A 57,671-nucleotide genomic window follows, 5' to 3' on the forward strand; every position below is an offset into this window, starting at 1 on the left:
GCCAGCGCCTGGCGCAGCTGCGCCACGGTGGTGCCGAGTACGGCCCGGCGTACCGGCAGGTGGGCGCGGCCGACGCCGGCTGCCGGCACCAGCGCGGGCAGGCCGTCGTCGTCGCCCGCCGCCAGCGCCTGGTCCCAGGCGGTCACCAGCCTGGCCAACGCGTCGTCGTCCGCCGCCGACAGCGGCAACAGCCACGGTCCGTCGGTGTCGGGCGGGCCGGGCGCAGCCACCGGCGTCGCCGGGGCCTCGGCGACGACCACGTGCGCGTTGGTGCCGGAGAAGCCGAAACTGGACACCCCGGCGAGCCGTGGCCCCGCCCCGGCCCGCCAGCGCGCCGGGGCGTCCAGCACCCGCACGTTCATGGCGGCCCAGTTGATCTGTGGATTGAGCTCGTCGCAGTGCAGGTTGGCCGGCAGGCGGCCGTGCCGCAGCGCCAGGACGGCCTTGACGATCGACACCAGGCCGGAGGCGGACTCGCAGTGCCCGACGTTGCTCTTGACCGAGCCGAGGTGCAGCGGCGCACCGGCGGGCCGGTCCTCACCCAGCACCTGCCAGGCGGCGTTGACCTCGACGGGGTCGCCGAGCGCGGTACCGGTGCCGTGCGTCTCCAGGTAGGACAGGTCACGGCCGGCGACACCGGCGTCGGTCAACGCGGCCCGCAGCACCGCCTGCTGGGCCCGGCCGTTCGGCGCGGTCAGGCCGGAGGACGCCCCGTCGGAGTTGACCGCGCTGCCGCGCAGCAGCGCCAGCACCCGGTCGCCGTCGCGTCGCGCCGCCGCGAGCGGCTTGAGCACCAGGACCACCGCCGCCTCGGAACGGACGAACCCGTCCGCGTCGGCGGCGAACGTCTTGCACCGTCCCGACGGGGAGAGCATGTGGGCCCGGCTGACCGCCACCGACGCCGCCGGGGCCGCGACCACGTTCACCCCACCGACCAGGGCGGTGTCGCTCTCCCCGGTACGCAGCGACCGGATCGCCAGGTGCGTCGCGACCAGCGCCGAGGAGCAGGCCGTGTCCACCGCCATCGCCGGCCCGTGCAGGCCGAGCAGGTAGGCGACCCGCCCCGCGGCGGCGTTCAGCGCGGTGCCGGTGCCGAAGTAGGCGTCCAGCGCGGGCAGGCCGCGCTGCTCGAGCCGGCGGGCGTAGTCGGAGTTGGAGATGCCGACGAAGACACCGGTACGGGTGCCCCGTAGCGTGTTCGGACCGATCTCGGCGTCCTCCAGGGCGTGCCAGGCGCATTCGAGCAGCAGCCGGTGCTGCGGGTCGAGGCTCTGCGCCTCCCTGGCCGGGATGTCGAAGAAGGCGGCGTCGAAGCGGTCGACGTCGCGCAGGAAGCCGCCCTGGTCGGTACTGATCGTGCCGGTGCTCGTCGGAGCGTCATCGTGCAGCGCGGCGCCGTCCCACCGGTCCGCGGGCACCGGGCCGACACCGTCGCGCCCCTCGATCAGCAGATTCCAGAACTCCTCCACCGAGTCGGCGCCGGGGAATCTGCCCGCCATCCCGACGATCGCGATCGGCTCGTGGGCGTACCGGTGCTGTCCGTCGGTGTCGCCGACGTCGGCCGCCTTCGCCGCGCCGGCGAGCTCCCGGGCCGGCGGAGCCGTCCCGCCGGGCGGCCTGGTCACCGGGGCCGGCGGCGTCGCGGCCGCACCGGCGACCAGGCTCGTCACCCGGGCCGCCAGCTCGGCGACCGTCGGGTGGTCGAACACATCGGACACCTGCAGTGGTACGCCGTACCGGCCCGCCAACCGCTCGACGAGGTCCACGGCCATCATCGAGTCCAGCCCGAGATCGAACAGTCCCTGCCCGGTGTCGACCCGCTCGCCGTCGGCATAGCCGAGCACCGCGGCGACCGCCGCGGCGACGTCCTCGCGGACCGCTGCCGGGCGGGCGAGCTCCGGCAGCGCGAGCAGGCGGGCCCGCCCGGCGGGCGGGCCATCGGCCGGGCCCGCCGCAGCCGGGCCCGCCGCAGCCGGGCCGGTCGACCCCGGTGCCGGTCCGGCCGTGGCTTCGAGCAGCGACCGGAACAGCGCCCGGTCCCGCCGGGCCGACATCACCGCGACGAACCGTGGCCACCGGACCGGGCAGCAGACGAGCCGGGCCTCGTGACCGGGGGCGGAAGCGGCGAGGCCGGCGCACCCGGCGGAGGCGCTCAACCCGTCGACCCCGCCTCTGGCCAGCTCGGCCAGGTCCGCCTGGTCGACCATGCCGTCGCCGGCCCACGGTCCGAACGCGATGCTCGTGGCGGGCAGGCCGAGGGCGACCCGATGACCGGCGATCAGGTCCGCGCCGCCGTTCGCCGCCGCGTATCCGCCGTAGCCGTCGGTGCCCCACAGCGCGGACACCGACGAAGTGATCACGAAGAAGTCCAGCGGCGCGTCCCTGGTCAGCAGGTGCAGCCACCAGGCGCCGGTGAACTTGCCGCGTACCGCGTGCGCGTAGCTGGCCTCGTCGGCCGTCGCCGCGCCGGTCCGGGCCAGCTCACCGGCGGCGTGCACGACGCCTCGCAACGGCGGCCCGTCGACCTCGGCCAGCGCGGCGGCCAGCGCGAGCGGATCGGCGCAGTCCGCCGTGCGGTAGCCCACGTCGATCCCGTCGGCGGCCAGCTGGGCGAGCAGGTCGGTCGCGGTCGGGGCGAGGTCGGTGGCCGCCCGCCGGCCGACCAGCAACAGATGCCGGGCACCCCGGCGGACGAGGTCACGCACCAGCGCCCGGCCGACTCCGCCCAGCCCACCGGTAACCAGGTAGCGGGCATCGGGATCGATCGGCAGGCGCGGGGCGAACCGTGCTGGCGACGCCGGCCGTAGCCGGGCCGTCCAGACGGCACCCTGCCGGATTGCCAGCAGGTCCTCGCCGTCGCCGTCCGGCAGTGCCCGCAGCAGTGCCCGCAGATCCGCGTCGCCGGCCTCGGCCGGCAGGTCGACCAGCCCGCCCCAGGCCGGGCACTCCAGCCCGAGGACCGGCGCGAGGCCGTGCAACAGGCCGTGTGTCGTGGCGAGAACCGGGTCATCGGGGCCGGTCCGGCGGGTACCGCTGGTCAGCGCCACCACCCGGCGTTGCGGCGACCCACCCGGCATCGCGCGGACCGCGGCGGTGACCGCCGCGCAGATCCGGGCGCCGGCGGTGGCCGGATCGCCGGTCGCGGCGACCTCACCGGTGCCCGGCGGTCCCGCCGGCGGTTCGGAGGGCAGCCGGTCGGCGGCGTACGCCAGGAGCAGGCAGACCCGTTCGTCCGGGTCCCGGCCGCGCCAGAACGCCGTCCAGCCGGCGTCGTCCCTCGGCAGTGGTCCCGCCCCGTCGGACGGTGCGCCCGGGCCGAGTACGAGCGCCGGAACCCCGCTGGCCCGGGCGGCGGCGGCCAGCCCGGACACCAGCGGCTCGTCGTCCCCGGCGATCACCACGGTTTCCGGGTCGTGGCGGTGCCGGTCCAGTGGCTGCCAGACCAGTTCGTACAGCGGTGGCGCCGGTTCGTCGGTCGCGTGCGGACCCGGCGGCGACGGTGGTGCGGCCGTGGCGGTGGCCGGCGCTGAATCCGGGGGTGCCGTCGCCGCCGGGTCGGCAGCTGGTTCGGGCAGCGGCGCGTACCGCTGACGCTGCCACGGATAGTGCGGCAGGTCCACCACCTGCCGGGGCAGTTCCGGCAGCGGCGTGTCGGGGTCGCCCGAGTAGACGGTCACGGTAGCCGTGTCGGTGTCGGTGGCGGTGCCCGTGGCGAGTGCGGTCAGCGCGGTACGGGCGGCCGCCGGGTCGGCGGCGTCCACCCGGGCGCGGATGGCGTGCCGAGCCCGTCCCCGGGTGACGGTGTACGCGAACGCGGGGTAGCTCTCGTCGTCCAGTTCCGCCAGCCGGGCACCGAGCCGGGCCGCCAGCTCGTGCAACGCCTGCCGGCTGGCGGCGGTGATCTCGAAGCCGGTCACCGGCCCCGCTGAGGGCACGGCGTCGGTGGCCGGTGCCGGTTCACCGAGGATGACGTGGGCGTTGGTCCCGCTCATGCCGAACGAGCTGATCCCGGCGTGCCGCCTGGCCCCGGGGCGGACCGGCCACGGCAGCAACCCGGTCGGCACCGTGATCCGGGTGCCGGACAGGTCGATCCGCGGGTTCAACGTGTCGAAGTGCACCAGCGGCGCGACCGCGCGGTGCCGCAGCGACAGGATCGCCTTGACCATGCCGACGGCCCCGGCGGCGGCCTCGACGTGCCCGAGATTGGTCTTCACCGCCCCGATGAACAGCGGGTCGTCCGCCGAGGACACCCGGCCGAGCACGGTGGCCAGCGCCTCCATCTCGATCGGGTCACCGAGGGCGGTGCCGGTGCCGTGTGTCTCGACCAATCCGATGTCCGCCGGGGTGAGGCGCGCGTCGGCCAGCGCCGCTTCGATCAGCGCCTTCTGGGCCAGCACGTTCGGTGCGGTGAACCCGGAGGACCGGCCGTCCTGGTTGACCGCCGAACCGTCGATCACGGCGTGCACGACATCGCGGTCGGCGAGCGCCGCGTCGAGCCGCTTGAGGACGAAGACCACGCAGCCCTCGCCCCGGGTGAAGCCGTTGGCGCGGGCGTCGAACGCCTTGCACCGCCCGTCCGGCGCGAGCGCACCCATCTCCTGCCCGAGCAGCCGGGTCGAGCGCGGGGACATGATCAGGTTGACCCCGCCGGCGAGCGCGACCTCGCACTCGCCGCGCCGCAGCGCCGAGGCCGCCTGGTGCACCGCGACCAGCGACGACGAGCAGGCGGTGTCGACCGCCACCGCCGGCCCGGTCAACCCCAGCGCGTACGCGACGCGTCCGGCGGCGAAGCAGTGCCCGTTGCCGGTCGCCCAGTAGGCGTCCGCGCCGCGCGGCTCCCAGTCCCGGTAGTCCTGGTGGGTGATGCCGAGGTAGAAGCCGGTGCGGACGTCCCGCAACTGGTCCGCCGGCCGGCCGGCCTGCTCCAGCGCCTCGTGACAGACCTCCAGCAACAACCGGTGCTGCGGGTCCAGCGCCCGGGCCTCGCGCGGACTGATCCCGAAGAACGCGGCGTCGAAGCCGAGCACGTCGTCGAGGAACCCGCCGAGCCGGGGCAGGGTCTGCCACTGCGACTCGAACGGTGCCATGCGTTGCGGCGGCATCGGCCCGATCAGATCCCGGCCCTGTGCCAACGCCTGCCAGAACCCGTCGAGGGTGTCGATCCCGCCGGGCAGCCGCAGGCCGACGCCGACCACCGCGACGGGCTGGCTGCCGTTGGCGGCGTCGAGCTGCGCCCGTAGCTTGCGGATCGTGTCGAGCGCACGGGACAGCGGAGTGGGCGCCGCCGACGCGGCACCGTTCGAACTGGTCACAACGGACTCCCGTGATCGTTACTCGGACACCGGGCCGGCGGCCGCCGTGGCGGCCTCGCCGACGGTGCCGATCGTCGTGGGCAACGTGTCGCAGAGCATCCCGGTCAGCGCACGGGAGGTGCCGTACGTCCAGAGCAGGGTCGGCGACAGCTTGAGGTCGAACGCCGCTTCCAACCGATTGCGCAGTTCGAGGCTCATCAGCGAGTCCAGGCCCAGCGCCTTGAACGGGGTGTCCCGGTCGATCGCCGACGGGTCGATGCGCAGCACCCGTCCGGTCAGCTCCCGGACCTTCTCCTCGATCAGCGGCAGCCGCCCCGCCGTGGGCACCTGGCTCAGCTGTTCCAGGAACTGCCGGCGGCCACCGCCGGTCGTCGTCCGTCCGGCGCGCAGCTCCTGCCAGCTGGGCAGCGCCGCGGTGTCCGGGTACGCGTCGAACCACTGTCGCAGGTCGAGCGGCACGTACCCGATCACCGGCGGCGCGCTGTCGAGCATCCGGGCCAGCGCCGGCCAGGCCCGCTCCACGGGGAAGCTACCCATCCCGCGCGCCGCGAGGCGGTCACCGCGGTCGCCGTGCTGGGCGGCGAGCCCCACCTCGGCGAACGGGCCCCACTGCACGGACAGGGCGGGCAGGCCCCGGCGGCGGCGGGCCTCGGCGAGGCTGTCGAGGTACGCGTTGCCGGCGGCGTACGCGGCCTGGCCGGTGTTACCGACCAGCGTGGCCGCCGAGCTGAACAGGACGAACAGGTCGAGCGGGTCGGCGCCGGTGAGCGCGTCCAGATGCCGGGCGCCGTCGATCTTCGGGGCGATGACCCGTTCCAGTTGGTCGGCGCCGAGACTGGCGATGGTGGCGTCGTCGAGTACGCCCGCGCCGTGCACCACGCCACGTAGCGTGGGCAACTCGGCCCGTACGTCGGCGAGGACGCCGGCCAGCGCCGTCGCGTCGGTGACGTCGACGGCGAAGGTCCGTACGGTGACCCCGCGTCGGCGCAGGGCGGCGATCCGGTCGCCGGCGTCGCCGGCCGGCGGGGTCCGGCCGAGCAGCGCCAGGGCACCACCGCCGTGTTCGGCGACGAACTCCGCCAGGGACAGCCCCAGCGCGCCGAGCCCACCGGTGATCAGGTAGGTCCCGTCGGCGCGGAAGCGGCCGTGCGGCATCGGCTCCGGCGCGACGGCCGGCACGGTCGCGGGTTCGGTCAGCACGAACTTGCCGATGTGCTGACCGGCCGACATGGCCCGCAGCGCGGCCGCGGCGTCGGCGAACGGGTACGTGCGCACCGGCAACGGGGTGAGCGTGCCGGCGGCCACCAGTTCCCACACCTGGCGCAACTGGCGGGCGAAGCGGGCCGGCCGGCGCTGCATCAGGCCGGCGAGGTCGACGGCGGCGATGCTGATGCCCTTGCGGAACGCCCCGAGCGCGATCGTCCGGTCCGCGTAGATGTCCTTCTTGCCGACCTCGATGAACCGGCCGTCCTCGGCCAGCACGTCGAGTCCGAGGTTGATGGCCGCGCCGGTCAGCGAATTGAGGACGACGTCCACGCCGCGACCACCGGTCGCCGTCATCACCTGCTCGGCCCAGGACAGGTCCCGCGAGTCGAAGACGTGCTCGATGCCCAGCTCGCGTAGGTACGCACGCTTGTCGGCGCTGCCGGCCGTGGCGACGATGTCGGCACCGAGATGCCGGGCCACGGCGATCGCGGCGAGTCCCAGCCCGCCGGCGGCGGAATGCACCAGGACCGTTTCCCCGGCGCTGAGCCGGCCCAGCTCGGTCAGGCCGTACCAGGCGGTCATGGTGACCAGCGGCAGCCCGGCGGCGTCGGCGTCGGTCAGCTCCGGCGGGATCGGCCGGACCAGCCCGGCGTCGACCGTGACGTGGCTGGCCAACGACCCGAAGGCGCAGGCGACCACCCGGTCGCCGGGGGCGAGCCCGCGTACGCCGGGCCCGACGGCGGTGACCCGGCCGGCGCACTCGCCGCCGAGCAGTGACGCACCGACCGGGTCGGGGTAGGTGCCCATCGCCTTCATCACGTCGATGAAGTTGAGCGCGGCGGCGCTCACCTCGACCTCGACCTCGTACTCGGCCGGACTCCGGCGCGTCAGCGGCCGGAACTGCAGACCGTCCCACCGGCCCGGGCGGGCCGGGGTGAGCCGGAACGGCTGGACCGGGGTGCGCCAGACCGGCGGTTCGTCCTCGGCCGGGTCGTCCGTGGCGCCGTCGGCGACGATCCGGCCGACGAAGCGGGCGCCGTCACGCAGGACCACCTGATCGTCCCGGTCGTCGGCACCGAGTTCGGCGACCAGTGCCGCCGCGTCCGCGTCCGGTCCCACGGCCGTACCCGCGACGGCGGTGTCCGGCCTGACGACTGTTCCCGGCCCGGCGGCGGGCAGGTCGATCACCGTGGCCGCCAGCTCCGGATGCTCCCGGCGCAGCACCCGGGTGAAGCCCCAGAACAGGGCGGCGCCCGGGTCCGGCCGGTCGTCCGGTACGACGGCCTGCGCCGCCCGGGTGACCACGACCAGCCGGGGCGGGGTGGCCAGCGCCAGGCAGGCCCGGGCCAGCCGGGCGAGGTCGACGAGCGCGCGGCGCTGGGCAGCCAGCCCTTGCGCGGCGTCGGGGGCCGCGTAGATCACGCCGGTCGGCTCGCCGTCGCCGCGCAGCCAGGCGACGTCGACGTCACCCGCCGGCGGCGGTCCTGCGACACCGAGTCCCGCGGCGCCGAGCCCTGCGGCCAGTGCGCCGGCACCACCGGCGCCGCACACCAGCCAGCGACCGGCCGCCTGGCCGGTCGTCGCCTGGCCGGTCGTCGCCTGGCTGGTCGCCTGGCTGGTCGCCTGGCTGGTCGCCTGGCTGGTCGCCTGGCCGGTCAGCTGACCGGGCTCGGGTAGCGGCCGGGGCACCAGGCGCATCCGGTGCAGCATCCCGGCGTCGGGGTCATCGGTGGCGGCGATCGCCAGCTCACGCAGGACCACGCCGCGCATGCTCAGCAGCGGCTGCCGGTCGGCGTCGAACACCTGCACGTCGACCCGGCCGTCGGCCCGTCGTCGCGCGTACGACCAGGCACCGGTGACCGGAGCGGCCGGGTCGGTGTGGACGTCGACCCGGCCGATCGCGACCGGCACGACGGTGGCGGTGCCCTCGACCAGGGCCAGGCTGACCTGTAGCGCCGCGTCCCACAGCGCCGGGTGCACGGGGTAGGCGGCGGCGCTGGCCCGGCACCGGTCCGGCAACGCCACCTCGCCCAGCGCCCAGCCGTCGCCGGTGCGCAGCCGCCGCAGTCCCTGGAACGCGGGCCCGTAGTGCAGGCCGCGCTGCCGGCAGGCGGCGTAGAACTGGTCGGTGGCGTCGTCGGCCGGGTCGTCGGCATCCGCCAACCGGGTCGCGGGGAACACCGGAGCCGGCCCACCAGCTGCCGGCTGGCGGACCTGGGCGCTGGCGTGCCGGGTCCAGCTGGCGCCGTCGGCGCCGAGGGAGAGCAGGCGCACCGAGCCGCCTTCGGTGACGTCGTCACGCCAGAGCAGGCTCAGCCGGGCGGGCTCGGCGGTGAGGGTCAGGTCGTTGTCGAACCGGACCTCGGCGAGGGTCGCCGGCAACTCGCCGGTGCGGGCGCGGCCGGCGGCCAGCGCGAACGCCAGCATCGCGGTCGCGGGCACCACGACGGCATCATGCACGCGGTGGTCGTCCAACCAGGGCTGGTCGTCCACCCCGAGATCCAGGGTCGCCTGCCAGAGGTCCTGCTCCGACGGCGACGGAGTCAGCGTGACCTGGGCCGCCCCCGGTCGGGTCCGCCGACCGGTCGGCTCCGGCCAGTGCCGGGTCCGTTGCCACGGGTACGGCGGCAGCTCGACGCCGTACCCGTCCGGCAGCCAGGCGAACGGGGACAGACCCGCGACGTACCCCCGTGCGAAGGCGGCGGCGAGGTCGGCCGGGTCGCCCTGGTCGCGGCGCAGCGTGGCGAGGACGCGGGGCGGTTCGGGGCGCACCGCGGCGAGTTGCTCCAGCGCCGGCACCAGCACCGGGTGCGGGCTGATCTCCACCACGTGGCTGACCCGCTGGTCGAACAGCAGGTTCATGGTGTCCTGGAACAGCACCGGTTGGCGCAGGTTGTCCACCCAGTAGCCGGCGTCCATTTCCGGCCCGGCCAGCGGCGCGACCCGCACGGTCGACATCAGTTCCACGTCGCCCGTGCCGGGCCGCACGTCGCGCAACGCCGCGAGCAGGTCGTCGGTGAGCGCGTCCATCTGCGGGCTGTGCGAGGCGTAGTCGACGTCGACCAGGCGGCAGAAGACGTCGTCGGCGTCGAGCAGCTCCTTGAGCGTCAGCACCGCCTCGGTCTCACCGGACAGCACGCACGAGTGCGGGCCGTTGTTGACCGCCAGCGAGACCAGGTCCTCGAACCCGGCGAGCGCCGCGCGGGCGCTGTCCGGATCGAGCGACACCGCGAGCATCCGGCCGTTGCCGGAGGTCCGCAGCGCCAGCGCGCTGCGTCGGGCGACCACCATCGCTGCGTCCTGATAGGACAGAATGCCGGCGACGGTGGCGGCGGCGACCTCACCCTGGCTGTGCCCGACCACCACGTCCGGCTGGATCCCGCTGGCCCGCCACAGCTCGGCGAGCCCGACCGAGGTCGCCCACAACGTCGGTTGCAGCATGTCCACCCGGGACAGCCAACCGGGGCCGGCCGCCCCGGACACCACAGCCGTCAGATCCCAGTCGACGTACGGCCGCAGTGCCTGCGCGCACCGGTGGATCACGGCCGCGAAGGCGGGAACGGCGGCGTACAGCCGCTGCCCCATGGCCGCCCACTGGGAACCCTGACCCGGGAAGACGAAAGCGACCCGGTCGACCGGGCCGGCCCGCCCGCTCGACACCCCGGCCAGGTCGGCCTCGGGGTCGGCGAGGTGGGCGTCGAGCCGGTCGACGGCGGTCGGTGCGTCCGGTGCGACCACGGCGACGCGCAGCGGGAAGTGGTCCCGCCGCTTCGCCAGCGCGCCGGCCACCTCGGCCGGCCGGGCACCGTCGGCCAGCACCTCGCGCAGGTCGCGGATCCGTTGGTCGACTGCCTGCTGGTGGCGCGCGGAGATGGGCAGTACGGCCGGTATCCCGACTCCGGCCGTACCGCCCATCGGTGCCGCGACCGGCTGCCCGGTCCCGACGGGCAGCCGGTCACAGGCGACCAGGGCCGGCTCCGGTCCCTGCGGATCGGCCGGCGCCGCGCCGCGCCGGGTGCCGGCGGGCGGATCGCAGACCACCACATGGGCGTTGGTGCCACCCCAGCCGAATGAGTTGACCCCGAGGAAGACCTGTTCGTCGGCGGGCAGTGCCAGCGGTTCGCGGACCAGCCGCAGGTTGAGCCGGTCGAAGTCGATCGCCGGGTTGGGCTCGGCCGCGTGCAGGGTCGGCGGCACGCTGCGGTGTTCCAGGGCCAGCAGCACCTTGGCCAGACCGGCCAGGCCAGCAGCGGCCTCGGTGTGGCCGATGTTGCTCTTGACGGAGCCGATGCCGAGCGGCCCGGCGGCGCGCTCGCGTGCCTGTCCGAGCACCTGCCCGAGGGCGCCGGCCTCGATCGGGTCGCCCCGCCCGGTGCCGGTGCCGTGCGCCTCCACGTACCGTAGCCGGTCGATCGCGTCGCCCAGCCGGTGGTACGAGCGGCGCAGCAGGTCCGTCTGCCCGGCCGGGCTCGGCGTCACCAGGCTGTCGCCACCGCCGTCGTTGTTCACCACGGTCCGCGCGATGACCCCCCGGATCAGATCGCCGTCGGCGAGTGCCCGGTCGAGTCGTTTCAGGTACAACCCGACGACACACTCGGCCCGGACGAAGCCGTCGGCGGTGGCGGCGAACGCCTTGCACCGGCCCTCGGGGGACAGCCCGCCGAAGTGGGTCAGCCCGATCGAGACGTCCGGGTTGAGGATGAGATTGACGCCACCGACCAGCGCGGCGTCCGTCTCGCCGGCGCGCAGCGCCTGACCGGCCAGGTGCAGGGCCACCAGCGACGACGAGCATCCGGTCTCCACCACCAGGGACGGACCGGCCAGCTGCAGGAAGTACGACACCCGGGCCGCGATGACGTCCAGGGCGTTGCCGACCGCGCTGTGCTGGGTGGCGCCAGCGCCGCGCTCCTTGCGCAGCAGCTCGTAGTCGTGCCAGGAGGCGCCGACGTAGACACCGGTACGGGAACCGCGCAGCCCGGCCGCAGGCTGTCCGGCATCCTCCAGGGTCCGCCAGGCGGTCTCCAGCATCAGCCGCTGCTGCGGATCGATGTCCGTGGCCTCCCGCGGCGAGATGCCGAAGAAGCCGGGATCGAACAGGTCGACCCCGTCGAGGAAGCCACCGACGTCCTGGACGGCCCGTTCCGGATCGAGCTGGGCGGCCGCGTCCCAACGGTCGGCCGGTACCGGTCGGATCGCGTCGCCGCCGGCACAGAGCAACTTCCAGAAGCTGCCGAGATCCGGCGCCTGCGGGAACCGACCGGCCATGCCGACGACCGCGATGAGCTGGGTGGGATCGGAGCCGCCGTCGTACGCAGCGGCAGACGTGGCGCTGACCGCGTCATGCATAGCTGGACCGCCTTGAGATACGCAGGTGCGAACGGATGCGGAAGTGGGGTGCGGGGTGGTCAGTCGGTGGTGGTGGAGCGCTCGGCCGTGGTCACGCCCGGTCCGGTCCGGGCGTCGTCGGCCAGGTCGACCGGGTCGATCGAGTGCGGCGCGTTGAGCACCTTGTCGAACAGCCGGTACTTGACCGGCAACGCGTCCAGCAGCCGGTACCGGGCCCGGCGCAGCAGCACGCCGCTGGCGGAGCCGGTCGCCAGGGCGGACTCCTGGATCCGCTGGAACCGGGTGACGAACGCCTTGTGCCGGCGTCGCTCGGTGACGAAGTCGGTGAGCTCGGCGGCGGTGACGACCGGGTGCCGGTCGGCCCGCAGCGATGCGGCCAGGACGGGTGCCAGGCAGACCGCGTCCTGGATCGCGACGTTGACCCCCTGGCCGAGAATCGGGGTGCAGGTGTGTGACGCGTCACCGATGAGGATCAGCCCGTCGCGACTCCACTGCGGCACCTCCGCGGTGAAGATCTCCAGGAACGAGGTGTCGTCCCAGGACCGCAGGTGTTCCCGGACCACCGGCGCGAGTCGGGGATCCAACGCCATCACATCGGCGCGGAAGGCGTCGAAACCGGCCTTGCGCAGCGCCCCGAGTCCCCGCTTGGGCAGGTTGTTGCCGATCCGCAGGGAGTCGGGGAAGGTGGGCAGGACGACCAGATGCCGGTCCCGGTCGATGACGAGTTCGGCCTGCAGTCCCCACTCCGGCGGCCGGGGCAGCCGAAACGACAGGAAGTCGCGGGCCATCTCCTGCACGTCGGCGGTGAGCCCGGCCGCGTGCCGGACCTTCGAGAAACGCCCGTCGGCGCCGACCACGATCCGGGCGCGGACTTCGAACGTGGAGCCGTCGCGCCGGCGCAGCCAGGCGCCCCGGACCGCGCCGTCCTGCTGGACCAGCTTCGTGAAGGTGATGCCGAACTGGTAGTCGAAACCCGGGTACGCCTGGCCGGCCGCGGTGAAGATGCCGATCAGCGCGGGCTGGGGAATGTCGATCGGCACCGTGCCGATCGGGAAGCGGCGGTAGTCGACGTGCATCACCCGCCGCCCCTCCATCCGCATGGTGACGCCCTCGGTGCGCAGGAAGCCGTGCTGGTCCAGCGCCGGGCCGAACCCCAGCTTGCGCAGCGTCACCACCGACGGTGCGGCGATCGTCTCGCCGCGGAACTCCCGTTCCAGGGTCAGCTGCTTCTCGGCGACGAGCACGTCGAGGCCACGGCGGGCCAACAGGTAGCCCAGCAGCGCCCCGGCCGGCCCACCCCCGACGATGAGCACGTCCGTGGTGACCGCACCGCCGCTCACCGTAGCGGTCCTTCCGGCACCCGGACCGGTCCGACCACGGCGGCCAGCTCACCCACGGTGGTGGCGGTGGTGAACCGCTCGTAGTCCAGTTGCCGGGCGAACCGGCGTTCCAGGTACATCAGCACCCGCAGCGCGTTGACCGAGTCCCAGCCGTCGAGCTCGGTCAGCGCGGTGTCCTCGGTGACCTGGTCGGGATCCAGGTCGAGCAGATCCGCGACGATGTCGGGGATCGACGGGTCAGGGGACATGGAAAGCCTCCTCGTCGTGGGTGATCTCGATCCAGGCCGGCAGGTCGGCCAGGTCGGTCAGGTCGTGGCGGAAGACGCGCGGGCCGGCCGGGCCGTCGGTCCCGGGTCGCGGCGCCGGGCCGACCGGCCGGAATCCGAGTCGCGGGTAGAAGTCGGCGAACCGGGCGTTACGCTCCGTACCCCGGTAGGTGCCGAAGACCGCCGGGACGCCATGGGCGACGGCGCTGCGCAGGACCAGACCGGTGATCGCACCTTCCACGTCGCGGGAGAAGACCCGGCAGCTCAGCACGAAGTTGTCGATGCTCCACGCCCCGTCCGGCCGGCGGCGCAGCGCCAGCGCAGCGATCAGGCCGTTGTCGCCGAAGCGGTCGACGAGCCGGGCGGCGAAGAAGGCGAGGGCACCATCGGGCGCCGCGTCGGCCGCGACCTCGGCCGCGACCTCGGCCGCGCCGTACCGGACGCCGCTGAGGTTGAACTGGTTGGTCTTGCCGAACAGCTGCACGATCCGGTCGGTGTTGACCGGCGAGCGCGGTTCGACGGTGAGCCGGCAGCCCAGACCCATCAGGTAGTCGTCGAGGCTGCTCGCCTCGTCGGCCAGCGCCCGCCGCTGGGCGCCCGCCTGGTACGTCGCCGCCCGATGACGGTCCTCGTCGGTGAGGGTGAGCACGGCGAAGTCGCCCCGGGCGGCGAGCGTCCGGGCGTACCCGGCCGGATCGGCCGGCAGCTCGACGGTGCGGACCGCCGGCGCGAGCTGGCGCATCAGGTCCCGTTCGACCGGGTTGTCGTCGACGAACACCAGCGCGTCGGCGCCGATGTTGAGTTCGTCGGCCATCGCCCGCACGTTGTCCGGCTTGGGCGCCCAGTCGATCCGGGAGGCGGCGAAGGCGTCCGGCCGCAGCACCATCTCCGGGTGAGCGGCGATGGCCTGCTCGGCCACCGGGCGATCGTTCTTGGAGGCGATCGCGAGCAGCACCCCCTGCGCGGACAGGTCACGCGCCAGCGCCTGCAGCTCGACGTGGGCGCTGCCCGGATAGCCGCCGCCGAGGCGCACCCCGGCCGGGCCGGCGTCGCCGACGACACCGCCCCACACCGTGTCGTCCAGGTCGAGCACCAGGCACTTGGCCGCCAGGCCGAGGTCGGCCGCGGCGACCCGGGCCAGCTCCTCGGCGTACGCGAGCAGGTATTCGGGTGCGTAGGTGTGCGCGGCCACGTGACGCATCCGGTCACCGGCGAAGGTGACGCCGGCGCGTTCGGCCAGGTCCGCCGCGGCCAGCACCACGGTCGCGGGATGGCTGCCGGCCAGATCGGCGATGGCGGCGTTCATCCGCGACCAGGCGGCGTCGAGGCGGGCACGGGCGGCGTAGCTGATCAGTCGGTGGCGGCGCAGCGGGCTCAACGGCACGGTGGTCAGCACCGCGAGCCCGTCCAGGGCGCTCCGGCAGGCGCTCAGCCAGGTGGACAGCTCGTCGGGGAACGCGGCGCAGCGGGCGGCGACGGCGTCCACGTCGGTCGCATCGGTGACGCCGGCCAGGACCGCCGCGTCGTCGAGGATCAGCGCGACGATCCGTGGCCGCAGGTCGGCGAGGTGCGGCGCACCGGCGGCGATCTCCAACCGCCACTGGTCGAACCCGGCGGTGCGGACCTCTGGTAGCAGTCCACGGCGTGCGCCGGCCGCCGTCAGCAGCGGCGGCAGCAGATCGAGATTGGTGCTGCCGAGCACTGCGACGCGGGTGGGCACCAGAGCGCCGTCGCCGGCGAGGCGGTCACCGGCGCTTGCCCGGCGGAGCAGGCCACCGGCGGCCTCCACGTCGAGCACGTCGGTCAGCTCGTCGAGCAGCCGGCGCACCCGACGGGTGTCCGGGCTGCCCGCGCCTCTGATCAGGGCACGCAACTCTGTCAGCGGCGAGCCGGCGGCGCCACCGACCACGGCGGTACGGTCACCGGCCACCCGCAGCCTCCTCCGGTCGGTGGCGAAGCGCCATGCCGGCCAGCACCCACTTGGAGGACTCCACGGTGGTGACCAGCAGCCGCCCGCCCACCCCGGTGCCCGCCGCGATCCGCTGCATCGCCCGGTTGAGCTGGATGAACGGCAGCGCGTTGCCGTTGTTGCCGGTGTCGGCGACACAGGAGACGGCCTGCTCCGGCCGGATGCCGAGGTACTCCCTGATCTTCTCGGTCATCACCCCGTTGAGCTGGGGGGTCAGCACGTGTTCGACCTCCGCGGCCCGCCACCCCGTGACGGCGACCAGCTCGTCGAGGATCGCGCGGGCGGCCTCGGGCACATGCCGTTCGATCGCCTTGTAGTCTTCCTCGCCCATCGGCTCCCGCACACTGCCGCGGCGGGCGTCGGTCACCATCGGCGCCCCGTCTGCGCCGTACCACCGGACGATCTGCGCCGGTGCCCGGCCCTTGCCGACGGTCCGGGTGAACATGTGCTCGACGACCAGCCCGGGCCCGTCCGTGCCGGCCTCGACGACCGCCGCCCCGGCACCGTCGCCGAACAACGCGAAGTTGACCATCTCCATCGGACTCAGCTGGGCGATCGCCGCCTCGGACGAGGGCCACAGGTTGCGGCAGGTGTCCGCGCCGATGACGAGCCCGCGACGCAGCTCGCCGCCGGCGAGCAGGGCACGGGCGGTGTAGAGACCCTGCAGCGCACCGGCACATCCCGAGGTCAGCTGGAAGGTGGGCAGGTCGTTGAGCCCGAGGCGGTCGGCCACGAGGTTGACCGTCGCGGGCATCAGGTGGTCCGGCGACGCCGTGGTCAGGATCAGAAAGTCCAGGCTGGCCGGATCGACCCCGGCCCGCAGCAGCGCCTGCTCGCCGGCGAGGGTGGCCAGCTCCTGGGTGCTACGGGGTACGCCGGGCGGACTGTCCGGGCGGCAGAAGTAGCGGCTGCGGTTACCGGTCATGGTGTCCAGCCACCGTTCGTGCAGGCCGAACCGGGCCGCCATGTCCTGGTTCGTGACAGGCTCGCCGGGGAGCGTCTCGCTGAGGGATACCAGTCGCACTGCAGCGTCCTTACGTCGAGGGGTCGAGCTGGGGCCTGAGGCTGAGCCCGGTCCGGGGTCGTCGGCCGCCAGGTCCGGTCAGGCGGGTGCGCCGTACCGGCTCATGTCGTGGAAGAAACCGGGTACGTCGCGCAGTTGGCCGGCGGTGGCCAGCCGGTCGTACACGTGTTTGGCCAGCATCAGGTCCAGCACGCCGAGGCCGAACGGAGAGAAGATCACCGGTCGGTCGGCCGGCGCGGTGATCCGGCCGGTCAGCACGTCGTAGAGGGTGCCGGCGACGAAGTTCCGGTGCCCGACACGTTGTTCGGTCAGATGTACCGAGGTGTTCGCCTTCATACAGTGCTCGACGTCGTCGACCACGTTGAAGGCCGACAGGATGATCTCCGGCGCCAGGTCACGCAGGGAGACGTGCAGCACCAGCGGGTTGTGCGCGAACAGGCCCGGGTCGTGCAGGTGCGGCTCGCCGGCGACGGTGGTGAACACGATCAGCGAGTTCTCGCGCAGCAGTTCGTCGACGTCGTCGTACACCCGGACGTCGTCCTGGCCGCGGCCGGTCAGGTAGTCGCGGAAGCCACTGGCGTGCGCGGGGGAGAGGTCGAACACCCCGACGGAGTCGAACTCGGCGCCGTTGCCGGCCAGGTAGGTGTGGACGTACCGGGCGATGACCCCGGCCCCGACGATGCCGAGGCGGCGGGGCATGCCGCCGCGGCCGGCGGCGAGACGGTCCGCCGCGAGCGCGGCCGACGCCGCGGTACGGGCCGCGCTGATGATCGACGACTCCAGACAGGCAAGCGGGTATCCGGTGGCGTAGTCGTTCAGGATCAGCACCGCGGAGGCGCGCGGGATGCCCGCCGCCACGTTCTCCGGGAAGCTGGAGATCCACTTCATGCCGTGCACCTCGACCTTGCCCCGTACGGAGGCCGGCAGCGCGATGATGCGCGCGGACGGCCGGTCCGCGAACCGGAGGAAGTACGAGTCGGGGTTCGTGGTCTCGCCGGTGCCGTGCAGCCGGTAGGCCGTCTCGATGAGCCCGATCACCTCGGGCTCACGTCCGTGCACGGTGTCGTGCACCTGGGCGCCGGAGATCACCGCGAAGGCAGGTACGTCGGACATGGTGCTGTGCTCCGAATCTCGTAGGCCGGGGTACGCCCGGCCGGGGTACGCCCGGCCGGGCGGGTCGGCATCAACTCAGCGAGGCTGCGCTGCCGGGGTGGGTGTCCCGGTTCGGGTGATCAGGCGTTGCCCTGCGCCACCATCGCCCGGCGTAACGAGGCTGGACGCTGGTCGGTCCACCGTTCGTTGACGTGCGCGACGCACTCGTCCTCGGAGCCGGTGAATCCGGCGGATCGCCACCCGCCCGGCATGGGCTGACTGACCGGGAACAGGCCGAACTGCTCCTCCTCGTTGACCAGGACGGTCCACAGATCGCCGCCGCTCACGCCGGCGCCACCTGGTTGACCCGCTCGTTGACCGCCTCGACGAAGTCGGCGAAGGCGGGGTGCTTGAACAGCAGTTGGGTCGGCACCTTGACACCGCCCAGTTCGGCCCGCAGCCGGCTGGCGACCTGCATGGCGGTCAGCGAGTGCCCACCGATCTGGAAGAAGTGATCCGACTCGGCTATCGCGTCGGTCTTGAGGATCTCGCACCAGACGGCGCGGACGGTCTCGGTGGCATCTGCCGGCATCGGCGTCTCCTGTTCCTGGGGTGTAGTCATGTCCGATGTGGAGGTCAAGCGACTGATCAGTGCGCCCCGATCGGCCTTTCCGCCGACGGTGAGCGGGATCGTGTCGACAACGGTGTAGCTACCCGGCTGCATCCAGGCTGGGAGCTGGCTCGCGGCATGTTCCCTGATCGCGGCGAGATCGGCCTGCGGGTGCAGCCGAACGACGGCGTACAGTTGGCCGCCGTCAGCCTCGGGCTGGTGCAGCACGACCGCCCGGGCCACCCCGGGGTGGTCTGCGATGACGGCCTCGATCTCGCCGAGTTCCACCCGGTGACCACGGATCTTGATCTGGTCGTCGGTGCGTCCGAGGTACTGGATGCTGCCGTCGGGCCGGCGCAGCACCCGGTCGCCGGTGCGGTACATCCGGGTGCCTGCGGTCGATCCGGGATCGGGGACGAACTTCGCCGCGGTCAGCCCGGGGCGACCCGAGTAGCCGCGGGCCAGGTACGGGCCGGCTATGCAGAGTTCCCCCGGGGTGCCGTCGGGCACCGGACTCAGCATCGCGTCGACGATCCGGGCTTCGACGCCGGCCAGCGGCCAGCCGATGTGCGGGGTGTCGCCCGGCCTGATCACGGTGCCGGTCACGTTGACCGCCGCCTCGGTCGGGCCGTAGCAGTTGGTCGCCTCCACCACCCCATCAGAGATCAACTGCTGGATCGTGGCCCACAGCGGCGCCGGGATCGCCTCGCCCGCGATCAGCAGCCGCAGGAACTGTCCCTGACGGGCGATCGTCGCCAGGTCCTCGATCAATACCTGGGCGTGTGAGGGCGTCATGTCCGCCTCGGTGAGCCCGTGCTCGACCATGAACTCGGCGAACGCCTCGGAGTCGCGACGCATGTCGTCGGTCAGCACCCCGACGGTGTCGCCGCGGAACACCCGGACCCACTCCTGCACCGACGCGTCGAACGCGACCGACGCGTTCCAGGCCAGCCGGGCCCCGGGCGGGCCGAAGAAGCCGCCCTGCTCCATCCCGTTGAGGAAGCTGATCAGGGCGCGGTGCGAAACCTCGACGCCCTTCGGCCGGCCGGTCGAGCCGGAGGTGAAAATGACGTAGGCAAGGTTGTCCGGATGCAGCGGCGCCGGATCGGTACGTGGATGCTCGTCCCACGCGATGCGGTCGAGCACGACCGGTCCGTCGGTGCCGGCGCCGGCACTCGGGACCGACCCGATCAGATCGGCATGGGTGATCGTGGTGACCAGGTCGGCGTCGCGGGCGATCCGGGCCAACCGCTGTGCGGGCTGCTCAGGATCGAACGGCACGTACGCGGCACCGGCCTTGAGGATGCCGAGAACGGCGACGATCAGGTCGACCGACCTCGGCAACAGGACGCCGACCTTGAGCTCGGGTCCGGCCCCGTAGGCGGTGAGCATCCCGGCGAGTCGGTCGCTGCGATCGTCGAGCTCTGCGTAGGTCAGCCGGCCGTCGACGGCGATGACCGCCTCCCGGCCCGGATGGGCGGCGACCACCTCGCGGAACGCGGCGACCGCCGACCCGTGCCACTCCGGTCGCGACCGGCGGTCGGCCGGTGCCACAACGGATGGCGTGGCCGGCGCGGGTGCGTCAGCTGTCTGAGTCATAACGTCTTGGGCTCCTTCGTCCAGGTCGAGCAAACCGTCGGCGCGGGTGAACGTGTCCGGCCGGACGGGTGGCGGGTTGGGCGGTCAGCGCACGGCACCGGTCAGCGCACGGCACCGGTCGGCGCGGCGTCGGCCAGGACGGCCGTCTGTTGGGCGGCGACCTGTGTCAACAACGCGTCGGTGTCCTGCAGCGGCCCCGCCTCGGTCTGCAGCACCACCTTCCATTGATCGTGGTCGCGCAGCCAGCACGTGACGTGTACGAAGGTGATGGTCGTCGCGGCCGAGTCGAACCGCACCACTTCGAGGATCTGACCGCTGAGGCAGTTCTGCACCACCGTCTTGATCGGCGTGACGTGTAGGGTCCAGGTCGGTTCCTCGAAGTACTCGCGCAGCACCCGACCCCATGCGTCACGGTTCATCCCCACCGTGCCGTCGGCCCCGAGACCGGTGGCGTTCTCGTTGAAGAAGTACCCGATGAAGCGGTCGTAGTCGCGTGCGGCGAACGCCCGGTCGAAATCCTCGCCCGCGGCGACGAGCTCATCGACGCAGCGTGGACATCCCGCGTCCATCGCGTGCCCGGTGGTGAAAGCCGTGCCCGGCGTGCCCGAACCCGCGATCGGTGCCGCGTCGGGGTCGACGACGGCCAGCTTCTCCCGCATTTGTCAGTCCAATCTAGACACGTATTTACCCGGGATGTGCCGCATCAGCAACAGCACCCCCGTCTCGTCCATGGGATCCGGAATCGTCCCGTCCAGGACGAAACCCTCGGAGTCGTACAGCGCGCGGCCCTTGGCGTTGTCCGGTTTGACGTCCAGCCAGACCTGGCAGGCGTTGTGCTGGTGGTAGGCGCGGGACACCGCGGCGCGGAACAGCGCACGGCCCTGTCCCGTGCCGCGGTGCGAATGCGCCACGACGATCCGGCGCAACTCGACCTGCCGATCCGGGTTCCGTAACCCGGCGAGCACGACGAAACCCACCAGCGTGTCGCCGACCTCGGCGACGATCTGTTCCTGATCGGGATCAGCCATCGCCCGTTCGTGGTAGGCCCGGCCAATCCTGCCGAGGTACCGGGCGGTTTCCGGTCCGGACTCCATCTCGGTCATCCCGGTGATGTCGGCCAGCGCCGCCGTCCGGACGGTCAGCAAGGGTGTCATCGCCACTCCCGAGCAGGCGTCATCGGCTACGGCTCGACCGGCGCGTTGGACGCCTCGGCCATCGCGATGGCGATACGGCGGGGTCCGGTGTACGGCTCACGGCCGTGCGCGGTGAGCATGTTGTCGATGACGACCAGGTCCTCCTCGCGCCAGTCGAACCGGGTCAACGCCGAGCGGTACGCGTCCTGAAGGTGCTTCATGACATCTGCGGGAATCTCGCCACCGTCGCCGTAGTAACTGTTGGTCGGCAGGTTCTCCGCGCCGAACATGTCCAGCATCTCCTCCTGGTAGATCGGCGGAAGAGTGCTGATGTTGAAGAACGTGGCATGGTTGAACCACACCTGCTCGCCGGTCACCGGATGCGGGTGCACCGCCTCGCGGACGGCCCGGGTACGCAGTCCGTCGGCGCCCACCCACTCGACGTCGATGCCCTGACCGCGGCAGTACCGTTCGACCTGCCCACGGTCGTCCGTGTCGTAGAAGTACTGCCAACTGCCGCCCATCTCACTGAAGTTGCGCACGTACATCCACTTGCGCCGGACGAACTCCTCGGCCACCGATGGATCGATGCGGCGGAAGACCTCCCGCACGTCGGCGAACGGCGTCGCGCCCTGGGTCTGCGCCGGCTGGATGCAGTAGAAGAAGACCTTCTGCGGCCAGCTCTTCTGGTAGGAGCACTCGTTGTGCAGGAAGATCTCCTCGGACTCGGGGTAGTCGGTCGAGGTGAAGACGTTGCCCGAGATGCTGCTGCGTGGCGACGACCGTTCGGTGTAGTCCAGCGGTGCGCCGGACAGCGCCCGGACGGCGTCCTGCAGGCCGCTGGGGCCGCCGACGTCGAAACCACGGAAGAGGACCGCGCCGGCCTGGGTGATGAGCGCCCGGACGTCGCTACGGTTCTCCTTGATCAGGTCAATGATGGACTGGTCACCATCGGGTTCGATGACAGCCGGGAGACTCTGTCCCGGGAGTTCGGATACGTGCATCACTAGTCCCTTCGCTCAGTACCTGTGCGTCGGCGCACGTGTCAGGCGTGCCGGCGCCTCGAGACGCTGCGATCCGACGGTGCGACCCGACGGTGCGAAACGTCGAATTCAATGTCGGCCGGCGGCGGCTATCCCGGACTCCTTCCACAGGTGGGACACCTCACCGAAATTCTGTTGCACCCACGAGTCGGAATAGATGGTGTTGAGGTATCGTTCACCGCGATCCGGAAAGATCAGCACGACGGTCTTTCCGGCTGGAATCCGCCCGCGGAACCGTTCCAGGGCCGACACGACGCCGCCGGAGGAGCCGCCGGCGAGGATCGCTTCGCGAGCCATCAACCGCCGGCATCCGACGACACAGTCCAGATCCGAGACGTGTACCACCCGATGTGCGGAATCGGCCACCAACAGCGGTGGCGGCGCGGATGCCCCGTGACCGGGAATCAGCCGGCGGCGGCTTTCGTCACCGAAGATGGCGCTGCCCACCGCGTCGACTGCGATCACCTGCGTCGGCAGGTCGTTCTCCCGGACGTACGTACGGATTCCGGTCAGGGTGCCGCAGGTACTGGTGGCGCAGAACAGGTAATCCGGCGGGCCACCAAGGGTGGTGAGGATCTCCCGCATCGTCTGATGATGGGCGGCCGGATTGAGGGGATTCGCGTACTGGTTGGGCCAGTATCCGTCCGGATGATCGTTCAGCAGCTCCCGGACCCGGCGAATGCGTACCGGCAGAAACTCGCCGGTCTGCGGATCCGGCTCGGCGATGATCTCGATCTCCGCCTGGAACGCCCGGAGGATTGCGATGTTCTGCCCGGTCGTCTTCGCGTCGACGACACAGATGAATCGGAGACCGAAGTAGCGGCATATCTGTGCGATGCCAATCGCCAGATTGCCGGAACTCGACTCGATGACCACGGAACGGTGCGGTGTCAGTTCTCCGGACCGGATCTTGTCGAGTAGCATGTTCAGCGCGGTCCGGTCCTTGATGCTGCCGCCCGGGTTGGCCAGTTCGAGCTTCGCGAACACCCGAGCTGGAATATCGCGGAGGAGTCCATCGAGTTCGATAAGTGGCGTATCGCCGATACACCCGAGAATTCCCTGTAGATTGCGCTGGGTCATGCCGCCCCCTTTGCCGGTCCGATGCTGCCGGCTCGTCTGCTCCACCGAGGCACGCTGCGGAGTCCCGAACGGGGACGAGTCTTGCTCTCCGGGCTTGAGCCGACCTTGACGCGTGCGCAGGCGCCGATGCCGACCTGCGCCCGTTCCAAGGTCCGCTCAAGCGTCACCCGATACGTTCCGACCAGCTTCGATCGCCATCGCAGCCAACGGACATCGAGGACCGACGTGGAATCAACCGACGTGGAACCAACAGAGTTGCGCAAGCTCGTCGAAGACCAGCTGCGGCTGTCGCGCCAGCTGCGGGCGAGGATCCAGGAACTCGAGACGGCGCGGCGGGTCCCGCTCGCCATCGTCGGCATGGGACTCCGGCTCCCGGGCGGCATCAGTACGCCCGAGCAGTACTGGGAGTTTCTCCGCGGCAGCGGCGACGCGACGAGCGAGTGCCCCGCCGACCGCCCCGGCCTGCGCTCGGCGTACCACCCCGAAGTCGGCCGGCCGGGGCACTCGTACGTCAGCCGGGCCGGCTTCCTGCGTGACGTGTCGAGCTTCGACGCCGAGTTCTTCGGCATCTCGCAGCGGGAGGCGGAGTCACTCGATCCGCAGCAGCGCCTGCTGCTGGAGACCGCCTGGGAGGCGTTCGAGCGCGCCGGTGTCCCGGTGCGCCGCGCCGATCGGCTCGACGCCGGGGTGTTCGTCGGGCTGATGACCGCCGAGTACGGCGAGCGGCTCACCGCCAAGCCCGACGACATCGATCCGTACTTCGGCACCGGCGGAGGTCACTGCTTCGCCGCTGGCCGCGTGGCCTACGCGATGGGCCTGCGCGGGCCTGCCGTCAGCCTGGACACCGCCTGCTCCTCGTCGCTGGTGGCGTTGCACAGCGCGGCCCGCAGCCTGCGCGCGGGGGAGTGCCGCTACGCGCTGGTCGGCGGTGCCAACCTGATCTTCTCCCCGCACCTGATGGTTTCGCTGTGCCAGAGCAGAGCCCTCGCGCCCGACGGGCGGTCGAAGCCGTTCACCGCCGCGGCGGACGGCTACGGGCGTGGCGAGGGTGTGGCGACGGTCCTGCTCATGCGCCTGGACGACGCGCTCGCCGAGGATCGACCGGTGCTGGCGGTCGTTCTCGGCACCGCGGTGAACCACGACGGTGCCGCGTCGGGCCTGACCGTGCCGAACGGGCCGGCCCAGCAGGAGGTGATGCACGCCGCGTTGCGCGACGCCGGGGTGCGTCCGGACGCGGTGTCGTACGTCGAGGCGCACGGTACCGGGACCTCGCTCGGCGACCCGATCGAGGCCACCGCTCTGGAAGCCGTCTATGGCCGGAACCGGTCGGTCGAGCAGCCCGAGTTGCTCATCGGCAGCGTCAAGGCCAGACTGGGCCACCTCGAGGCCGCGGCCGGGATGGCCGGGTTGATCAAGCTCGTTCTGATGCTGCGGTACGGACGGATCGTCGTCGATGTTCCCGCGGCGGCGGGACCGCTCAACCCGTTGATCCCGTGGCAGGCCAACCGGCTGCAGCTGCCGCGTACGGCACGCGAATGGACCGGCGTCGGGCGTACGGCGGGCATCAGCGCGTTCGGGCTCAGCGGCACCAATGCCCACGCGATCGTGCAGGAAGCCCTGCCGCCCGCCGTCCCGGCGCCGCCCGCCGTCCCGGCGATTCGACCGGAGCTGCTGGTGCTCTCCGCCCGGTCCGGGGCCGGGCTGCAGGCACTGGCCGCCGAGGTCAGCACGTATCTGTTCCGGTGCCCGCCAGACGCGCTGCCGTCGGTGTGTCACACGTTGCGCGCCGGTCGGGCACCGTTGGCGTACCGGCTCGCGGTCACCGGCACGTCGTCGCGGGAGCTGGCCCGCAAGGTCAGCCTGGTGGCCAGCGCCGCGGCGCCGGAGCCTGGCGTACCTCCACGACCGGAGCTGGTCTGCGCTGCGGCGACATCCGGCCTGCTGGCCAAGGCAGTCGCGGCGGTCGCCGCAGACCTGCCACTGTTGACGGTCGAGCCGACCACACCCGAGCTGGATCCGGCGGCCTGGCTGGTCGGGGCCTTCGAGCTGCTCGGCATAGCGGTCCGCGTCGGCGCTGACACGGGTACGGGCACGGTGTCCGACCCGGACGAAGCCGACGGCACCGCCGATCGGATGGCCGAACTGAGGTACGGCGACATCCGGGTTCCACTGATCCCGGCGGATCCCGACCGGGCCACCGGCTGCTTTCTCGACGCGCTCGCGACCCTGTTCCGGGCCGGTGCCGATCTGCGTCTGGACCGGTTGCGCGCGCCCGGTGCGCGACTGGTCGGCGACCTGCCGACGTATCCGTTCCAACGCCGCAGGTTCTGGGTGGACGAGGTGACGGTGACGCCTGCCTGGGCGGCATCGGCGGACGGACGGGTCGACACCGGCACGCCTCGCGTCGACAGCGAGGTGCCCGTCGACAGCCAGATTCCCGTCGACAGCGACCCGGCAACGGTGCAACGGTTCCTGCGGGATGAACTGGCAGCCGTGTTGAAGCAGGACGGCGACCTCGACCTGAGGCTCAGCTTCGCCGAGCTCGGTGGTGACTCGTTCACGGCCATGCTCTTCCTGCAGGCGGTCGAGCAACGGTTCCAGATGTCCGGGGCGGTCGTGGAACTCGCCGTCGACGAGCCGCTGTCCGGCCTGCTGGACACTCTGGCACACGACGTCTGTGCCGCGACCCGACCAGCGGTGAGCCGTCGGTGACCCCGTTCCTGCGGCCCCGGCAAGCGGGCGACTTCACCCTGCGGCTGGTCGTCTTCCACCACGCTGGCGGCTCGGCCGCCGGCTACCACCCGTTGGCACGTGAGCTGCCGCCGGACTGGGACGTGCTGCTGGCGGATCTACCCGGTCGAGGCAGACGGTACGGCGAGGCGCCGTACCGGGCGATGAGCGGCGCGGTCGAGGAGATGGTCCACCACCTCTCCGGGCATACCGATCTGCCATATGCCCTGTTCGGGCATAGTATGGGCGCGGTGGTCGCCACTGAGGTCGGGCGGCGGATGTCGTCGCTCGCGAAGGTGCCGATCTGGGTCGGGGTCTCGGGACGCAGCGCCCCGTCGACCGTGGATGTGCATCGCCAGCCGCTGTGGGAGCTCGACGACGACCGTCTCCTCGACGTGTTGTTCGACCTCGGCGGCACGCCGCAGCGGCTGCGGCAGATGCCCGGGCTACAGGAACAGTTCGTTCAGCTGGCCCGGGCCGACCTGCAGGCGGTGGACTCGTACCGGCCGGCGCCCGAACGTCGACCGTTGTCCTGTCCACTCACGGTGCTCGGTGGGCTCGCCGACCCGTGGGCGCCGCCGGCCACTCTGGCCGACTGGCAGGCGGAGACGGCGCGGCCGCTGCGGCAGTGCTTCTTTCCCGGTGGCCACTTCTACTTCCTCGGCGTGGGTGTCGCGGCGCTCGCCCGCGAGATCCGTACCGAGGTGTCGGCCGCGTTGCTCGACTGTGACGGCGTCACCACGCGGTGATGTCGGACGCCCGTCACGACATCGCGGCACGGCGGTGCGCCGCCGGACCCGGCTCGACCACCTTTGCTTGACTCATCAATCAACCGAGGTCTCGGGGACCGGGCGGGCGTGAAATCTTCACGTTGTACCCCGAACGGCCCACCAGCGCTTCTTCTTCCTTGGCCGACGGACTAGTGTCGATGTATCGAAAGGCTCGATACACAGTGGGGGATTGGCGCATGAGAATCAATCTGTTGGGCCCGTTGTCGGCCGAGGTCGACAACGTATCGATCGTGCCGACGGCAGCCAAGCCGTGTCAGATTTTGGCATTGCTTGCGCTCAACGGCGACCGTCTGGTCACCAAGAACGTCCTCTTCGAGGAACTCTGGGAGAATAATCCGCCACAGAGCGCTACGACTACCCTGCATACCTATATTCACCAGCTGCGGCGACAACTTGGCAGTGCACTGGAGCAGGGGTCGGGGAAGGATCCGCGGGAGATCTTGGTGACCGAGCGGAGCGGCTACTCGTTGCGTCTGGCGGGCGGTGACACGGACGTACGTGAGTTCATCGAGCTCGGTCGAGCCGGCACCGAGGCCTTCGAACAGCGCGACTTCCACTCCGCGAGCATGGTGCTGGGCCGTGCACTGGCCCTGTGGCGGGCGCCGATGCTGTCGGACATCCAGTACGGGCCGCGGTTGGCCATGCACGCCTTGGCGCTCAACGATCTGCGGATAGCCGCCGTCGACCGCCGGATCGAGGCTGACCTGCGCCTGGGACGGCATCTGGAAGTCCTCGGCGAGCTCCGGACGCTCTGCGCCCAGCACCCGCTCAACGAAAGCTTCACCGCGCACTTCATGACCTCGCTGTACCTCTCCGGACAGGTTGGCCAGGCGCTGCAGGAGTTCCAGCGGATCCGTGCCGTGCTGATCGCGGAGCTGGGCGTCGAGCCCGCCCCCCGCCTGCGTCAGCTCCAGCAGGTCATCCTTTCCGGTGGTCGACCGTTGGCGGACACCGGGCTGGTCGGCGCGGCGTAACGAGGACCCGGTCGGTGAGCCGGCTCCTGCCGGCAACGGGACAATCGTGAATTTGACAGATTGCGGCGTACCAACGGCGTCATCTCCGATCACTTGATTCGGGTGGGTACGCTGTGCTGCGCTCGGTCGTCGTGTGGTCCGATTGCGCCACCGGTGGTGCTGCGCTGGAGGAGGCCGTGGTTTTGAGGCGGACCGTGGTTTTGAGGCGGATCGGAACTCGCGGTGGCACCGGTACGCATATTCGGGAAAAGGCGGCAGGCACCCGATCGACGGCGGCATGTCTGTTCCCGGCATCCCGATCGTTCCGAAAGGGGTCGATGGAGTGCATCACGATTGGCCAGTGTGGGAGGCAGGGACACAGGCCGTGCAGGCGCGATCGTTGCGGGTCCTGTTGGCTGAGGACGTCAACATGGTCCGGGGGGCGCTCGTGGCCTTGCTCGAACTGCAGCCGGACATCCAGGTCGTGGCACAGCTGGAGCGCGGTGACGCGATCCTGCCGGCCGCGCTGACGAACCGTCCGGACGTTGCCATCATCGATCTGCACCTACCCGGGATCGACGGCTTGACCGCGGCGAAGCTGCTGCACGAGCAACTACCGTCCTGCCGTACGCTGATCCTGACCGGAATCGACCGTCCTGGCATGCTACGTCGCAGCCTCGACGCCGGTGTGACCGGCCTGATGCTCAAGCACGCACCGCCGGCAAGCCTCGCCGAGGCCGTCCGTGAGGTGGCGGCAGGGCGGCGCGTGGTGGATCCGCAGATCGCGCTCGCGGCGCTGAACGAGCGTGCGGCCAGCCCGCTGTCGCCACGGGAGATAGAGATCCTGAAGCTGACCGCCAACGGCCATTCCGCGAAGGAGATCGCCGCCATGCTCTATCTCTCCGCCGGGACGGTCCGTAACCATCTCACGTCGATCGCCACCAAGCTCGACGCCCGGACCCGGGTCGACGCCGTCCGGATCGCCCGGGACGCGGGCTGGATTCTGTAGCCGGCTTCGGATACCCGTCGACCGGTTCCGGACATCCGTCAGTCAGCAAATCGTCACCCCCCAGCGGGCGGGGCCGGCAGGCTGTCACCCCTTGCCGGCCCCTGGCACCCTCACACGAACTGCAACACAGCTACCGTCCACATGAAGCCGATCCCTGCTCCGACGGTGATCAGCTTGTCCCCCGGCTTGGGCCGTCCGGTCTCGACCAGGTGGTTGATGCCCGCGATCTGGTCGCTGTTGCCCATGTGTCCGAGGTCACGGCCCCACTCATAGGTGGTCTTGTCGGGGTCGAGACCGAGCGACTTGTGGAAACCCCACTCGACGATCGGCATGATCAGGTTGGCGTGCACGAACCACTGCGCGTCGGCCACGCTGGTTTCGGCCTCGCTCGTCGCCCGTTCCAGCACGCTCATGAGCCGCTCGTTGACCAGCGCGAGCGCGTCGTCGTACGCGTCCTCGTAGCGCATCAGCCATTCGTCCTTGCGAGCCGTCAGGTCCACCGGCTTACCGGTCTCGAACGGGGCCCAGGTCCATGGCCCGCCGCCCCGGTAGAGGGGCTCCAGACTCGGCTCGGTCGTACTGGCGGTGGACAGCAGACGGGCGAAACCGCCCTTCTTGGACAGGACCAGCGCGCTGCCGGCGTCACCGAAGATGGTCTGATCGTCGCTCTTCCAGCGGTCGATGTACGGCAGCCGGAACGCGTCACCCGCGGTGATCAGCGCGGCGGTGGCATCCGGCCGGGCGGCCAGGTGTGAGGCACCGAGCTCCAGCGAGGCCAGCGCGCCATTGCACCCCTGTCGCATCTCGACGGTCACGGACGGACCGGTGCCGACGGCTTCCTGCTGAACGTAGTGGGCCGGGCTCCACATTTCCCGGCCCTGGTGCGACACGTAGCCGTGCAGCACCAGGTCGATGTCTTTCGGGTCGTGTCCGGATCGAGCCATGGCCTGGCGCCCGGCGGCGGCCGCCATCACCACGCCGGCCTCGTCATCGTTGGCGACCCGTACCGCGCGGATGCCGTTCGTCTCCGCCGCCGCCGCGTCGTACGCGCCGTCGGCCACCGCCTGTTCCGCGGTGTGCTCCTGCTCCGGCAGGTACAGGCCGGTCCCGGCCAGGTAGATGTTGTCCCAACGCACGGTGCCTCCTTTGACGGACTTCTAGGAACAGCAAACTCGGCATCGCTCGACCGAGGCTTGAGCGGGCCGGCGGTCGGACATGGCGACCATGTCCGACCGCCGGCATCTCATCGGTCGGTCAGGAGGCGGCCGGTGCCACGGCCTGAGGCGCGTTGTCGGTGTTGTCGACGGCACCGACAGCGTCGCCGTCGGAGTCCGCCGACCCGTCACCGGCGGCCGCACCGATGGGCGGTGGCGGGGCGGCCGGCAGCCCACGGAAGCCGATGATGCCGGTGAGCAGGCTGAAGAAGACCCAGACGAACAGGGTCGCGATACCGAGGTGCAGGGCCTCGTTCAGCGCCGACGGGCCGACCTGTCCGTCGGCGGCCAGCCCGGTCAGGTGCCGCTGCATGACCGAGGCCGAGATGGCCAGCGCGAGCGCGCCGCCGACCTGCGTGGAGACGTTCAGCAGGGCGGAGGTGGTGCCGGCGTCGTCCTCGGTCGCTGCCGAGGTGCCGACCGTGGGTGTGGGAATGAGGCAGAGGACCAGGCCGACGCCGAGCAGCGAGGTGATCGGGAGCAGCACCGCCCAGTAGGAGCCGCTGGTGGGCGTACGCATCAGCAGGACCAGCATGACGGCGAGGAGCACGGCGCCGATCACGTACGGGATCTGCGCGCCGATCTTCGGAATCGCCTTGGACAGCGGACCGGCCACGATCATCATGGCGAGGGTCGTTGGCAGGTACGCGAGTCCGGTTTCCAACGGGCTGTACCCCAGGATGCTTTGCATGTATATCGGCAGGAGCATGAAGCACGGGATCATCAGACCCGCGGTGAAGAATTCACCGAGGCTGCCCGCCACCACACCGCGTAGCCGGAACAGCCGCAGGGGCAGCAGCGGTGCTTCCGCGCGATGCTCGATCACGACGAACATCGGCAGCATGACGGCGGCCAGCACGAAGGCACCGACGGTACGCGTGCTCGTCCAGCCGTGGTCGGTGATGCTGACGATGGCGAAGACCAGCGAGCCGAGCCCGAGAGTACCGGTGACACCGCCGAGGACGTCGGCCTTGGGCCGCGACCCCGCGGGGCCGCCACCCTTGATCAGCGCGAACGCGCCGATGGTGAGGACCACGGCGATCGGCACGTTGATGTAGAACGCCAGCCGCCAGTTGACGTCGACGATCGCTCCACCGAGCAGCGTGCCGAGGCCGGCACCGACACCGATGACCGCGCCCCAGACGCCGAACGCCTTCGCCCGCTCGATCGGGTCGCGGAAGGAGACCACGAGGATGCTGAGGCACGCAGGCGACAGGCCGGCCGCCGCCAGCCCCTGCAACGCACGAGCGAGCAGGATCTGGTCGTCGGTCTGCGCCATGGCGGCCAGCAGCGATCCGGCGGTGAACAGCGCCAGGCTGCCGAGGAACATCCTCCGCCTGCCGATCACGTCGTTGAGCCGGCCACCGAGCAGCAGCAGGCCACCGAACAGCACGATGTAGTTGTTGAAGACCCACTGCAGTCCGATCGTGGACAGGCCGAGTTCACGCTGCAGTTCCGGGCCCATGACGCTCGCCACCGTTGTGTCGAGGGCGATCATTAACTGACCCACGGACACGACGACCAGCACCAGCCAGCGCCGCTTGTCCGGGGCGGGGTCGCCGAGCGTGCCGATGGGCACCCCGGTCTTTTGTTCCTGGCTCGTCATGGTTTTCCTTTCGGCCCTTCGAGCTGGTTCGGGAGTCGGGTGAGCTGGGTGCTGCGGGCGGGTCGGGTTCGTCCTGCTGTTCGCGGTGAACCCGACCTGGACGGCTGCCGCCACGGCAGGCGATGCCGTGGGCCGACAGCGGTCCCGTGGTCCGCAGGTCGTCCGGGAAGCGGGCAGGGACAGGCGTCGTCCACTACGGCCACCGCAGGTCCGCCAGGTCTCGCGTGCCTTGCCTCACGAGGCTCACCGGGTCCGCGATGGTCGATACGAGGCTGACAGGAGCACTGCTCTCTGTCAAGAGTATTGCTCATGGAGCAGACTGGTGCTCTAATACGTGGTACCCAGTCGGGTACGCTTCATCTCGGATCTGACCAGTCCGCATCGAGGGGAGATGTCTTGGCCTCCGCGCGCGCGCTGCGGGAACGTGTTCGTAAAGAGTTGACCGACGAGATAGTCGAGCTCGCCAGGGCGCAGCTTGCCGACCGCGGCGCGGAGAACCTGTCCCTGCGGGCGATAGCCCGCGAGCTCGGCATGGTCTCCTCGGCGGTCTACCGCTATTTTCCCAGCCGGGACGACCTGGTCACCGCGTTGGTCATCGACGGCTACGACTCGATCGGTGAAGCGGTCGAGCAGGCGGACGCGGCGGCAGTCGAGGACGACCACCCTGCGCGTTGGGCCGCCGCCGGCCGTGCGCTACGTGCCTGGGCGGTCGCCCACCCGCATGAGTACGCCCTGGTGTACGGCTCACCCGTGCGCGGGTACCACGCCCCGGAGGCGACCCTGCAGGCGGCGATGCGTGACAAGATGGTGCTGGGACGGATCATCAGCTCGGCCCACCAGGCAGGTGCACTGAGCATTCGGACGTTGCGCCTGCCGTTGACCGAAGGACTGGCCGAAGACGTGCGGCGCGTACGCCAGGCCGTCCTGCCGGACGTGCCCGATTCCGCCATCGTCGCCGCCCTCACGGCCTGGAGCGGCCTGTTCGGGATGCTCAACCTGGAGCTGTTCGGCCACTTCAACAACATCATCGAGGACCGGGTGGCGTTGTTCGACCAAGCCCTGGTGCAACTCGCCGACCTGGCCGGCCTGTCGACCTGACGTTCAGCACACCCACCCGTTCGATTACCCCTTGTCAGAGTCTGACCATCGAAGAGAGTGTTTCCGTGCGGATCGCCATCATCATCTGTTCGGCCGTGCTCATCATGGAGTTCGTCCTGCACGGCCTGGCCATGTGGATCGGCATGGAGGCCGGCATCCAGCCACTGACCAACCACTTCGGATTCCGCCCCAACCGCGGGCTCACCCTGCTGATCGCCGTCCTGGACACGGCGGCGGCCGCCGGGATCGTCGCCGGTATCTGGAAGCCTGAGATCGGCGCGGTGGCCGCCGGGTACGCCGTCGCGTTCTTCGGCATGATGCTGATCCTGCGCTTCTATCGTCACCTCGGCGGCATCTTTCCACCAGACTTCCCGCTCTTCTTCAGCCTCGGGGTGATTCTGCTCGTCCTGCAGGTGATCCGCGCCTGATTGGGCCGAGCGGACCAGACAGCCGCCAGCCTGGTCCGGGCTACGCTGCGACGATGTGGGCGGGTGAACACTCGGAGACGGTGGGCGCGTCACTGGCGATCTCGGCACCGCGGCTCGTCGGGCGTGCCCGCGAAGTGGCCGCGCTGATCGACGCGCTGGCCCGGCCGCCGGTGGCGGTGCTGCTCCAGGGTGAGGCCGGGATCGGCAAGAGCCGGCTGGTGCGCGAGGCGCTCGCGGCGGTGCCAGCCCTGCGGTCCAGCACGTTGATCGCGGTGTGTCCGCCGCTACGGGAGTCGTTGACACTCGCGCCGATCGTCGACGCGATGCGCGGCATCCGGCCGGGCCGAGCGGGTCAAGGGCTGAGCGCGCTGGCCGGAGCGCTGCGGCCGCTGTTTCCGGAGTGGTCGGCCGAGCTGCCGCCGTCGCCGGAGCCGATCGACGACGCCAAGGCCGCGCGGCATCGGCTGTTCCGGGCGTTGGACGAACTGGTCCAGGCGCTCGGTGTGGACCTGCTCGTGGTCGAGGACGCGCACTGGGCGGACGAGGTGACGCTGGAGTTCCTGCTGTTCCTCGCCGCACGTCAACCGGCGGGTGGGCCGAGCCTGGTGGTGACGTACCGGCCGGATGAGGTGGGCGACCAGTCCCTGTTGTTGCGCCTGTCGTCGCGGCTGCTCGCCGGCGGCACCCGGGTGCGGATCGAGCTGGTGCCGCTGAGTGTGGCCGACACCGCGGAGCTGGTGTCGTCGATGCTCGACGGCAATCCGATGTCGACCGAGTTCGCCAGCTTCCTGCACCAACGCACCAGCGGCGTGCCGCTGCTCGTGGAGGAGTCCGTCCGGCTGCTGTGCGACCGGGCGGACGTGGTGTTCCGCGACGGGCGGTGGGTGCGGCTGAGCCTGAGTGAGCTGCAGGTGCCGGCGAGTGTGCGCGACTCGACCCGGGAACGGGTCGGGCGGCTCACGCGGACGGCCCAGCGGGTGCTGCGGGCGGCGGCGGTACTCGGCGAACCGGCGCGGGAGACCACTCTCGCGGCAACCGCCGGCCTGCTGTCCCGGGCCTGCCGGGCCGGCCTGACCGAGGCGGTGGCGGCCGGTCTGCTCGACGGCGACGACCGCGGCCGGTGGCGGTTCCGGCACGCGCTCGCCGCCACCGCCGTGTACGAGGCGGTGCCGCGAATCGAGCGCGCCGCGCTGCACCTGCGCGCCGGTCGGTCGTTGGAGGCGCTCGACCCACCGCCGGTCGCCCAGCTCGCCCGGCATTTCCGCGAGGCGGGCGAGTCGGCCGCCTGGGCGCGTTATGCCGAGCAGGTCGCTGGGCGGGCCATGGCGTCCGGTGACCACACCTCGGCGGCCGTCATGCTCGACGAGTTGCTGACCACAGCGGAGCTTCCGGCGGCTGACCGGGCCCGGATCGCCCGCACGGCGGCGGTCGCGGCGCTCGGCCGGCGCGAGCCCGTCGACGACGTGTACCACCGGGTCGTCGCCACCCTGCGTACGGTGCTGGACGCCGCCGACCTCACCGCCCGCCAGCAGGCGGACATCCGTAACCCGCTGGGAAGATTGCTGATCATCGGCGGTGAGGCGGAGGCCGCGCTCACCGAGCTCGGCCGGGCCGTCGACCATCTGGCGGACCCGCTGGAGGCGGCTCGGGCGATGACCTACCTCGGCTGGGCGTACGCCGGTCCGTGGCCGGCCTCGACCCACCTGCGGTGGCTGCGCCGCGCCGCCGACCTGATCCCCCGGATCCGGTCCGCCAGCGATCGCCTGTCGCTGGCCGGCAACCGGGCGGCGGCCCTGTTGATGCTCGGCGAGCCGGAGGCCTGGGAGGCGGTAGCCGAGCTGCCGACCGACGGGGCTTCGCCGGTGGAACGGCAGGACATCGCCCGGATCCACGCCAACGTCGGCACCGGCGCCCTGATCTGGGGCCGGTACGCCGAAGCGGACCGCCATCTGGCCGTCGCGCTGCGGCTCGCCGACGCCGAGCAGCTGGCCCGGCTGCGCTACAACATCCTGATCGAGCAGGCCAACCTGGACTGGTTCGCCGGTCGGTGGGAGGGCCTCGCGCGGCGCGCGGCCGACCTGGCCGAGGCCGATCGGGACCGGCCCGGTGTCTACCTGGCCAGCGTCAGGTTGGCCGGGCGGCTGGCCGCGGCCGTGGGCCGGACCCGGTTCGCCGAGCAGCAGTTCGAGCTGGTACTGGAAGAGGCTGTCCGACGTGGAGCGGTCGACGACACGGTCGAGCCGGCGGCGATGCTGGCCCGGCTGTGGCTCGCGGACGGCCAGGTCGACCGGGCGTTGCGGGTCACCGAGGAGCCGATCGGAATGGTCGCGGCCAAGCGGGTCTGGGTGTGGGCCACCGACATCGCGCCAGCGCGGGTCGAGGCGCACCTCGCCGCCGGCCACGACGGGCCCGCCAACCAGCTGGTGCGACGCTTCGCCCGTGGACTACGCGGTCGCGGCGCGCCCGGCCCGCAGGCCGCGCTGGCCAGCTGTCGGGCGCTGCTGGCCGGCGCGGCCGGTGACCACGTCCAGGCGGCGGCGGGGTTCGGCCGCGCCGCGCGGGCCTGGGAAGCGCTGCCCCGTCCGTACGACGCGCTGCTCGCCCGGGAACGGCAGGCTCAGTCGCTGCTGGCAGCCGGGCAGGCCGGCCCGGGTCGAGGGCTGCTGGCCGAGGTCTACGACCGGCTGTACGACCTCGGCGCGCGCGGGGATGCCGACCGGCTGGCGCGACGACTGCGCGAGCACGGTGCGGACGTGCCACGTCGGTGGCGCGGCGGCCGCAAAGGGTACGGTGACCGGCTTTCCCCGCGAGAGTTGGACGTGGTGCGGTTGGTGGTGGCGGGCAAGACCAACCGCGAGATCGGGCGGGTCCTGGCCAAATCGTCGGCGACAGTGGACCAGCAGGTCCGTTCGGCGATGCGCAAACTCGGTGTCTCGACCCGGACCTCCTTGGCCGTGGCCGCGGTCGAAGCCGGAGTGTTCGCGACGGACACGTCGGACCCCCGCGATTCGCCGGCCGCTCCGGCGTACGGTGCCACCCCGAACGCCGCCCACACCCGCGAGTCGAATGTCGGACGCGATTCGACCACTACGGGGGAGAGTCCGCACGCGGCGGCAAACTGAAACGTGCCGGCAATCGACTGGACACCGCAACGGTGAACGCATCGCCGTCGGGCAATTCTTTGACGAATCTGCTGGATAGCTAACGATCCGGTGGCTCTGGAGCATGACAACATGCAAAAGCCATCGGGGCAGCTCCATGAGTGAGTTGAGAAACGCGCCGCACGACGATTCGGACCGCGATCCGGCATGGCCGCCGGCCCGGCGGCCGGGCGAGGAGCGGACCGGTGATCCCGGGCCCGGTGGACCGACCGCCGGAGCGGACGACGGCTCCGCACCGGCCGACGAAGCGGGGCCCGACCACGGCCACCGCGATCCGTACCAGCCCCTGTGAGGGGTGCCGTGCCAACCCTGCGTGGACGAACCCGCGGAAGGAAATTCATGAGAAACCTTGCCCGAGCGATGTCGGTGGTGCTGCTTGCCGCACTGGCGGCAGCGGCACCGACGGCAGCCGCTGCAGCGCCGCGACCTGGGCCCGACCCGGGCACCGACCCGGCACGCAACGCGGCCGACAAAATCCAGCCGGAGCTGGAGCGATCCTTCCAGAACGATGTCAGCACCGACCTGTGGATCCGGTTCGCCGACCAGGCGGACCTGTCCCAGGCGCGGCAGATCGACGACTGGGCGGCCCGTGGTGCGGCGGTCGCCGCCACCCTGCGTCAGGCGGCGACCGCCAGCCAGGCCAGCGTCCGGCAGTTGCTGGACGGCCAGGGGGTGAGCTACGAGGCGTTTTGGGCCACCAACGCCATCTACGTACATGGCGGAACCTCGATGTTGGCACACGAGCTGGCGGCTCGCCCCGACGTCGAGGGCCTGTACGAGCCGGTCGAGTACCAGCTGGTTCAGCCGCAGCCCGGCGGGCCGACCTCGGCGGAGATCGCGCGGGCCGAAGCCGAACGGGTGGCCAACGCCGTCGAGTGGGGCATCGCCAACATCAACGCCGACGACGCATGGGACCAGTTCGGCACCAGGGGCGCCGGCATCACCATCGCCAACCTCGACACCGGCGTCCAGTTCGACCACCCGGCACTGGTCGACCAGTACCGGGGCAACCTCGGCGACGGCACCTTCGACCACAACTACAACTGGTTCGACGCCGACGGCTACTGCTCCGACGCGCCCTGCGACCGTGGCCGGCACGGCACCCACACGATGGGCACGATGATCGGTGACGACGGCGCCGACAATCAGATCGGTGTCGCTCCCGAAGCGAACTGGATCGCGGCCAACGGTTGCTGTCCGAGCGACGCCGCGCTGGTCGCCTCCGGCCAATGGCTGTTGCAGCCGACCGACCTCAACGGACAGAACCCCGACGCGAGCAAGCGCCCGCACATCATCAACAACTCGTGGGGCAGCCGGCAACCGTCGTTGGATCCGTTCATGGAGGACGTCCAGCTGGCCTGGGACGCCGCCGGCATCCTCGGCATCTGGTCCAACGGCAACAGCGGCGAGCTGGGCTGCCAGTCCAGCGGGTCACCGGGCAGCCGGACGGTCAACTACTCGGTGGGCGCCTACGACGTCGACAACCGGATCGCCTCCTTCTCCGCCCGTGGTCCGGGCCAGGACGGCGAGTTCAAGCCGAACATCGCCGCCCCGGGCGTCGCGGTCCGCTCGTCCGGGCCGGGCGACACCTACTACCCGGAGAACGGCACGTCGATGGCGGCGCCGCACGTCGCCGGTTCGGCGGCCCTGCTGTGGTCGGCGGCGCCCGCGCTGATCGGGGACACCGACGCGACCCGGCAGTTGCTGGACGGCACCGCGATCGACACCGCCGACCCGCAGTGCGGCGGCACCGGCGCCGACAACAACGTCTTCGGCGAGGGCCGGCTCGACGTGCTGGCCCTGCTGGAGGCGGCGCCGGTCGGTGACACCGGCACCCTCGCCGGCACCGTCACCGACGCCGGCACCGGCAAGCCGATCGACGGCGCCACGGTGACCATCGCCACCGAGCCGGCGCGCGAGCGCACCACCGGCGCGGACGGCAGCTACTCGGCGCGGCTGACCGTCGGGACCTACCCGGTCACCGTGTCGGCGTTCGGCTACGTCGAGCAGACCGCCGAGGTGACCGTCGGAATCGGCGAGGCCGTCACCCTGGACGTCGCGCTGGCGGCGCTGCCGAGCGCGACCCTCAGCGGGCTGGTCCGGGACGGCTCCGGCCACGGCTGGCCGCTGTACGCCAAGGTGAGCGTGGTGGGCACGGACGTCAGCGACTTCACCAACCCGTTCACCGGCCGCTACCAGCTGAGGCTGCCGGCGAACGACACGTACACCCTGTTCGTCGAACCGCAGTACGCCGGCTACGGCACCGTCGAGCAGCAGGTGCAGATGCCCGGCGGCAACCGCACCCTGGATCTGGCTCCGCAGGTGGAGCAGTGCCAGGCGGCACCGGGTTACACGTTCTCCGCCGGTATCGGCGTGCTGGGTGACGACAACGGGCAGATCGGTGACTTCCTCGCCGGCCGTGGCATCCCGACCACGGTGGTCGAGTGGGGCGACGACGTGTCCGACTACGACACGATCATCGTCAACCGGCCGACCAACCCGGGGGCCGACGCGTTCACCCGCTTCCTGGCCGACACCGACGCGGCCGGGGTCGGGGTGATGTTCCTCGACACCTGGTCCAACGTCGGCGGCAACGGGATCTACCTGCTGAACCAGTTCACCGGCAACCCCGGGGTACGCAGCAGCGGAATCTCGTACGACACCGAGACACACCTGTCCTATCAGGTGATGCAGGAGCACCCGATCGTGGCCGGGTTCTCTCCGGGCGACATGATCGGCTTCAACGAGACCGACGTCTACTCCAAGCACTACGGCTACTTCGACGCGTTCGGCGGGGACGGTCGGATGGTGGTGGCCAACGCGGTCCGCTCCGACACCGGTACGGTCGGCGTCGGCATCGGCGTACAGCAGCGGGCCGACAACCGGCACGTACTGCTGTCGATGCACGCAGCCAGTTACGCCACCGGTCCGCAGACCTGGCACAGCGACAGCGCCCAGGTGTTCCTCAACTCGTTGGACTGGGTCAGCGAAACCGAATTCGCCTGCCGCACGGTGGACGGTGGGTTGGTCGCCGGGTTCGTGCGCGACGCCAACACCGGCGACGGTCTCGTCGGTGCCCGGGTGACGCCGGTCGACGACCCCGACGAGAGCACCCGGGCCACCGCGACACCGCAGGATCCGGAGGTCGACGAAGGGTTCTACGCGTTGTTCTCGCCGGCCGGCCGGCACCGGATCACCGCGTCGGCGACGGCGTACACCGAGATGACCCGGTGGGCCGACGTCGCCGAGGACTGGATCACCCGGCACAACTACCAGATGGCCGCCGGCCGGTTGGTGATCGCCGGCGGGCCGGTCGAGGCGCAGGTGCCGCTCGGCGAATCCACCGAGGCCAGCTTCACCATCACCAACACCGGTGGCGCGCCGGCCGAGGTGCAGCTCACCGAGCGCAGCGGCGACTTCGAGATCCTGCGCGCCGACGGCAGCCGGGTCGACTCGCGGGACCTGCTCGCGGCACCGGGCGCGCCGGTGCGTCGGATCGAGGTCGACGTACCGATCGAGGAGCTGGCCGGCGCCAGCCCACCAGCGTCGTTCGGGCCCGACCAGGCAGACTCGTCGGCGGCCGCGGCCCCGGCGGCGGAACCGTGGATCACCCTGCCCAGCCTGCCCCGGACGATCATGGACAACAGCGCGGTCACCGTCGACGGCAAGCTGTACTCGTTCGGCGGTGCCAGCGGGTCGGCGCTGGCCGACGTCTACGTGTACGACCCGGTCGCGCAGAGCTGGACCAAGACCGCCGACATGCCGTACGGGCCGCGTAACCAGGCTGCCGAAGGGGTCATCAACGGCAAGGTCTACCTGGTCAGCGGCTGGAGCACGTTGAACACCGACACCCTCGTCTACGATCCGGCCAGCGGCGAGTGGAGCAAGGGCGCCGACGTGCCGGCGGCCTCGGCGGCAGCCGGTTCCGCCGTGCTCGACGGGCATCTGTACGTGGTGGGCGGCTGTACGACGAGCAGTTGCGCACCGTACTCGACCGATGTGTTCCGCTACGACCCCCGGGCCGACGCCTGGGAGACCCTGGCGGACTACCCGATGCCGATCGCCTGGCAGTCGTGCGGCGCGGTCAGCGGTCGGCTCTACTGCGCCGGAGGCCTGTCGAACAGTCAGCCGGTCACCGCGACGTACGCCTACGATCCGGCGGGTGACGAATGGACCAAGGTCGCGGACATGCCCGCCAACATGTGGGGTTCCGCCTATCACACCGCCGACCACCGGCTGCTGATCTCCGGTGGTGGGACCGGCACCTCGGCAGTCACCAACCAGGGGTACGCCTACGACCCGGCGACCGACTCGTGGGCGAGCCTGCCGGCGGCGAACAGCATCGGGTTCCGGCCGGGCAGCGCATGTGGGCTCTACCGGGTCGGCGGATCCTCGGTCGCGGGATTCCAGCCCACCACGACCGTGGAGGTGCTGCCCGGCTTCGACCAGTGCGTGTCGGTCCCGGACGCCGAATGGCTTCGGGTGACCCCGGACACCGCGACCCTGGCGCCGGGCGAGAGCCTGGCGGTGACTCTGGAACTGTCGGCGGACGTGGCCCAGCCCGGCATCTACACCAGCGGGGTGTCCGTCCTTGAGGGTACGCCGTACGCGGTGGACCCGGTGCCGGTGACGATGACGGTCACGCCGCCGGACACCTGGGGCAAGATCACCGGTACGGTGACCGCGGTCGGTTGCGACGGCGGCCGGACCCCGATCACCGGGGCGACGGTGCAGCTGAGCACGTGGACGATGGAGTTGGCACTGGCTACCGGCGCCGACGGTACGTACGCCCACTGGCTCGACTGGCGACACAACCCGATCACGATGATCGCGGCCAAGGACGGCTACATGCCGCAGACCCGCCAGAGCGAGGTCACCGCCGGTGCGGTGACAGTCGAGGACTGGGCGCTGCGGCAGGTGTGCGGCCGGTCGACGGGCGCACTCGAAATCAGTTGGTGAGGTAGTCCCCCTGCGGCGGCTGCCGCCACGCGTACGCCCCGAGGCTCCGGTTCTGGATCTCGGGGCGTACGCGTCGGGCCAACCCGTTCGACGGTGGTTGACGGCGACAGGTCGGCATGGAACCACGGGCGTGTGCTGCGGGATGCGCAGTCCGTCCGGGGGCGCGCAGGAGTGGGCTGCTGTAGCTGCCCGACGTGTTCGGTACTGCTGCGCGGTGGGTCCGGTTCACCGGACTGGACCCACCGCGGCGGAGGTCAGCGGCTGGCCGAACCGAGCTCCATCTCAGCGGAGGTCTGCGCCTTGCCGGTGGCGTTGGGCACGCCCTGGCCCTTTGCGACCAGGTTCTTGAGGCTGCCGTTGATGTAGTTGTCCCATCCCTCCTGGCAGGCGTTGTAGCACTCGAACTCGGGCACCAGGCCGTGATGGGTGAAGATGATCTTGGTCTTGCCGTCCTCTTCCGAGATGTCAAAGGTCATCGTGGTATCGACCCACTCGGAGCTGTCCTTGACGAAGGAAAAGTAGTTGTCCACGACGTGCCAGGCGACTTTCTCGCCGGGAACGGACTCAGTCACGCGGATCGTGCAGCGATGCAGGTCCTCGTAGTGGTAGCGGAACTCGTCACCGACCTTCTCGGCGTTGCCTTCGATCTCCGCCGACCACCAGCCCTGCGGATTGGTGATCGCCTCGAACGCCTCTTGGGGAGACTGGTCCACGGAAAACGCGGTGGTGTAGCTCGGCCCGGTCATGATTTCCTCACATTCGTGATATGCGGAAGGGTTGTCGCCGTCCCGCGAGCGCGTGTCGCGGAAGTGGCAATGCTCCGCGTGGGTGAAGTCGCCGTGTCGCCGGTATCCACTGTCTATGCCGACTTGTCTCACGAACCTACTGACTCAGGCTAATGCGTCCACTTGTGTGACGCAAGTCGAGCGCGGCGCGTGTCGGCGCGCCGTCGAGATGGGTTTATCTCCCGGAAGGTCGTTTTTCTCCTGCCCAAGGGTGGGTTCGGCAGCGAGGTCCGTGGAAGTTGCCGGGTGTGTCTCCGTCCGTCGGCCGCCGGCTGAGGACACGACACGGTCCACCGTGTCGACGGTGGACCGTGTTCGCGTCGGCGTCAGGCTACGCAGTTCGCAAGCGACTCGGAGGGCGCGGGCACGCCCGCAGGTCCGAAGAAGAGATTCGCACAGTCGATCACGAACTGCGGGGTTTCCTCCTGGATCCAGTGGCCAGATCCAGGCGCCACGATACCTCGCACGTCCCCGGCCACCTGCTCGAACGACGCGGCGACACCGAGCCCGAACACGTACTCGGCACCCATGGCCAGCACCGGCTGGGTAAGGCGCTTGGACACGGCGTGGGCCTTGGTGTCCTCGGCGTTCGCCGGCCACGCCCGGTAGTAGTTGTAGCCCGCGCTACGCCGGGCGGGGTCCCGGTAGGCATGGATGTAGTAGTCACGGTCGATCGCGTCGGGGATCGCCGCGAACTCGAACACATGGTTCAGGTATGCGGCGACGTCATCGTTGTCTACGATCTGCTCAGGTATCGGCGACGGCGCCATGTTGAGCCGGAAGTGGAAGCTGAGCGAGTAGGCGTCCTCCAAGCCGAAGCCCAGCAGCGTCGAGTCGAGCACCGCCAGCCGGGTCACCTCCTGCGGGTAGTCCCGTGCCCAAGCGTAGCCAATCAGCACGCCCATGTCGTGCCCCATGACCTTCACCTCGCGGTACCCGAGCCGGTTGACGGCTTGGTGCAGCCGCGCGGCCGTCGTCTTCTGGTCGTAGCCGTCGCGCGGGATCGAGGAGTTGCCCAGGCCCGGCAGGTCGAACGCGATCACGGTGTGGGTCTTGGCCAGCTCGGGCATGACCAGATGCCAGTCCCACCAGGTCTCGGGCCAGCCGTGCAGCAGCACGAGCACCGGACCCGAGCCACCTTTGACGTAGTGCAGGCGGCCACCGTCGGTACGAACCAGTCCGTGCCGGAATCCCGGGTGGAAGTGCGCGGGGCCTACCACCGGTTCACGCTTGGCGTGGCTGGTCTGCGTGGCCGCGGTGTTCTCGGTGCTGTACGCATCATGGGCGAGCGCGGCTCCGACGCTGCCGATGGTGATCGCCAGCGCGGTGATTCCCCCGACGATCATCCGTTTGAGTGTCAACAGTGAGCTCCGGACGCGAGCACGGGTCTTCTGCGACGACATGGCGGTACCTTCCCTTCCTCGACCGCATAGGGCGGAATTAGTTCAAGCTATGACAAAACAGCGAGAAACACCTCTTCTTGATTGTCGTCTTTTGATGGCTGGTCGAGGGAAATTCAACGTCGTCCAGCGTCACCAGTGCCGAGGAAGAGAAGCCCTTGGTACTCCACGCTGGCGCGAGCGGCTCGGAGATGGCTGGGCGGACGACGCGGTGACCGACTCGTCCTGATGGCACCCACGTGGCTTCTTCTTCCAACCCGGACGACAGCACCATCGACTCTGTCGCCATCGCAGGATCTTGGACAACTCCCGCCTTGCCCTGCTGACCAGCAATTTTGGCTACAGATGACGGCATGTGTCGAGAAGCCAGCCGGTGGGCCGGTCAGCCACTATCGACTGGCCAGCGGGACCGACGACGTGGTCGCCAGTATCGCCGGGCTGAGACCGAGGTCAGAACCTTTGTCGCAAACAACTTCAGAGAGCAACAGACCGTGTGACACGAGAGGGCAATTTCGAGGAAGTGAGAACGTCCTACCGGCCATAGCCTGGCGACCGGTGCACAGACGTGAGCACGAGACTTCGACGTTGTCCGCTCGCAGTATCTCTGATCCCGAGAGGACAGGATTCCCATGGCGAACGAACAGCGAATGGTGGAACGACGCGCGTTCCTAGTCGGCGCAGCAGGGGCAGGCGGCGCGGCTTTGGCCGGCGCCGCGTTGCCCGACGTGGCATACGCGGCCGCAGACAGGGAGGCGCTTGTCGCGCGGGTCACCCCGGCTGACCCACAGTATCCCGACCTTGTGACGGGTCTGAACGCTCGATGGACCGCGACGCCGGCTGCGGTGTACGTGGTGGACTCCCCTGAGCAGGTAGTCCGGGTCGTCCGAGGTGCCCTTCGCACCGGCGCCAGGTTGACCGTCCGCAGCGGCGGCCACGGCTTCGAGGACTTCGTGTACAACAGCGAGGTCGACACGATCATCGATATGACGAACATGAATCAGATCTACTACGACGCAAGGCTCAAGGCCGTCGCGGTGGAGGCCGGGGCGACCCTGCTCGACGTCTACGAGAAGCTCTACCAGACCTGGGGTGTGACCCTGCCGGGCGGCGTCTGCTACTCCGTCGGTATGGGTGGCCACGTCGCTGGCGGCGGCTGGGGCTGGTTGGTTCGCCGTAACGGCCTGATCGTCGACCACCTGTACGCCGTCGAGGTCGTCACCGTCAACGCAGCCGGCAGGGCGACCAGGATCCTGGCCACCCGGGAGACGACGGATCCCCACCGCGAGCTGTGGTGGGCCCACACCGGCGGCGGCGGCGGGAACTTCGGCATCGTCACGCGCTATTTCTTCCGTTCGCCGGGGGCCACCGGAGTCACCCCTGCACAGATTCTGCCGAGGCCGCCGTCCAAGGTGCTGTCGAGCTTCACCCTGTGGACATGGAACACCATGCAGCAGGCAGACTACGTCCGCCTGCTGCAGAACTACGCGAGCTGGCACGTCGCCAATATCTCCTCTACCAGCCCCACTCGTGAGGTGACGAGCCTGATCCAGTCGTTCCACCAGGCCAAGGGCGAGATCCATGTGTACACCGTGGTCGACGCTGCGGCGCCGAATGCCCAGCAGATGTTGGACAGCTACCTGGCTCACCTGAAGAACGGCGTGACCGATCCGGCCTTTTCGGCGCAGAACACCATGCCGTGGCTGCAGTTCTGCAAGCTCACGGGCACGACCAACACGTTGAACAACGACCCGACGCTACGCGGGGAGTACAAGTCGGCGTTCATGAAGGGCACCTTGACCACGGCCCAGGCGACAGCGATCTACCGGGCGATGACCAGGTCCGACATCAACAATCCGAATCTGAACATCGTCATCAGCCCGTACGGCGGCATGACCGCGGCCGTGCCCAACTCGGCGACTGCGATCCCCCACCGGCAGGCCGCCTACAAGTTGCTCTGGCAGGCGCAGTGGCCCAATCCAGCCGACGACGCCGCAAACATCGCATGGGCCCGCGAGAGCTACCACGACACATTTGCGGACACAGATGGCATACCCGTGCCGAATGATCTGACCGACGGCTGCTACATCAACTACGCCGACGCGGACCTCAGCGATCCGGCCTGGAACAGGTCAGCCTTCGCGTGGCATGACCTCTACTACAAGGAAGGCTACAGCCGGCTGCAGGCCGTAAAGAAGATCTACGACCCGCACAACTTCTTCCGGCACCGTCAGTCGGTGGAGCTCCCATCCTGACAGAGCGATACCCGAGCCAGCGTGAGTGGAAGCGTCGGTGCGGAACGTGCGGGTCGCACCGGCGCCTCCGCCGTTACCCGTGACCAGGTAGCGGGACGGATGTCAGCAACACGTAGACGAAAGGGAGTAACACGATGTACACCATCACCGGCAAGACGGTCCTGGTGACCGGAGGCAACCGCGGCATCGGTCGGGCGCTGGTCGAGGAGGCGCTGAACCGGGGGGCGAAGCGGGTGTACGCCGGCACCCGCCAGCCTTTCACCCACCCGGACGAGAAAGTCACCCCGCTGACCTTGGACGTGACCGAGGCGGAGCAGATCGCGCAGGCCGCCAAGGCCGTCGGCGAGCTTGACGTACTGGTGAACAACGCCGGCCTCGTCGCGTTCGACGACCTGAGCGATCGCGCCGTGCTGGACAAGATGCTCGCGGTCAACTTCTTCGGTGTGTACGATACGATCCAGGCATTCCTCCCGGCGCTTGTCCGGTCCCAAGGTGCGATCGTCAACAACATTTCGGTGAACGCATTTGCGCCGTTCCCGTTGGTCTCGTCGTATTCGGTGGCGAAGGCCGCGACGTTCAACATGTCGCAGTCGCTACGCGGTCTGCTGGCAAGTAAGGGCGTCACTGTTTACGCGGTCATGACCGGCCTCGTCGACACGGACATGACCAAGGGATTCGACGTGATGGCGAAGGCAGCCCCGGAGACCGTCGCCAAGGGCGTCTACGACGGCATGGAAAAGGGCGAAGAGGAGATCTTCCCCGACCCCATGGCCGAGCCGTTGGCTGACAGCTGGCGTTCGGGCGGTGGCAAGAACCTCGAGCACCAGTACGCGCAAATGGCAGCGCAGATCGCTGCAGCACAATCCGCCTGAGTAGCGGGCCTGTGACGGCGCGACACGTCTCCAGGAGCAGTCATCAGTGAGGGGCAGTGGCTGCCGTGCCCGGGCACGGCAGCCACTGCCCCTCACCCCATTTGGTCTCGCGTCATCCCGACGGCGAACCGTTCGACTGTGACCGGCTCACCGAGACCTCGCCGGCCACGTATGTCCGGGCATCTGCGCCACGATCTGACCTGTGCAGCGGACCTTGGTGTCACCGTCCCTCCTGGACCGGCCCGTCGAGCCGCTGGACCTGCCCGCCCTCGCCGACTCGGACCACCACCAAAACAGGTCAGGGCACCCAAGGCCCACGCCGACGGCAGCCAACTCGCGCCCGACAACCGCCCCCTACGACCCGGCCGCTGCGCGGCCCGCGGTGTTACGGCGAGTGCGGGTTCACCATCCCGACCGGACAGTGGGAGGCGCTACGCCGCGTCACCGCCGTTCCACGCAGGATCGGCGGCATCGTCGCGGTAGCCCTGCACCTGACCCGATCCGAATAGAGGTACTCACCGGAAGGTCAGTGAGATCACGTCGGCGTCTTTGAGGTTCACTTATCTCGGTTTCTGCCAGAGCAACGTGAGAGAGGTGAGCCGCAGGCATCGCATGCCAGAGTTTGTGATAACGGGACGTCACCCGGCACCTGCCGCAGCAGTTGCGCCAGGCCCTTCCTTTCCCCGCCTTTGTGTGGAGGAGCAAAGATGACTGTCATTGAGTCCGCACCGCAGCCCGAACTCGTACAGCGAGCCAAGAATCTGGTTCCGCTGATCCAGAAGCATGCCGCGTGGCAGGAGGAGAACCGAGTCCTGCACCCGGAGGTGCTCGACGCTCTCAAGGAGGCCGGGCTGCTGCAGCTGCGGTTCCCGGCGCGATATGGCGGGACCGTGCCGGATGCGCGCACCGTTGTGGACGTGGTCGCCGAGCTGGGCCACGGCGACGGTTCCACCGGCTGGACGATCAGCACCATGACGATCGGCGCGTGGCTGGCCGGCCTGCTGCCCGATGAGGCACAGGACGAGATCTTCGCGAACCCGGAGGACCGATTCTGCGGTTCAGTCGGCCCGAGCGGCGTGGCCGTGCCGACCGAGGGCGGCTACATCCTGAACGGGCGGTGGCACTTCAACACCGGCGCTCCGCATGCCCAATGGGACACTCACGCCATCGTGATCGACCTAGGCGACGGCAACATGGTGCCGGGCATGGCGGTCGTTCCGGTGTCGGAGCTGACGATCATCGACGACTGGCACACCGTCGGCCTTCGTGGTACCGGCAGCGTGACGACCATCGCGAAGGACCTGTTCGTGCCGGAAAACCGGGTCCTGAACATGGTCCCGGTCATGATGCAGAACCAGCACGCGTCGAAGATCAATGCTGACTACCAGGCGTGGCGCGTGCCCTTCCTGCAGTTCGCGGTCACCGTGGCTGCCGCGCCGGCGCTGGGTATGGCCCGAGCTGCCTGGGACGCGTTCATGGAGCGGTTGCCAAGTCGGAAGATCACCTACACCAACTACGAGAAGCAGATCGAGGCGACGCTGACCCACCTGCAGGTCGCTGAGGCCAAGGTCAAGATCGACGAGGCGGAGTTCCATCTGCACAGGGCGGTGCGGCGGCTGGACGAGAAATCACTCAACGGTGAGCCGTGGACTCTCGAGGACCGGGCGGCGGCACGGATGGACGCGGGCGCCGTCTGCGCTCGGGCGAAGGAGGCCGTCGACATCCTGAACAACGCCAGCGGCGGCTCCTCGGTCTACTCCGACGTACCGATTCAGCGAATCGAGCGGGACGTCCAGACGATCAATCTGCACGGCATCATGCACCCGAACACGAACCTGGAGACCTACGGCCGCATCCTGTGCGGCCTGGAGCCCAATACGATGTTCCTGTAGACAGTGCATCGTTCGCGTGGCCGGGGTTCGAGAGCCCGGCCACGCAAACGTTTTTCCGCACGGGCGAACCATGGCCGTTCGCCGCGGTCGCCGGCCGGGCACGGACCTGGATTGCACCTTGTGGATCCGGCTCGATTTCATCGATTGGGTCCCCGCCGCGACGAGGGTCCGGCTGTTGATCCGCGTCGACGCGCGGCGCTATCGTGCTTGCCGGGGTCGGCGAGCGGTCACCGACGTATCCGAGGTCACCGGCGTCGGGCTTAGACCGCGGTCAGGCGGTCACCGCCGAAGCCTGCACCGCCAGCGTATACACCGTCCAGGCGGAGATCGCCGAGGCGCATGGCGTCTCGCCGGCGACGATCTCGCGGCCGGTCACCGGCATCACCTCGGTCATCGAGCGCGTGCTGGCGGAGTTCGTGCCGACAGCCGACGATCTCAGCCCGACCCCAGTACATCGTCGACGGCATCCTGCCCTCGCTTGAGCAGCTTGTGGCGGTGGTGGTTGAGCTGCCGGCCGAGGTTGAGCGACCTGAGGTTGAACTCGTCGCAGCCCGGCAAGGGTAGGGGCGGTGGCCGCGGGTTCCTGCCGTACGGGCGGGTCGCCGATCTGATGGCCGATCTACGGTGGGTTCAGGTGCGTGCACGTGGCCCGTACCCTCGGACTGACGTTGTGTTCCACGTCGGGGGCCGCGCGAAGGCCGATGTCGACCTGACTTGGGTCATGTGGTGCGTACGACGATCGGTGCGGCGTTTCCGCTGGTGGCAGTGGTGCCGCCCGTTGAGCGCCCCGACTGGAGGAGCACCTTCGCACTGGATAGCGGCGCGTCGGCTTGACGGATACTTCACGGCAGGTCGCCGCGCCGAGATCGGAAGGTGATCGTGGCCCGGGTCGGGATTCACCATGCCGCCGCCGTGCTCGGCTGCCGGCTTACCCGTTGCCTGCCGCCGCTCAGCCCGTTGTGTCCGGCTGGACGGCGGCTGACCGTCGGTGGATGAGCCGGCGTAATCACGCACGGTCACGAATGTGATGTCACCTCCTGCCCATTTCGGGCACTGCGTCGTGCTGCCTCCGTCCAGCCATCGCCATGTCCGCGGCGAGTGGAGCCAGACTGACGTCATCCCTGGCTTTTGAGGTGTGCCAGAGTCCACTCGCGATGGAGATCCCGCGTTACCCGGGCCGGCTCCAGCCCCCTGGTCACCGTGAGTGACCCGACTGGGGTCATGTGGTGCCGTACGACGATCGGTGTGGCGTTTCCGCTGGTGGCAGCGGTGCCGCCCGTTGAGCACCCCGGCTGGAGGAGCGCCTTCGCTCTGGATGGCGGCGTGTCGGCGTGGGCGGATACCTGGCATCCGCCGGCGTGGGTCCTGGTGGGCACGTCGTGGTCGGCGGCCTTGCGGCTCTTCCGGTAGGCTTGGTCATCCACATCGGATGCTCGCGTCTCTTCCGGGGCGTAGGGAAGTCGCCGAGATGGAACGTCGTGCCGAGGTCAGGGTGTCGGGTAGTGCGCAGATTTCGACACGGTCGCGAGCAACACGGCAGGTCACAGCGCCGAGATCAGAAAATGATCTTCAACGTGACCCAACTCGGGTCGGGGGCCGCGCGAAGGCCGATGTCGACGCTGGTGGGGTGCTGCCCGGGTGCACCGGCGCGCCTACGGCCGCGAACAGAACCCACCCGACCGCGACGGCCGGCTGTCGACCGGCCGCGTTGAGAAGCGGCAGGAGCCGACCGGTGATTCAGCGTCGGTAACATGCGTCAGGGGCTACCTGGCCGGGATCTCCGCTCGGTCAAGGCTTCAGCAGAAGATCTTCACCACCTGGCGTACTCTGCAAGGCTTGGCCGACTTCGCCGCCCTATGTCTCTTGACCTTTGTGCTGTGGTGAGCCCTTTGCCCTGTGACGGAGCTCAGTGACGTTGCCTGCGCTGCTCGCGCAGTTGGATGAACCGGGGATCGGCGCGTGCCGTTACGTCGATGGGCGATGGGCAGTCGCTGCAACCCTTGCACTCGGCCTTCAGGCCGACGTGGCCGCCGCAGTCTGCATGCTCGAAGGTTATCGGCTTACCATCTGGATTGGCCCAGCGGTCGCCCCACTCGGTGAGCGCGATGATGACCGGTTGCAGCTCACGGCCCTTCTGGGTGAGCACGTATTCAACGTGTGCGCTGCGGGCATCCGGCCGCGTCTCGAACACCCCTGCCGCAACGAACTCGCTCAATCGCTTTGCCAAAATGTTCGTGGCTACACCCAAGTCTCGCTGGAAGTCCGTGAACCGGGTCATCCCGAAGAACATCGCATTGCGGATGATGAGCAGACTCCAGCGTTCGCCCACGATCTCGAGCGTCCGCGCTGCAGAGCAGACCTCGTTGGCGTACAGGCGTCCGAGCACAAGTCAAAGTGTGACATGCTAGCTTGCGTCTTGCAAGCTGGCATGTCAGGGTAGGGATGAATCGCTATGTCTAAAGAGTGGTCTTGGTGGCCATCCTGATCTTGCTGGTCACCTCTGCTGCAAAGCTTGAAGGGTTGACGCCTGATCATGGTCGTTTCGGACCAGCGTGGCGTGCATCGCGGGGAACTGCGAAACTGGAGCCGTCCGGATGTGGCCGACCGGGGCCAGCCTGAGGACCGGCCGATGGCGGACATGGCCGAGGGGAACCGGCGGTTGCGTCGGAACGGCATCGGCCGGCCGTAACGGGTGGGAGCGGTTGTCGGCTGGCCAAGGTCGGCCGGGTGCGTTCCGCGGCGTTGCTGGCGGCGCGCTTCCACCAGGCCGGACCCGGTGTCGTCGGCCAGCAGCGACGGTGCGGCTGGGTGCGCCGATCCTTGCGTCAGCCGGCTGGTCAAAGCTGAGGCGAGCCACTAGCATGATGCAAGCACATCGAGTCTGCCAACTGTCCGCCGCGTGGGTGTTTCGCCATGGGCGATGTCGCTGGGGCCCGGCAGGGGCGCCTCGACTCGCAGATGAGCCATGCCCGTGGCCTGTCCCGTGGACCTCGACATGCGGGGGAGCGATGCCATCAGTCCGTGCGCGTCAACAAAAACACCGGCAGCCTCCGTCCGGTCCTGGCCTCGAACTGACCCGGACCCGTGGACTCGCCGAACAGCTCCGACCACAGCTGGTCGCGGGCGTCGTCGTCGAGCGACTCGACGGTAACCATGAACGTCTCCGCACCCAGCTCGACGGTTGTGGTGGCCAGGGTCGCCAGGTTGGTGCACCAAGCTGGACGAGTCGGCGACCCGCCGTTGGATCCGATGACGGCGTAGCGGCGCTGGTCGCCCAGCGGAAAGCAGGTCAGCGGCGTAGTCCGGGCGATCCCGGTCCGAACGCCGACGTGATGCACCAGAATCACGATGGAGTCGGCCAGGATTCCGCCCACGCGGCCCTCGTTCGCGCGGAACTCCTCGATGACCTTCATGTTGAAGGTGATGGCCTCGTCGCGCGGCATCAGCGGCATGGACCTCTCCAACTTCTGGACGGCGCTGCCATCACGACCTCCGATACGACTCATCTACCACCCGTAGCCGCTCCATCTTCGACGAACCGGCCCGGAGGCCACCCTGGGACCGTTGAGAGCCAGCCTGAGCCAACACCTTGGTCAGTAGTTCTCCAATTTTGCCCAATGTAGAGTAATGTCTCCCGATGATCACATTCTGCTCCGTACGCTGACAAGTAGAAGCATGAAGCGTGACGGGCGGACGCTCGACGGCTGGGGGCTACTGCACCGCCGCGATCGGGATTCGAGAGAAGTTTCGGCCCAGCCAGGAGAGACACAAACCTTTCGACCAGGAGAGAGACATGAGCGAGAGCTACACGACTTCCTTCACGGTGGACCAGACGCCAGAGGTTGTCTTCAACGCCATCAACGACGTGCGCGGATGGTGGGACGGGCAAATCGACGGCGAGGCCGACAGCCTCGGCGCTGAGTTCACCTACCGCCACGGGGACTTGCACTACTCGAAGCAGAAGGTCACCGAGTTCGTGCCGGGCAAGAGGGTCGTCTGGCTCGTCACGGAGGCCGACATCACCTTCGTTTCGGACAAGACTGAGTGGAAGGACACCCGCGTCGTCTTCGACATCACCGAGAAGGACGGTAACACCGAGATCGCCTTCACCCACGAGGGTCTCGTGCCCCAGTTCGAGTGCTACGACGGCTGCAGCGACGCCTGGGGCTACTACGTCAACAACAGCCTGCGCAAGTTCATCGCCAAGAGCAAGTCTGGGGCCAGCAGCTAAGAGCGACCGGCAGAGGTCCGGGATCCGGACAGTCGGGCACTCACAGGCAGCAAACAGGCACGGGACTCCATCGATCATCGGAGTTGTCTACGATCAGTGATCGATGGAGCCCCGGGTCGTGTTCGAGTGGTCATTGCTGCTCTGGGGCTCATGGATCCGGCTACGGATGATCGGCCTGGACCTGGCTGAGCCCAGCGCCGACGGCGCGATCACCAAGGCGCCGTGCGACGGTGACCGGTCCCCTCGGCATCACCGGCACCAGCGGCACCACCGTGAACCGGTACGACTCGCCGCTGCCGCGCGACACCTTCGCGCAGGGCAGCCGCCAGCTGCGGCATGACTGGCCACCGCAGGTCAGCGCGCATCTGGGACCGCGGCTACGACAGCCGACGACCCGAGACCTACTCGAAGAGATCGGCTTCGACCTCGAGAGCGCCCGCACGGGTCCCGGCACCGTACGTCGGCTCATCCAACGAGCATGGACCCTTTACCGCTGGGACACCCGACCAACCACCCGCCGACTCAAGCGACCCTACCGCGGGACAAAACTTGCTGTCCGCGTTGGACACCAACCCCGCTACCGAAATCGCCGCCCGGTGCGCCCACCTGCTCATCCCGGTCAAGGCCAACCGGCCGACCTGCACGCCCAGCTCAAGACGCTACACCTCGATCGGGCTTCACCGCACCAGCGGAGAAGCCAACATCGCCCGCGCCGCCCGCCGCGCCGCCCGCTGCTCCCACGACCTCATCACCGCCGTGACCAGCAACAACACGAAGACGCCATGATCCTGAGGTGAACGTCGTGCTGTGGAGCGGACTGTGACCGAGCCAGGGAAGCGCGAGCCCGGGGAAGTGAACGTGGAGCCAGTCTGGGGACAGCGGAAGAGAGGGCACGCCGGGCGAACTGCGGGGCTTTGCGTAGAGCCCTGGCTTGCGATGACTGTCAGGCAGGGTGGGCCGCCGGCTCGCGGCGCCCGCTGACCTTCGCAGCCGGCATCGGACCGCCCTTGGCGGTGCCGGTCATTTCGTCACCATCGATCACGACCTCGAATGCGAGATTCATCCGAATCGGCTTGGTGATCGACTGGTACCAGGAAAGCTGATCACCGTCCAACCGCAAGTCCTGCAGCTCCAGGTGTTCCTTCTCCCCACGGGAGATACCCTGCAGCGCACCGTCCCTGGTGAACAGTTCGAGCACCGTTCGGCGGGTGCCCAACGGCGTGGACACCGTAACCGCCCAGAATCCCTCGACAGACACGACGGCTCCTTCTCTGTGTGGGTGGTGGGCGTCCGGACGCTGGTGCCAGTGGCGGGTCCGGACGGCGCGACAGGTGGTGCTGTCACCAGGTTAACCATCGGTCTAGCACAAGGTAGTCGCAATCTTGCCGTCTTCGACGAACCTTGGACACGAATGCGGGCAGCCCGATCCGCCGCCAGCACGCCACCCGGTGCGATCCCGCCTGCTGCGGATTTCGAAGCATCCTAAGCAAGATTCGGGAATCGTGGAGGCAATGTGAAAGAAGCGCAATGACACGCGATCGTCGGACGATGATCCCGGTGGTTGGCCGCTGTCATGCGGCTCACCATCTCCACCCACCCTCAACCCCTATGGGAGGACCATCGGCGACTCGGTGCCTGCGTCGCCACCCCTGACTCCACGGCTTCAGCAGCCGTTCGCCGGCGACTTCACATGCTGGCGCCAGGATCCACGGCGACTCCCATTTGCCCAGCGCGCCCAATCCGGAATATCCGTGCAGCGGCGGCGCTGCGCTCATGTCGTCCGCCCTGTTCGTGCCGTCGGTATTGGAATCGACTGACGGCTCCTGCTCTAAGGAGATCAGACCGTGCTGGGTCAACGTGTGCGCTCACTCAGTCCAGGAATAACCGCAATTCTACTTCTAGTCACGCTCTTCTTCGTCATCGATGCCCGGGTGTCGGTCGCAGGCGCCGACGTGACTGCTCAGGAATATCGATTCACTGAGCTTGACATCACATACCCCGACGGCTACGACGAGTTGCCCAAAAAGTCGATCCGCGAGGTCAATCCGACGTACCACAAGATTCGGGCCTGGATCTCGTCGGTCGGTGCCAGCGTGGCCATCAACGACCTTACCGGCCACGGCCGGGCGAACAGCCTCTGTTTCGTCGACGTGCGGACCAACGAGGTGGTCGTCACCTACGCGCCGACCGCGCCGGAGAGCGACCGCTTCGAACCCTTCCTGCTCGATCCCGCGCCCCTGCCGATCGATCACGCGATGGCCCCGATGGCCTGCGTTCCGGGCGACTACAACGTCGACGGCCGGATGGACATCATGGTCACCTACTGGGGCCGGGTGCCGATCCTCTATCTGCGCAAGGCCAGCGCGACGGCGCCGGCCAATGACGCATACGTGCGGCAGGAGATCCTGCCGCAGGATTCGCCGGACGGCCGGTACCACGGCCCGAAGTGGCACACCAACGCCGCTGCGGTCAACGACTTCGACGGCGACGGCAAGCCGGACGTCATCATCGGCAACTACTTCCCGGAATCCGACGTGCTGGACCCCGACGGGCAGGACAACGTCGAGATGAACGACTCGCTGTCCACCGCCTCGAACGGCGGCGGGCTGCACGTCCTGCGCTGGCATGCCGCGACCTCGGCCGACGACCCCTCGGTGACCTACGTCCCGGAGCGGGCCGCCGTCCCGTTCAGCAAGAGCACCGGCTGGACGCTGGGACTCGGCAGCGCCGACCTGACCGGCCGTGGTCTGCCGGACCTGCACGTCTCCAACGACTTCAGCTACGACCACCTGCTGCACAACGTGTCCGAGCCCGGCCGGATCAAGTTCGTCGCGGTGTACGGCGAGCGTCGTCCGAACACGCCCAAGTCCTTCCAACTCGGCAAGGATTCGTTCAAGGGCATGGGCATCGACTTCGGCGACCTCGACCGCAACGGCAGCTTCGACATGGCGGTGTCCAACATCACCACGGCCTGGGGCCTGGAGGAGAGCAACTTCATCTGGATCAACGAGGCCACGTCCGAGGCGGAAATGTTGGAGAGCCTCTCTGACGGAACCGCCCCCTTCGTCCAGCGGGCCCGGCCACTGGGTATGGCCTGGACGGGTTGGGGCTGGGACATAAAGTTCGCCGATTTCCGTAACGACGGGGACTTGGAGGTCGTACAGACGCTCGGCTTCGTCAAGGGTGACATCGACCGCTGGCCGTGGCTGCAGGAGATGGCGATGTCCAACGACAATCTGCTGTCCAACCCGGCCATGTGGCCGAACATGCAGCCAGGCGACGACATCGCCGGCCGTCAACCACTGGCGTTCTTCGCCCGTACCGACAGCGGAGAATTCGCCAACATCAGCGAACAACTCGGGTTGGCCGAGCCGATCCCCACCCGGGGCATCGCCACCGCCGACACCCGCGCGATCGGCGCCCTCGATCTGGCGGTAGCCCGCCAGTGGGGTGCACCCGCCTTCTACACCAACGATTCCCCGGCCCGCGGCGACTTTCTGACCCTGCGGTTGTTCCGGCCCGTTCCGGACACCGACGAAACCGACCTGCTCGGCACTCCCGCGTACGGGGCGACCGTCACGGTCACCACTCCCGACGGGCGCAAGCAGATCTCGCAGCTCGACGGGGGAAGCGGACACAGCGGCAAGCGCAGCTTCGAGGTCCACTTCGGGCTCGGCGACGTTAGCGGCCCGGTGACCGCCGACCTGCGCTGGCGCGACCTTGACGGCAACCTGCACAGCACCACCCAGCAGCTCTCGGCCGGCACCCACACCCTCGTGCTGACCGACCGCGTCCAGGAGGTTCCGAACCGATGACCACCACTGCCGAGCGCCAACAGACCGTCGGCACCACGCCAGCGGCAGCCACACCGCCCGTACCGGCCGCGAAGGAACCGGACCGCCGCTACCTGGCGCTGCGGAACTTCGCGATATCCATCTCCGTGTTCAACATCTTCGGCTACACCCTCCTGGGGTTCGAGCAGCCCTGGCTGTGGCCCATCCTGGCAGTGCTCGTCGGCTACGCCACCGAGCTGGTCTTCGAGACGTTCAGCGCCCGGATGCACGGGCGGGCACCCCGCTACACCGGGCGCGGCGGGCGGGGCCTCTACGAGTTCCTGCTGCCGGCGCACATCACCGCCCTGGCCTGCAACATGCTGCTGTACGCCAACGACATGTTCCTGCCGATCGCGTTCGCGGTCATCGTCGGGGTGACCGGCAAGTACATCTTCCAGGCCCCGGTGTACGGCCGGATGCGGCACTACATGAACCCGTCGAACCTCGGCATCACCGCGGCCCTGGTCTGCTTCGGCTCGTGGATCTCCATCGCCCCGCCCTACCAGTTCACCGAGGGCGCCAACACCTTCTTCCGGATCATGATCCCGATCATCATCGTCACCGCCGGTACGGTGATCAACGCCCTGCTCACCCGCAAGGTGGCGCTGATCGTCGGCTGGCTGGGCGGCTTCGCCATCCAGGCCTTCCTACGGCACTGGATCTGGGACGTGGCGCTGTTCTCGGCGCTGGGAGTGATGACCGGCGTGGCGTTCGTGCTGTTCACCAACTACATGATCAGCGACCCGGGGACGACCCCGGTCAAGCCGATCCACCAGTTCATGTTCGGCTCGTCGGTGGCCATGGTCTACGGCGCGCTGATGCTGGCGAACGTCGTCTACACGCTGTTCTTCGCGGTGGTCGTGGTGTGCGGTGCCCGGGGCATCTACTGGTGGATGGTCCACCTTCGTAAGCGCTCCCAGCAGCGGGTCGCCACCGCACCGCCCGTGGCCGCGGTGCCGGCATGAGTAGGCAGGACACGGCAATGAGCACACGAATCGCGGTCGTCGGGGTCGCCTGTCGCTACCCCGACGCAGGATCCACCGACGAACTGTGGGAGAACGTCCTGACCGGCCGGCGGGCCTTCCGCCGCCTGCCGGACGAGCGGATGAACCACGAGGACTACTACTCGCCGGATCCGGCGGCGCCGGACCGCTTCTACGCCGCCAAGGCAGCGGTGTTGGAAGGGTTCGAGTTCGACCGGGTCAAGTACCGCATCGCCGGCAGCACGTTCCGGTCCACCGACATGACGCACTGGTTGGCTCTCGACACGGTCGCCCGGGCGCTGGCCGACGCCGGCTTCGCCGACGGCGAAGGACTGCCGCGGACCAGCACCGGCGTGGTCATCGGCAACACCCTCACCGGCGAGTTCAGCCGGGCCAACCTGCTTCGACTGCGCTGGCCGTACGTACGACGCACAGTCGGCGCGGCCCTGCGCGA

Annotated in this window: 39 protein-coding genes (2 of these 39 running past the window's edge); 18 read left to right on the top strand and 21 right to left on the bottom strand. The window is 69.7% G+C overall.

The genetic code is table 11. The features are described from left to right. The 13 genes from ACN27F_RS26005 to sbnA form a co-directional block, all read right to left on the bottom strand. On the bottom strand, window positions 1-5,312 hold the 5' portion of the coding sequence (locus ACN27F_RS26005; protein WP_421437814.1) for an SDR family NAD(P)-dependent oxidoreductase. Its footprint begins 3,886 nt before the window's first position; 5,312 of the gene's 9,198 nt are visible here — the first part of the coding sequence; its start codon is at window positions 5,310-5,312; its stop codon lies beyond the left edge, outside the window. 18 nt (window positions 5,313-5,330) lie between these two features. After that, complete coding sequence (locus ACN27F_RS26010; protein WP_421437816.1) at window positions 5,331-11,864, bottom strand: type I polyketide synthase; 6,534 nt, start codon at window positions 11,862-11,864, stop codon at window positions 5,331-5,333. A gap of 59 nt (window positions 11,865-11,923) precedes the next feature. Then, entirely contained in the window at window positions 11,924-13,204 is a 1,281-nt protein-coding gene (locus ACN27F_RS26015; RefSeq protein ID WP_421437818.1) for an FAD-dependent monooxygenase, read from the bottom strand. Continuing rightward, entirely contained in the window at window positions 13,201-13,452 is a 252-nt protein-coding gene (locus ACN27F_RS26020) for an acyl carrier protein (RefSeq protein WP_421437820.1), read from the bottom strand. The genes ACN27F_RS26015 and ACN27F_RS26020 overlap by 4 nt, the downstream gene beginning before the upstream one ends. Beyond that, complete coding sequence (locus ACN27F_RS26025; RefSeq protein WP_421437822.1) at window positions 13,442-15,400, bottom strand: HAD-IIIC family phosphatase; 1,959 nt, start codon at window positions 15,398-15,400, stop codon at window positions 13,442-13,444. Before ACN27F_RS26025 ends, ACN27F_RS26020 begins: the two co-directional genes overlap by 11 nt. Next, window positions 15,390-16,463: a 3-oxoacyl-ACP synthase III family protein gene (locus ACN27F_RS26030; protein ID WP_421437824.1), complete on the bottom strand. Its 1,074-nt coding sequence runs from the start codon at window positions 16,461-16,463 to the stop codon at window positions 15,390-15,392. The genes ACN27F_RS26025 and ACN27F_RS26030 overlap by 11 nt, the downstream gene beginning before the upstream one ends. A gap of 78 nt (window positions 16,464-16,541) precedes the next feature. Continuing rightward, entirely contained in the window at window positions 16,542-17,576 is a 1,035-nt protein-coding gene (gene sbnB / locus ACN27F_RS26035) for a 2,3-diaminopropionate biosynthesis protein SbnB (protein ID WP_421437826.1), read from the bottom strand. 119 nt (window positions 17,577-17,695) lie between these two features. Then, a complete protein-coding gene (locus ACN27F_RS26040; protein WP_421437828.1) occupies window positions 17,696-17,902 on the bottom strand; it encodes an MbtH family protein in 207 nt (68 codons plus the stop codon). Then, complete coding sequence (locus tag ACN27F_RS26045) at window positions 17,899-19,764, bottom strand: non-ribosomal peptide synthetase (RefSeq protein WP_421437829.1); 1,866 nt, start codon at window positions 19,762-19,764, stop codon at window positions 17,899-17,901. Before ACN27F_RS26045 ends, ACN27F_RS26040 begins: the two co-directional genes overlap by 4 nt. A 101-nt stretch (window positions 19,765-19,865) precedes the next feature. Continuing rightward, the gene (locus ACN27F_RS26050) at window positions 19,866-20,423 is read right to left on the bottom strand and encodes a hypothetical protein (RefSeq protein WP_421437830.1); all 558 of its coding nucleotides are present in this window, start codon (window positions 20,421-20,423) and stop codon (window positions 19,866-19,868) included. A 3-nt stretch (window positions 20,424-20,426) separates the two neighbouring features. Then, the gene (locus tag ACN27F_RS26055) at window positions 20,427-20,918 is read right to left on the bottom strand and encodes a GNAT family N-acetyltransferase (protein ID WP_421437832.1); all 492 of its coding nucleotides are present in this window, start codon (window positions 20,916-20,918) and stop codon (window positions 20,427-20,429) included. A gap of 26 nt (window positions 20,919-20,944) precedes the next feature. Beyond that, complete coding sequence (locus tag ACN27F_RS26060; protein ID WP_421437833.1) at window positions 20,945-21,901, bottom strand: TauD/TfdA family dioxygenase; 957 nt, start codon at window positions 21,899-21,901, stop codon at window positions 20,945-20,947. A gap of 108 nt (window positions 21,902-22,009) precedes the next feature. Then, complete coding sequence (sbnA, locus tag ACN27F_RS26065; RefSeq protein ID WP_421437835.1) at window positions 22,010-23,020, bottom strand: 2,3-diaminopropionate biosynthesis protein SbnA; 1,011 nt, start codon at window positions 23,018-23,020, stop codon at window positions 22,010-22,012. A 225-nt stretch (window positions 23,021-23,245) separates the two neighbouring features. Between sbnA and ACN27F_RS26070 the strand changes: the two genes are divergently transcribed. From ACN27F_RS26070 to ACN27F_RS26085, 4 genes are all read left to right on the top strand, one after another. Further along, window positions 23,246-25,732: a beta-ketoacyl synthase N-terminal-like domain-containing protein gene (locus tag ACN27F_RS26070; protein ID WP_421437837.1), complete on the top strand. Its 2,487-nt coding sequence runs from the start codon at window positions 23,246-23,248 to the stop codon at window positions 25,730-25,732. Next, on the top strand, window positions 25,729-26,499 hold the full coding sequence (locus ACN27F_RS26075; RefSeq protein ID WP_421437839.1) for a thioesterase II family protein: 771 nt from the start codon (window positions 25,729-25,731) through the stop codon (window positions 26,497-26,499). The genes ACN27F_RS26070 and ACN27F_RS26075 overlap by 4 nt, the downstream gene beginning before the upstream one ends. A gap of 233 nt (window positions 26,500-26,732) precedes the next feature. Next, entirely contained in the window at window positions 26,733-27,515 is a 783-nt protein-coding gene (locus ACN27F_RS26080) for an AfsR/SARP family transcriptional regulator (protein ID WP_421437841.1), read from the top strand. 364 nt (window positions 27,516-27,879) lie between these two features. Continuing rightward, window positions 27,880-28,503, top strand: a complete 624-nt coding sequence (locus tag ACN27F_RS26085; RefSeq protein WP_421437843.1) for a response regulator transcription factor — start codon at window positions 27,880-27,882, stop codon at window positions 28,501-28,503. Window positions 28,504-28,613: 110 nt separating this feature from the next. Here ACN27F_RS26085 and ACN27F_RS26090 read toward each other — a convergent pair whose 3' ends face one another. Both ACN27F_RS26090 and ACN27F_RS26095 read right to left on the bottom strand, forming a co-directional pair. Further along, window positions 28,614-29,639 carry a ketoacyl-ACP synthase III family protein gene (locus ACN27F_RS26090; RefSeq protein WP_421437844.1) on the bottom strand — a complete coding sequence of 342 codons (1,026 nt, stop codon included), beginning with the start codon at window positions 29,637-29,639 and terminating at the stop codon, window positions 28,614-28,616. 118 nt (window positions 29,640-29,757) lie between these two features. Then, window positions 29,758-31,323 (bottom strand): MFS transporter, encoded by a 1,566-nt coding sequence (locus ACN27F_RS26095; protein WP_421437846.1) that lies wholly within the window; start codon window positions 31,321-31,323, stop codon window positions 29,758-29,760. Window positions 31,324-31,719: 396 nt separating this feature from the next. Between ACN27F_RS26095 and ACN27F_RS26100 the strand changes: the two genes are divergently transcribed. The 5 genes from ACN27F_RS26100 to ACN27F_RS26120 all read left to right on the top strand — a co-directional run bounded on the left by ACN27F_RS26100 (window position 31,720) and on the right by ACN27F_RS26120 (window position 40,969). Further along, window positions 31,720-32,421, top strand: a complete 702-nt coding sequence (locus ACN27F_RS26100; RefSeq protein ID WP_421437847.1) for a TetR/AcrR family transcriptional regulator — start codon at window positions 31,720-31,722, stop codon at window positions 32,419-32,421. 65 nt (window positions 32,422-32,486) lie between these two features. Beyond that, window positions 32,487-32,849 carry a hypothetical protein gene (locus ACN27F_RS26105; protein WP_421437849.1) on the top strand — a complete coding sequence of 121 codons (363 nt, stop codon included), beginning with the start codon at window positions 32,487-32,489 and terminating at the stop codon, window positions 32,847-32,849. 53 nt (window positions 32,850-32,902) lie between these two features. After that, window positions 32,903-35,971 (top strand): AAA family ATPase, encoded by a 3,069-nt coding sequence (locus ACN27F_RS26110; RefSeq protein WP_421437851.1) that lies wholly within the window; start codon window positions 32,903-32,905, stop codon window positions 35,969-35,971. A 136-nt stretch (window positions 35,972-36,107) separates the two neighbouring features. Further along, the gene (locus ACN27F_RS26115; RefSeq protein ID WP_421437852.1) at window positions 36,108-36,302 is read left to right on the top strand and encodes a hypothetical protein; all 195 of its coding nucleotides are present in this window, start codon (window positions 36,108-36,110) and stop codon (window positions 36,300-36,302) included. A gap of 47 nt (window positions 36,303-36,349) precedes the next feature. Continuing rightward, window positions 36,350-40,969 (top strand): S8 family serine peptidase, encoded by a 4,620-nt coding sequence (locus tag ACN27F_RS26120; protein WP_421437853.1) that lies wholly within the window; start codon window positions 36,350-36,352, stop codon window positions 40,967-40,969. Between the two features lie 254 nt (window positions 40,970-41,223). Here the strand turns inward: ACN27F_RS26120 and ACN27F_RS26125 are convergent, their stop codons facing one another. Together ACN27F_RS26125 and ACN27F_RS26130 are read right to left on the bottom strand one after the other, a co-directional pair. Next, window positions 41,224-41,847, bottom strand: coding sequence for an SRPBCC family protein (locus ACN27F_RS26125; protein ID WP_421437855.1), 624 nt, complete (start codon window positions 41,845-41,847; stop codon window positions 41,224-41,226). 233 nt (window positions 41,848-42,080) lie between these two features. Continuing rightward, complete coding sequence (locus ACN27F_RS26130; RefSeq protein WP_421437857.1) at window positions 42,081-43,100, bottom strand: alpha/beta fold hydrolase; 1,020 nt, start codon at window positions 43,098-43,100, stop codon at window positions 42,081-42,083. Window positions 43,101-43,783: 683 nt separating this feature from the next. Between ACN27F_RS26130 and ACN27F_RS26135 the strand changes: the two genes are divergently transcribed. From ACN27F_RS26135 to ACN27F_RS26145, 3 genes are all read left to right on the top strand, one after another. Further along, the gene (locus ACN27F_RS26135) at window positions 43,784-45,406 is read left to right on the top strand and encodes an FAD-binding oxidoreductase (RefSeq protein ID WP_421437858.1); all 1,623 of its coding nucleotides are present in this window, start codon (window positions 43,784-43,786) and stop codon (window positions 45,404-45,406) included. 134 nt (window positions 45,407-45,540) lie between these two features. Continuing rightward, window positions 45,541-46,278, top strand: coding sequence for an SDR family NAD(P)-dependent oxidoreductase (locus ACN27F_RS26140; RefSeq protein ID WP_421437860.1), 738 nt, complete (start codon window positions 45,541-45,543; stop codon window positions 46,276-46,278). Between the two features lie 707 nt (window positions 46,279-46,985). Continuing rightward, complete coding sequence (locus tag ACN27F_RS26145; RefSeq protein ID WP_421437862.1) at window positions 46,986-48,170, top strand: acyl-CoA dehydrogenase family protein; 1,185 nt, start codon at window positions 46,986-46,988, stop codon at window positions 48,168-48,170. Between the two features lie 271 nt (window positions 48,171-48,441). On the opposite strand, the gene ACN27F_RS26150 is transcribed toward ACN27F_RS26145, so the two are convergent. The 3 genes from ACN27F_RS26150 to ACN27F_RS26160 all read right to left on the bottom strand — a co-directional run bounded on the left by ACN27F_RS26150 (window position 48,442) and on the right by ACN27F_RS26160 (window position 51,622). Continuing rightward, window positions 48,442-48,564 (bottom strand): hypothetical protein, encoded by a 123-nt coding sequence (locus ACN27F_RS26150; RefSeq protein WP_421437864.1) that lies wholly within the window; start codon window positions 48,562-48,564, stop codon window positions 48,442-48,444. A 1,512-nt stretch (window positions 48,565-50,076) separates the two neighbouring features. Next, entirely contained in the window at window positions 50,077-50,556 is a 480-nt protein-coding gene (locus ACN27F_RS26155; protein WP_421437865.1) for a winged helix-turn-helix transcriptional regulator, read from the bottom strand. A 628-nt stretch (window positions 50,557-51,184) separates the two neighbouring features. Further along, entirely contained in the window at window positions 51,185-51,622 is a 438-nt protein-coding gene (locus ACN27F_RS26160) for a nitroreductase/quinone reductase family protein (protein WP_421437867.1), read from the bottom strand. Between the two features lie 341 nt (window positions 51,623-51,963). Here ACN27F_RS26160 and ACN27F_RS26165 point away from each other — a divergent pair, with 341 nt between their 5' ends. From ACN27F_RS26165 to ACN27F_RS26175, 3 genes are all read left to right on the top strand, one after another. Continuing rightward, on the top strand, window positions 51,964-52,401 hold the full coding sequence (locus ACN27F_RS26165) for an SRPBCC family protein (RefSeq protein ID WP_421437869.1): 438 nt from the start codon (window positions 51,964-51,966) through the stop codon (window positions 52,399-52,401). A 103-nt stretch (window positions 52,402-52,504) separates the two neighbouring features. Then, window positions 52,505-52,741: a hypothetical protein gene (locus tag ACN27F_RS26170; RefSeq protein WP_421437871.1), complete on the top strand. Its 237-nt coding sequence runs from the start codon at window positions 52,505-52,507 to the stop codon at window positions 52,739-52,741. A gap of 209 nt (window positions 52,742-52,950) precedes the next feature. Then, on the top strand, window positions 52,951-53,187 hold the full coding sequence (locus tag ACN27F_RS26175; RefSeq protein ID WP_421437872.1) for a hypothetical protein: 237 nt from the start codon (window positions 52,951-52,953) through the stop codon (window positions 53,185-53,187). Between the two features lie 157 nt (window positions 53,188-53,344). Here the strand turns inward: ACN27F_RS26175 and ACN27F_RS26180 are convergent, their stop codons facing one another. After that, on the bottom strand, window positions 53,345-53,659 hold the full coding sequence (locus ACN27F_RS26180) for a hypothetical protein (protein WP_421437874.1): 315 nt from the start codon (window positions 53,657-53,659) through the stop codon (window positions 53,345-53,347). 631 nt (window positions 53,660-54,290) lie between these two features. On the opposite strand from ACN27F_RS26180, the gene ACN27F_RS26185 reads away from it, so the two are divergent. The 3 genes in view from ACN27F_RS26185 to ACN27F_RS26195 are tightly spaced (at most 17 nt apart) and all read left to right on the top strand, a layout consistent with a single transcriptional unit that may run on beyond the window. Beyond that, complete coding sequence (locus ACN27F_RS26185) at window positions 54,291-56,216, top strand: CRTAC1 family protein (protein ID WP_421440451.1); 1,926 nt, start codon at window positions 54,291-54,293, stop codon at window positions 56,214-56,216. Then, window positions 56,213-57,199, top strand: coding sequence for an enediyne biosynthesis protein (locus ACN27F_RS26190; protein ID WP_421437875.1), 987 nt, complete (start codon window positions 56,213-56,215; stop codon window positions 57,197-57,199). Before ACN27F_RS26185 ends, ACN27F_RS26190 begins: the two co-directional genes overlap by 4 nt. A 17-nt stretch (window positions 57,200-57,216) precedes the next feature. Further along, window positions 57,217-57,671: the 5' end (the start) of an SDR family NAD(P)-dependent oxidoreductase gene (locus ACN27F_RS26195; RefSeq protein WP_421437877.1), read on the top strand. The gene runs 5,389 nt beyond the window's last position; 455 of the gene's 5,844 nt are visible here — the first part of the coding sequence; its start codon is at window positions 57,217-57,219; its stop codon lies beyond the right edge, outside the window.

The organism is Solwaraspora sp. WMMB335, from assembly GCF_049179075.1.
In the GTDB taxonomy this organism is placed as follows: Bacteria; Actinomycetota; Actinomycetes; order Mycobacteriales; family Micromonosporaceae; genus Micromonospora_E.

Coding starts and splice junctions, on each gene's coding strand:
- ACN27F_RS26135 (WP_421437858.1), top strand. CDS start 43,784: ATGGCGAACGAACAGCGAATGGTGGAACGACGCGCGTTCCTAGTCGGC.
- ACN27F_RS26170 (WP_421437871.1), top strand. CDS start 52,505: ATGGAGCCCCGGGTCGTGTTCGAGTGGTCATTGCTGCTCTGGGGCTCA.
- ACN27F_RS26060 (WP_421437833.1), bottom strand. CDS start 21,901: ATGCACGTATCCGAACTCCCGGGACAGAGTCTCCCGGCTGTCATCGAA.
- ACN27F_RS26140 (WP_421437860.1), top strand. CDS start 45,541: ATGTACACCATCACCGGCAAGACGGTCCTGGTGACCGGAGGCAACCGC.
- ACN27F_RS26095 (WP_421437846.1), bottom strand. CDS start 31,323: ATGACGAGCCAGGAACAAAAGACCGGGGTGCCCATCGGCACGCTCGGC.
- ACN27F_RS26110 (WP_421437851.1), top strand. CDS start 32,903: ATGTGGGCGGGTGAACACTCGGAGACGGTGGGCGCGTCACTGGCGATC.
- ACN27F_RS26120 (WP_421437853.1), top strand. CDS start 36,350: ATGAGAAACCTTGCCCGAGCGATGTCGGTGGTGCTGCTTGCCGCACTG.
- sbnB (WP_421437826.1), bottom strand. CDS start 17,576: ATGTCCGACGTACCTGCCTTCGCGGTGATCTCCGGCGCCCAGGTGCAC.
- ACN27F_RS26145 (WP_421437862.1), top strand. CDS start 46,986: ATGACTGTCATTGAGTCCGCACCGCAGCCCGAACTCGTACAGCGAGCC.
- sbnA (WP_421437835.1), bottom strand. CDS start 23,020: ATGACCCAGCGCAATCTACAGGGAATTCTCGGGTGTATCGGCGATACG.
- ACN27F_RS26160 (WP_421437867.1), bottom strand. CDS start 51,622: ATGCCGCTGATGCCGCGCGACGAGGCCATCACCTTCAACATGAAGGTC.
- ACN27F_RS26010 (WP_421437816.1), bottom strand. CDS start 11,864: ATGCATGACGCGGTCAGCGCCACGTCTGCCGCTGCGTACGACGGCGGC.
- ACN27F_RS26130 (WP_421437857.1), bottom strand. CDS start 43,100: ATGATCGTCGGGGGAATCACCGCGCTGGCGATCACCATCGGCAGCGTC.
- ACN27F_RS26150 (WP_421437864.1), bottom strand. CDS start 48,564: ATGACCGAGGTGATGCCGGTGACCGGCCGCGAGATCGTCGCCGGCGAG.
- ACN27F_RS26190 (WP_421437875.1), top strand. CDS start 56,213: ATGACCACCACTGCCGAGCGCCAACAGACCGTCGGCACCACGCCAGCG.
- ACN27F_RS26165 (WP_421437869.1), top strand. CDS start 51,964: ATGAGCGAGAGCTACACGACTTCCTTCACGGTGGACCAGACGCCAGAG.
- ACN27F_RS26045 (WP_421437829.1), bottom strand. CDS start 19,764: ATGACTCAGACAGCTGACGCACCCGCGCCGGCCACGCCATCCGTTGTG.
- ACN27F_RS26055 (WP_421437832.1), bottom strand. CDS start 20,918: ATGACACCCTTGCTGACCGTCCGGACGGCGGCGCTGGCCGACATCACC.
- ACN27F_RS26020 (WP_421437820.1), bottom strand. CDS start 13,452: ATGTCCCCTGACCCGTCGATCCCCGACATCGTCGCGGATCTGCTCGAC.
- ACN27F_RS26115 (WP_421437852.1), top strand. CDS start 36,108: ATGAGTGAGTTGAGAAACGCGCCGCACGACGATTCGGACCGCGATCCG.
- ACN27F_RS26050 (WP_421437830.1), bottom strand. CDS start 20,423: ATGCGGGAGAAGCTGGCCGTCGTCGACCCCGACGCGGCACCGATCGCG.